Source organism: Gordonia sp. NPDC003429, assembly GCF_053588575.1.
The window spans coordinates 1-57,671 of sequence record NZ_JBSFQF010000007.1 but is presented as its reverse complement, the minus strand read 5'-3'; the positions used below and the strand labels follow the sequence as shown (position 1 = coordinate 57,671).

Below are 57,671 nucleotides of genomic sequence, written 5' to 3'. Positions count from 1 at the left end.
CCGGTCGGCGCTGACCCCCGAGGACATCGGTGCCGTGCTGACCTTCGTGCCCGGCGACCGCGGGACACTGATCCCCCGCGTCGACCGCGACGGCCTGCGGGAGCGTGCCCGCCGGGCGCTCGCCCGCACCGAGCGACCGGCCACCGATGCGCGTTTCACCCTCGCCGGGGGCACGCCACGCGTGGTGGGTTCGCGCACCGGTGCGCGGATCGACTGGGAGAAGACGGCGGCCGCGCTCGAACGAGTGCTGGGCGGGCCGACCGGGAACTCCGCCCGCACCGTCGCGGTGGTCTACGAGACGTTGCGGCCGCGCCTGGACACCGCGAAGGCGCAGCGCCTAGGGGTGCGCGAGGTAATCAGCGATTTCACCACCGGCGGCTTCTCGTCGGCGTCCGGGGAGAACATCCGCCTCGTCGCGCAGGAGGTCGACGGGGCGCTGGTGTTGCCCGGGCAGACGTTCTCGCTGAACTCCTACACCGGCCCGCGCGGTTCGGCGCAGGGCTACGTCGCGTCGACGATCATCGACCACGGCCGCCCGGCCACCGCGGTCGGCGGCGGCATCTCGCAGTTCGCCACCACGCTCTACAACGCCGCCTACTTCGCCGGACTCGAGGACGTCGACCACACCGAGCACGGCTACTACATCTCGCGGTATCCCGAGGCGCGGGAGGCCACCGTGTTCGAGGGCGCCATCGACCTGGTTTTCCGCAACAACACCCGCCACGCGATCCTGATCGAGACGGGATGGACGCCGTCGTCGGTGTCGGTGCGCATGTGGAGTACCAAAACCGTTGAGGTGCAATCGATCACCGGTGAACGCAGCGCGTACACGGCACCCCCGTCGATCCGGGTTGAGGCGGGCGACGATTGTATCGAGGCCTCGGGTACCCGCGGGTTCACCACGTCGAACACGCGCGTCATCACCGATGTCGCCTCCGGCCGGGAGATCTACCGGCACACCCGGACCGTCCGCTACGACCCGGAACCCACGGTTCGCTGCGTGGCCTGACGGTGCTCGGCGCCCTGGTTCGCGACTGCGGGGGATATCGAAAAACGCTGACTTTGCAGAGTGCGCGTTGTTTGCCAACCCCAGCGGGATCGTGTCCGTAGGCTGTTCGCCGTGGATATCAATGGAGCAAGTGCAATCGTCACGGGTGGCGCATCCGGGATCGGCGCCGCGTCGGTCCGGCAGTTGGCCGCCAATGGAGCCAAGGTGGTCATCGCCGACCTGAAGGCCGATGCCGGTGAGGAACTCGCCAAGGAGGTCGGCGGGCGGTTCGTGCCGGTCGACGTCACCGACACCGCGCAGATCGAGGCGGCCGTCACCGCGGCCGGTGAACTCGGACCGCTGCGTGCGGTGGTCAACTCGGCCGGCATCGGGTGGGCGCAGCGCACCATCGGTAAGGACGGCGAGTTCGCCTCGGCGCACAACCTCGACGCCTACAAGAAGGTCATCGCGATCAACCTGATCGGCACCTTCGACGTCATCCGGCTGGCGGCCACCGCGATGAGCCGCAACGACCCGCTCGACACGGGTGAACGCGGCGCCATCGTCAACATGGCCAGCGTCGCCGCGTTCGACGGTCAGATCGGGCAGGCCGCGTACTCGTCGTCCAAGGGTGGCGTGGTGGGCATGACGCTGCCCGTTGCCCGCGACCTCTCCGCCGTCGGTATTCGCGTCAACACGGTCGCACCGGGCCTGATCGACACCCCGATCTACGGCACCGGCCCGGAGTCGGAGGCGTTCAAGGCCAACCTCGGCAAGAACGTGCTGTTCCCCAAGCGCCTCGGTGTGCCCGACGAACTGGCGTCGATGGTCGTCGAACTGATTACCAACTCGTACATGAACGCCGAGGTGGTCCGCGTCGACGGCGGCATCCGGATGCCACCGAAGTAGCGTCGCCGCGGGATCCGCGCTGACGAAACAAGGCGGGCCGGACAGCGTGTCCGGCCCGCCTTGCGGTGGTGGTTGTTCGTCAGCGACTCAGAAGGCGGCTTCGTCGAGTTCCATCACGTCATTATCGATGTTCTCGACGACGCCACGGACCGAGGTGAGCAGCGGCAGCATGTTCTTCGCGAAGAAGCTCGCCACCCCGACCTTGCCCTCGTAGAACGCCTTGTCGGCGTCGCTGGTGCCCGCGTCCAGTGCGGCCAACGCGACCTCGGCCTGACGCAGCAGCAGCCAGCCGATCAACAGGTCGCCGACGGCCATCAGGAAGCGCACCGAACCCAGCCCCACCTTGTAGAGCTCCTTCGGGTTCTCCTGCGCACCCATCAGGAAGCCGGTGAGGGTGGCGGCCATGCCCTGCACGTCCTCGAGCGCGGTCTTGAGCAGGGCGCGCTCGGCCTTGAGCCGGCCGTTGCCCGCCTCCGAGTCGATGAACGACTGGATCTGTCCGGCGACGTGCGCGAGCGCCTGGCCCTTGTCGCGGATGATCTTGCGGAAGAAGAAGTCCTGCGCCTGGATGGCCGTGGTGCCCTCGTAGAGCGAGTCGATCTTGGAGTCACGGATGTACTGCTCGAGCGGATAGTCCTGGAGGAAGCCGGAACCGCCCAGCGTTTGCAGCGACTCTGTCAGCGTGCCGTAGGCGCGCTCGGAACCGACACCCTTGACGATCGGCAGCAGCAGATCGTTGACGCGGTGTGCCAGGTCGGCGTCGGCGCCGGAGACGACCTGCGCGGCCACCGCATCCTGGTGCGAGGCGGTGTAGAGATACACCGCGCGCAGACCTTCGGCGTACGCCTTCTGGGTCATCAGGGCGCGACGCACGTCCGGATGATGGGTGATGGTGACGCGCGGGGCGGTCTTGTCGGTCATCTGGGTCAGGTCGGCGCCCTGCACACGCTCCTTGGCGTATTCGAGGGCGTTAAGGTAGCCGGTCGACAGCGTCGAGATGGCCTTGGTGCCCACCATCATGCGGGCGTGCTCGATGACGTCGAACATCTGCGCGATGCCCTTGTGGACCTCGCCGACGAGCCAGCCCTTGGCCGGGACGCCGTGCTGGCCGAAGGTGACCTCACAGGTGGCCGAGACCTTCAGGCCCATCTTGTGCTCGACGTTGGTGACGAAGACGCCGTTGCGCTCGCCGGGCTCACCGGTCTCGGTGTCGAAGAGGAACTTCGGCACGAAGAACAGCGAGAGTCCCTTGGTGCCCGGTCCGGCGCCCTCGGGGCGCGCGAGCACCAGGTGCATGATGTTCTCGGTCATGTCCTGATCGCCCGAGGTGATGAAGCGCTTCACACCGTCGATGTGCCAGGAGCCGTCCTCCTGCAGGGTGGCCTTGGTGCGGCCGGCGCCGACGTCGGAACCCGCGTCGGGCTCGGTGAGCACCATGGTGGCGCCCCAGCCGCGCTCGGAGGCCAGCTTGGCCCATTCCTTCTGCTCGTCGGTTCCGTTGTCGTAGAAGATGTTGGAGAAGCCCGAACCGGCCGCGTACATGAACAGTGCGGGGTTGGCGCCCAGGATCATCTCCGAGATGGCCCAGTAGAGCGAACGCGGCGCAGGCATGCCGCCGAGTTCCTCGTCGACGCCCACCTTGTCCCAGCCGGCCTCGATGAAGGCGTGGTACGACTTCGCGAAGCCCTCCGGAATGGTCACGCTGTGGGTCTCCGGATCGAAGACCGGCGGATTGCGATCGCCCTCGACGAACGAGTCGGCGACGATGCCCTCGGCCATGTTCTTGACCTCGCGCAGCATGTCGACGGCGGTCTCGTGGTCGAGATCGCCGAACTCGCCGGACTCGAGGACCTTGTCGAGTTCGAAGACCTCGAAGAGGTTGAACTGCAGATCGCGGAGGTTGCTCTTGTAATGACCCATGATCGTTCCTTCTGTGACCTCTGGCGCGTGCCAAGTGGGCTGACGGGATGCAGGTGAAGACAGCGCGTCGGAGGGGTCGGATGCGCTAAGTTACTCACCGGTAACCCCAGTTTACCGCGCAGATGCATCTTCCATCAAGCCGCTGCGCGTGATATCGGGCCGGTAGCGTGGTAACGGTGTCCATCACCGACCTCGTCCTGGGATGCATGTACTTCGGCACCCGCACCGACGAGACCACCTCCAGGGCCATTGTCGAACGCTTCCTGGAGCGTGGCGGCACCACTCTGGACACCGCCGACTGTTACGCCTTCTGGGCGTCGCCGACCGGTGCCGGTGGACAGAGCGAGGAGTTCCTCGGTCGCTGGATGGCCGACAATCCCGGTGTCCGCGAGCAGATCGTGCTGGCCACCAAGGTGGGACCCGAGCCGGTGCCCGGGCAGCCGGGCCAGGTGGTGGGACTCGGCGCGGACGTGGTGACCCGTGCGGTGCGCGAGAGTCTGCGCCGCCTGCGCACCGACCACATCGACCTCTACTGGGCGCATCTGGAAGACCGAGCCACCCCGATGGCCGAGGTGGTGGCCACCTTCGGCCGGCTCGTCGCCGACGGCCTCGTCGGCAGGCTCGGGATCTCCAATCACCCGACCTGGCGGGTCGAACAGGCGCGGGCGCTGGCGGCCGTCGCCGGCACCGAGCCGTTCACCGCACTGCAGCTGACCACCTCGTACGTCCGGCCACGCCCCGATGTCGCGGTGCCCGGCAAGGACCACCGCTTCGGGTTCGTCACCGACGAGACGATCGACTACCTCCAGACCCACCCCGACCTCGAGGCGTGGGCCTACAGCCCGCTGATCCAGGGCAGCTACGACCGCGCCGAGCGGCCTTTCCCCGAGGCCTACGACCATCCCGGCACCACGCGACGGCTGGCGGTGCTGCGCGAGGTGGCCGCCGAGGTCGGCGCCTCACCGGGACAGATCGTCCTTGCCTGGTTGATCGGCTCGGCGCCCGCGTTCCGGCCCATCGTCGGGGTGTCGTCGCTCGCCCAACTCGACAGCGCACTCGATGCCGCCTCGATCGAGTTGACCGACGATCAGCGGGCCCGGCTCGACGCCGCGCACTGAGGTGCCACCACACGCCCGGTTCGCGGGCCTGTCAAGGCGTCAGAGGGCTGCGTGCAGGTAGGCCAGGTCGGCGGGGATGCCATCGGCCGGGGTCTCCAGGATGATCGGCGCGTCCGCGGCCCGGGCGACGGCGACGAGCACCTCGGGGTCGATGTGACCGGACTGCAGGTTCGCGTGCCGGTCGCGACCGGAATCGAACTCGTCGCGTGAGTTGTTCAGGTGCACCAGGTCGATGCGTCCGGTGATGTCGCGGACACGCTCGACGAGGCCCACCAGATCTTCGCCGCCGGCCCACGCGTGGCAGGTGTCGAGACAGAAACCCGCCTGCTCGAAGTCGCCGATCGACGACCAGAGGCGGTCGATCGCCTCCAGGGTGCGGGCCATGGCGTGATCGCCACCCGCGGTGTTCTCCACCAGGATCGGCACCCCGAAACCGCCTTTGTCGAGTTGGCGGTCGAACAGCTTGCGCCAGTTGGCGAATCCCTCCGCGTCGGCCTCGCCGTCGCGCAGGTGTCCGCCGTGCACCACGAGCCCGAACGCGCCGAGATCGGCGGCCGCGGCCGCCTGCTGTTCGACCGCCTTGCGGGAGGGCATGCGCAGCCGGTTGTTCAGGCTGGCGACGTTGATCTGGTAGCTCGAGTGCACCACCACGTCCAGGGGGGACGCCTTGATGGCCTCGGCCTGCGGATGTGGTTCTGGCTTCTTCCAGCTCTGGGGGTCGGTGACGAACATCTGGAAGACGTCGATCCCGAGTTCTTCGGCAGTTGCCAGCGGGTCGGCGTCGTCGCGTAGGTGGGCTCCGATGCGCATGCGTCGACGATAGTGCGTGCGCCTATTCGCCCCATCCGGGTTCGGTTTCGATGCTGATCGGCACACCCGATGCGATGAGCAGCCGGCACGGTGCCTGGGTATCGCGGTACAGGTGGAGCCACTCGTGGCCGCTGCCGCGCTCGTACACGCTGTCGAGAGCCCGGTTGAGCCTGGCCTCGGCTTCCTTGGTGATGAGGTAGCGCTGATCGCCGTAGCGCAGAAAACGATTCGGCATGGGACCTCCCGGTTGGTGCACTGTGATGCACGTCACCATCATAGGTCAGCGAGCGTGGATCGACGGTGCCGAACAAGGTGCAAAGAAGCCACAAACTCGTGATGTTCATTAGGCTGACGGGAGGTTACGAACCGGCCGCGTCAGCGCGTCGAACCGTGAAGCACTCACGAAGGCAGAGGAACCCCCCTTGAGCGTTGACGACGCGATAGACGCGGACGAACCGGAGATGGGCCGTGTCATCGACGATCTGGCCGACGCCGCGGAGATGGAGGCCGAGCCGGAGAAGCGTCGCGACCTGACCGTTGTCCGGCGCATCGCGATCGCCGCCTGGGTGGCGTTCATGGCCTACGAGATCTACGTCTACGGACTGGCCTTCGACCGCACGCGGCTGATCATCCTGCTCTGCCTGGGCCTGTTGGCGGCCAGTATCGGTCGTCGCCGGGCCGTCACCGTGATCATCGACTGGGCGCCGTTCGCCCTGATCCTGTTGCTCTACGACTGGACCCGTGACGTCGCCCGGATCGTCGACATGCCGACGCACTGGCACCTGGCCCCCGACGTGGACCGCGCGATGTTCGGCGTCGTCCCCACGGTGTGGCTCCAGGGCCACCTGAAGCAGGCGTCGGCGCCCTGGTGGGAGATCATCACCAGCGTCGTCTACATGTCGTACTTCGTGGTGCCCTACGCCGTGGCCGCCGTGCTGTGGCTGCGCGACCGCTCGGCGTGGCGCCGGTTCGCCGCGTGCTTCGTCGCCACCACGTTCCTCGGTCTGGTGGGTTACACCCTGGTGCCCGCGGCGCCGCCGTGGGCGGCGGCGCGGTGTACCGCCGAGCAAGTGGTGGACGGCCCGCGGGAAGCCGAATGCATGGCCACCCCCGAGGCGGCGGATCCCGGTGGCATCCTCGGACCCACCGATGCGCGTCACCCCGGCGCCGCGCCCTACGTGGAACGCATCTCCGCGCGTGGCTGGGAGTACCTGCACATCCACGTCGCGTCGAACCTGATCGAGGTGGGTCAGGGCAAGGCCAATCTGGTGGCGGCCATCCCGTCACTGCATGCCGGGCTCACGATGCTGCTCGCGCTGTTCATGTGGCCGCGGGTCAAAGCGCTCGGCCGAACGCTGTTCCTCGGCTATGCGCTGGCGATGGCGTTCACGCTGGTCTACACCGCCGAGCACTACGTCTTCGACGTTCTGCTCGGATGGGCGCTCGCCGCGGCGGTGGTGTTCGGGTACACGCTCATCGACCGTCGCATCCTGATGCCCAGACAGGCGCGTGCGGCGGCCGCTCGGGAGCCGGTGCCGGCACCGGCCGGTCTGACGGAAGCCGGTTAGGCTGGTCACCGTGACCCACGAGCGAATACCAGAAATGAAGACAATCAACCGTTCCCGCAACCGTTCTCGTCGTGTCATCACCACCGGTATGGCGGCCGCCGCGATCGGCGTCGTGGCGCTGGCGGGCTGCGGCACCGATTCGCCGTCGGGTTCCGATGCCGCGTCGGGCGTCACGACCACGTCGGCAGCGTCCGGATCGCCGTCCGCGTCGGCGCACAACGCCGCCGACGTGATGTTCAACCAGATGATGATCCCGCACCATCAGCAGGCGATCGCGATGGCCGATCTGGTACCCAGCCGCACCGACAATGCTGCCGTCCGGGAACTGGCCACCCAGATCCGCAACGCCCAGCAACCCGAGATCGACCAGATGACGCAGCGACTGCAAGCGTGGGGGGTGCCGACGATGATGTCGGGCTCGCCGTCGATGGAGATGGGTGGTCACGGTGACGGCCATTCGATGGGCTCGATGCAACCGTCCGGCATGGGCATGATGTCCGATGCCGAGATGACTGCGCTGGAGAACGCCCGGGGAGCCGAGTTCGACAGACTGTGGCTACAGGGGATGATCACCCATCACCAGGGCGCCATCGACATGGCGAACACCGAACTGCAGCAGGGTGTCAATCCGGCGTCGCGTGAACTGGCACAGCAGATCAAGACCTCGCAGCAGGCCGAGATCGACCGGATGCGGCAGCTACTCGGGTAGCGACGGCCGACGGTTCGGTGCGGTCAGGGCCTGCGTAGCTGCAGGCGCATCAGATACACCTGGTACGACGTGGAGATCGAGTAGGTGAAGTACAGCGAGTCACCCGACGACCAGGGATGGATGTACGGGGCGTAGCCGGTGTACGGGTTGTTCCACGGGGCGATCATCTCGCCCTGGGTCCACGGCCCCCAGGGATTGTCGGCGGTCCGCATGATCGCCCCGCCGGCCCGGGACGCCAGCGAGACGTATTTGCCCAGGTAATCGTTCCACGCGACGGACATCTCGCCCGTCGGTGCGCCCATCACCGGGGTGGCGGCGTCGGGATTGCCGCGCACCCAGTTGCCGTACGAGAAGTAGTCGTACTTTCCGAGGTGTTCGATGTCCTTCTCGTCCACACGTGACAGGTACACCGCACCGTTCCGGCCATCGGGGGTGCCGTAGGAGTAGATGGTGTGGCCCACCTTGAGGAAGGCACCCATCTGGAACTTCCTATTGCCACCCCCGTTGGGCCGGAACGCGTCGAGGGCCGCCCAGTGATTGCCGTTGTCTCCGGAGACCACGAGGCCCGACCAGCGCGTGAACCACTCCCCGGGCTGTCCCCACTGCCGAACGGCCATCACGTTCATGTACTGCTTGCCGTTGGCGGCCACGCCGGCGGTCGGGAGAACGGTGATCTCGCGCGCGAGGTTCGGCTTCAGCAGGCGGGAGGCGTAGCCGGGCGGGCCGGCGTGGCTGCTGAACGTCATCCCGTGTGCCAGGTTGCGGTCGGTGCTGCGCAGCAAAAAGTTCGACCGCCAGTAGAACAGGTCGCCGTAGAGCAGCGACCACCCGTTGAGCGACTTGGTATCCCCGAACGCGGCCAGGATCTGACCGTTGCCGTTGTCCCACAGGATTCCGAGGTCGGTTCCCCACACCTGATACCGGCCCACGGTGTCGTTCATCGCGAACGGGCCGGTCAGCTGCGCGACCATCGTCGCGTTGCCCGCGGAGTACGTGTCCGCGGTGGCCGGGGGCGCGCTGATGGTTCCGACCGTCAGGGTCACCGTGGCCGCGGCGACGACGGCCGCGACCACCGAACGGCGCAGTCGCCCGAGGGGCGCACGTCCGAACCTGGGCCACGACATGAGCGTGACCTTATCAAGACATATGTGTGACGCGCGCGTGATGAGACGAGTACGGTCCGGCGACAAACGGCAGGAACCCGTGATCCGAAGCACCGGAATCCGCGCGATCGCCGTTGCCGGGCGATACGCTGCCGCCATGACATTCAGTGCTTACACCAAGCAGTTCCCCGATGAGGCCATATCCACCATCCGCAGCGCGCTGATCTTCACCTCGATCCTGGGCATCGTGCTCGGCATCGTGGCGCTGGTGTGGACCAACGCGACCGTCGTCGTGCTCGGATTCCTGTTCGGCGTCGCGCTGATCGTGATGGGCCTGTTCCGGATCTATCTCGCCTTCTCCGCGTCGTTCCTGGGTGCCGGTTGGCGGGTGCTGAGCGGCGTTCTCGGTCTGCTGGTGCTGGCGATGGGCATCATCGCGGTGTTCAGCCCCGAGGACGCGGTGTGGCTGCTGGCGCTGTTCATCGGCATCGGCTGGATCTTCCAGGGCATTTCCGACCTGGCCGCGGCATTCTCGAAGACGGCGCACGCCCCCACCTGGTACCTCATCCTCTCGGGTGTGATCTCGCTGCTCGCCGGCATCGTGCTGGCGTTCATCGCCCCCTTCATCGGGCTTCAGGTGCTCGTCTGGGTCGCCGGCATCATGCTGATCGTGGTGTCGATCGCCACCCTGTTCACCCTGCCCAAGAAGGTCAGCGCACCGCCGGCCGTCTGAGTTCTCACTCCCACCAGGGCGCGATCGGATTGCCCTGCCACCTGGTATGCGCGGGCACCACGTCGCCCCGCATCACCAGGGAGGCAGGGCCCACCGTCGCCGATTCGCCCAGCCCGGACGCGGGCAGCGCGACACAGTGCGGCCCCAGGGTGGCGCCGCGTTCGAGGGTCACCCGGTCGATGGCCATCACCCGGTCGTGGAAAAGATGGGTCTGCACCACGCAGCCGCGCTGCACGGTGGCGCCGTCGCCGAGGGTCACCAGGTCGGCCTCGGGTAGCCAGTAGCTCTCACACCACACCCCCTTGCCGATGCGGGCGCCCAGCAGCCGCAGCCAGATGTTGAGGATCGGCGTCCCGGTGGCGGCGTTGGCGAACCACGGCGCGGCCACGGTCTCGACGAAAGCGTCGGACAGCTCGTTTCGCCACACGAAGGAACTCCACAGCGGATGTTCGGACACCTCGATGCGGCCCACCACCGCCCATTTGGCGGCCGCGGCAACACAGCACGCGATCGCGCCCGCCACCAGCAGCAGTAGGCCGCTGAGTACGGCGGCCACCACGTAGTTGGACTGGCTGGCGATGTATTGCAGGCCCAGCAGCACGAAGATGCCGAGGCCGAAGGAGATCATCACCGGGATCAGGCGCAGGGTCTCGATCACCGCACGGGCCACTTTGAGACGCACCGGCGGATCGAAGGTGCGCGAGGAGTCGGTGGTGGCGGCCGTGCGCCGCAACCGGACCGGTGGGCTGCCCAGCCAGCTCGATCCCGACTTCGCGCGATCCGGGGCCGCCGACAGCACCGCCACGAGACCGTTCTTGGGCACCTTGCGACCCGGACCGGCCATACCCGAGTTCCCCAGGAACGAGCGTTTGCCGATCTTCGCGTCGTCGATGTGCATCCAGCCACCGCCGAGTTCGTACGACGCCACCATGGTGTCGTCGGCGAGGAACGCGCCGTCGGCGATCGTGGTGAACCGCGGCAGCACCAGCGCTGTGGAGATCTCGGTGCCCTTGCCCACCTTGGCGCCCAGGATGCGGAACCACCAGGGCGTCAGCAGGCTCGCGTACAGCGGGAAGAGGTAGGTGCGCGACGAGTCGAGGAGCCGTTCGGTCATCCACACCTGCCAGCCCACCCGCGAGCGCACCGGGTGATAGCCCTTGGTGAGTCCGATCGACATCAGGCGCACCAGTGCCGCGGTGATGATCGCGAACACCAGCAGGCTGACGACGGTGGCGGCGGGCAGCAGGATCAGGGCGCGATAGCCGACGCTGCGCAGCCGGTCGGCGCGCAGCGCCCACGATCCGATGACGAGCAGTCCGGCGGCCAGCGAGATGAGTGGTATCGCTGCCAGCAGCATCGACGAGAGCCCGTACACCGGCACCCACAGGCTGCGCCGCGGGGGACGGTGATCCGGCCACGCCGGGGCGGCCTTGCCGACCTTGACCGCAGGCGAACCGGCCCAGTGCTGGCGGGCCTTGACGCGCCCGAACACCGCCGACCCGGGCGCCACCTCCGCGTCTCTGCCCACCACGGCTCCGGGAGCGAGCGTCGACCGTGCGCCCACCGATGCGCCGCGTTTGATCTCGATCTCACCGATGTGCACGATGTCGCCGTCGATCCACCAGCCCGCGACGTCGACCTCCGGTTCCACCGAGGCACCTTCGCCGATGGTGAGCATGCCGGTCACCGGGGGGATGGTGTGCAGGTCGACGCCGCGTCCGATCCGGGCGCCGAGCGCGCGGGCCAGGTAGATCATCCACGGTGCACCCGACAGGTTGGCGGCGCCGCTGGCGTCGAGGAGGCGTTCGGCCACCCACAGGCGCAGGTGCACGTTGCCACCGCGCGGATAGCTGCCCGGTGTGACCCCCGACAGCAGCAGCCGCGCCCCCACCGCGGCGATGACCATGCGGCCCAGGGGTGTGATGAAGACGAGGAACGCCGCCAGCAGCACCCACCAGTTGACCTCGATCACCCACGGCACCGTCAGCCCCGCACCCCGTGCGGCGGCGGCGCCGACGTTGTTGGCCACGCCCAGCCACGTGGCCCACTGCAGGCCGGTGAGCGTGGTGAGCGGCACCGACATCAGGACCTGCGCGACGCCGGTGGAAGCAGGTGTGGGCCGGACGTCGCGTTCGGTCACCACCGCCGCGGCCGGCATGGTGGCGTCGAGGAACTCGGCCAGCGACCCGAGCCGGGGATGGTCGTAGAGGTCGGCGACGGTGATCGTCGGATATCGCTCGCGCAGCGCGGTGACCAGCTGGGCGGCCGCCAGCGAGCCGCCGCCCTCGGCGAAGAAGTCGGTCTTCTCGCTGGTCACCGAGACCCCGAGCACGTCAGCCCAGCGGCCGGCCAGCCAGGCTTCGGTGCCGGTCAGATCGCCGGTGTCGTCGTCATCGTCGTCGGAGGTGCTCGGCAGCGGCCACGGCAGCGCGTTGCGGTCCACCTTGCCCGATGTGCGGGTGGGCAGTTCGTCGACGAGCGCGAGCCGCGGCACCATCGGTGCCGGTAGCTGCCCGGTGAGGAGCTGATGTGCGTTGGCGACATCGAAGTCGGGGTCGGGGGAGACGAGGTAGCCCACCAGCAGGCTGTTGCCGGCCGCGGACTTGCGCACCGCGGCGGCCGCCCCGCTCACGCCGGGCAGATGCTGCAGCGCGTTGTCGATCTCACCGAGCTCGATGCGCCGACCGCCGACCTTGACCTGGTCGTCGGCGCGGCCCTGGAACACCAGCCCCTCGGGATCGAGCCGCACCAGGTCGCCGCTGCGGTAGGCGCGGTCCCACCCCAGGGTCGGCATCGGTGCGTACTTCTCGGCGTCCTTGGCGGGGTCCAGGTAGTGCGCGAGCCCGACGCCGCCGATGATCAGTTCGCCGACCCCGCCCGGCGCGACCGGCTGGTTGTCGGCGCCGACCACCGCGAGATCCCATCCGGGCAGCGGCAGCCCGATCCGCACCGGCCCCGGTCCGCCCAGTCGGGCCCCGCATGCCACGACGGTGGCCTCGGTAGGCCCGTAGGTGTTCCACACCTCGCGGCCGTCGACCACCAGCCGGTCGGCGAGTTCGGGCGGGCACGCCTCACCACCGAAGATCAGCAGCCGCACCGCCTCGAGCGCTTCCGGCGGCCACAGCGAGGCCAGCGTGGGCACCGTCGACACGACGGTGATGTTGCGCTGCACCAGCCAGGGCCCCAGATCCATGCCGCTGCGCACCAGCGAACGCGGTGCGGGCACCAGACAGGCGCCGTTGCGCCAGGCCAGCCACATCTCCTCGCAGGAGGCGTCGAAGGCCACCGACAGCCCGGCAAGCACCCGGTCGTGCGGGCCGATGGGGGCGTCGAGGCAGAACATGCGGGCCTCGGCGTCGACGAATGCGGCGGCGTTGCGGTGGGTCACCGCGACGCCCTTGGGGGTGCCGGTGGAACCCGAGGTGAAGATGATCCATGCGTCATCGGTCACGTCGGGGCGCTCGGCGCCCGGTGAAGTGTCGGCAGTGTCGCCGCGCCGCGCCCCGGTCGCGTGGATGCCGTCGGCGTCGATGATCGCCTCCACCGCGGCCTCGCCGAAGACGAGCCGGGCCCGCTCGTCGGGGTCGTCGGCGTCGACGGGGACGTAGGCGGCGCCGGCGTAGAGGGTGGACAGAATCGCCGTGTAGAGGTCGCGTGAGCCCGACGGCATCCGGATCCCCACCCGGCTGCCGCGGCGCACCCCTGCGGCCGCCAGGCGCGACACGCCGCGACGGATCACCGCCGATAGCTGCGCGTAGGAGAGAACCTGGTCGCCGTCGTCGATCGCGGGTGCGTCGGGATGGTGCGCAATGGTGTCGTCGAGGATGTCGCACAGCGTCCGCGGGGCGCTGGCCTGCGACGACAACAGGAACTGCGGGGGGATCGCCGCGGTGGCGGGTGCGGTCATCGGTGGCCGTCGAGCGGTCGGAGGCGGGGGCGATCACATGATGGCGACAACATGGCGGCCGTGCGGTGTCCTATATCTCTGATCCCGCAGCGGGTGAGCTCGGGCTCGAAATCTTGCATGTAACGCCGACGGCATGCCCCGGGAGGGGTACCTTGTCAACCACTGTTGTAGCAACGCCATGTGCGACGTAGTGGTTGCCGTCGTCGCCACCACGCGATCTTTGAGCCGCCGGACTCCGGGCTGGCGGTCGGGGGTCGGGTGAGGAGGAACAGCATGCCAATTGTGCATCACCGAAAGCCCAGTCCGCTCTCATACCCGTTATGGCTCTCCACACGCCTGCTGTTGAAGCCTGCGCTGGCGCTGTGGCCGTTGAACAGACCCGGGATGTCGGGCCTGTTCCTGATCGACGCGTTGTTCGCCAGCGGCCCCAAGCCGCGCAATGTGGTCCGCGAGTCGATGGTCCTCGGGGATCGGCCCGTCGAGCTCATCATGCCGACCGGTCCGTCGCGTCGCGATTCCGAGACCGCGATCCTCTACCTGCACGGTGGCGCGTTCGTGGTCGGGGGGCTCGGCACGCATCGGTCCATCGCCAGCCGGCTCGCCCGTGCCTGCGAGATCCCGGTGTTCTCACTGGAGTACCGGCAACTGCCCAAGGCCGGCGTGGGGACGTCGGTGGTGGACTGCATGGCGGCCTACCGCGAACTGCTCACCGAACGCGGCTACCGCCGGGTGGTGGTCGCCGGCGACTCGGCGGGCGGATTCCTCGCCGTCAAGGTGGTCGAGGCGGCCGCGGTCGAAGGACTGCCGCAGCCCGTCGCGCTGGTCGGGTTCTCGCCGTTGCTCGACCTCGATCTCGGGGTGCACCCCGACCGGAGCAGTCGTTCCGACGCCTACCTGCCCAAACGCAAGATGGCCAAGCTCGCGCCGCAGTTCCTCAAGGGGCCGGTGCCGTTGGTCGGCGCCCGCCGGGCCCGCGACATCGATCCCGCCACGTTCCCGCCGACCATCATGATCACCGCGGAGAACGAGATGCTCGAGCCCGACGTCATCGACCTCATCGAGAATCTCGACGAGGCCGGCGTCGAGGCACTGGCCCACAGTTTCGCCTGGCAGGTGCACGCGTTTCCGGTGATGAACGGCCGCCACCGGGAGACCTTGGAGTCGATCGAGGTGACCGCGGCCTTCACCGGTCACGCACTGCGTGAGGCCAAGGCCGCCGACGACCGCGCGCGCCGGGCCATCGGCTAGCCGGTCTCCGGTCAGTCAGGGTCCCGGGCAAGGCGGTATCCGGGTAGTGGCCCTCGCGTGCTCGCCGCACTGCAATAGTGGTGTGGACAGCGACGGCCGCGTGCCGTCATCCGAACACGTGTATTGGCGGTGGTGATCATGGGCGCTTCCACATCGGTGGACGAGCTCTTCGCGTTCGGCAGCCTCCTCGACGACGAGGAGCGGGCGATCATCGACACGGTGTCGTCGTTCGGCACCAAACGGTTGCGTCCGCACGTGGCCGAGTGGTTCGAGGACGGCACCCTGCCGGTGCGCGAGCTCGCACGTGAACTCGGCGGACTCGGTTTGTTCGGCATGCATCTCGAGGGGTACGGCTGCGCGGGCACCTCGGCCACGAGCTACGGGCTGGCCTGTATGGAACTCGAGGCGGTGGACTCCGGGCTGCGCAGCTTCGTCTCGGTGCAGGGGTCGCTGGCGATGTATGCCCTGCGCGCCTTCGGCAGCGACGAGCAGCGCGAGGAGTGGCTGCCGAAGATGGCCGCGGGTGAGGCGATCGGATGCTTCGGCCTCACCGAACCGGATTTCGGCTCCAATCCCGCCGGGATGCGCACCACCGCCAAGCGCGACGGTGACGACTGGGTGCTCAACGGCGCCAAGATGTGGATCACCAACGGCAGCGTCGCCGACGTGGCCGTGGTGTGGGCGCGAACCGACCTCGACGACGGTGCCCGCGGCATCCGCGGGTTCGTGGTGCCCACCGACACCCCCGGGTTCCGGGCGTCGGAGATCAAGCACAAGATGTCGCTGCGCGCGTCGATCACCGCCGAGCTCGCGTTCGAGGACATGCGGCTGCCCGCGTCGGCGATGCTGCCGGGTGTCACCGGCCTCAAGGGGCCGCTGAGCTGTCTGAACGAGGCACGGTTCGGCATCGTGTTCGGCGCGGTGGGTGCGGCCCGCGACTGCCTGGAATCGGCCATCTCGTATGCCGCCGACCGTGAGGTGTTCGACAAGCCGCTGTCGGGGTACCAGATCACCCAGACGAAGCTCGCCGACATGGCGCTCGAGGTGGGCAAGGGTTTCCTGCTCGCGATGCAGCTCGGCCGGATCAAGGACAACGGGAAGATCGCACCCGAGCAGGTCAGCCTCGGCAAACTCAACAACGTCCGCGAGGCGATCGCGATCGCGCGCGAATGCCGGACCATTTTAGGCGCCAACGGAATCACCCTGGAGTACCCGGTGATCCGGCACGCCAACAACCTCGAGTCGGTGCTGACCTACGAGGGCACCAGCGAGATGCATCAGCTGATGATCGGCAAGGCACTCACCGGGCAGGACGCATTCCGGTGAACCCCGACTTCCAGCGCGCCGCACAGGGTGTCTCCCGCGGCATGGTGGTGCTCGGCGGCGTGATCATGATGGTCGCCGTCGGCTTTCTCACCGCCTACTGGTGGGGTGAGCGGCGCTGGGGCTGGGTGATCATGGGCTTCGTGCTGATCGTGGTGAACATCGTGATGATCGTGCTGACCTTGTTGAAGGCGCGCCTCATCCCACCGCCCCCGCGCCACGACGAAGACGACGACCCCGAGGACTGAAACCCCGTCGAGCGTGCCCACTTCCGGGTCGAGCGTGCCCACTTCCGGGTCGAGCGTGCCCACTTCCGGGTCGACCGTGCCCACTCACGCGGTGAGCGTGTCCGGGCAGCACTGCGATCGGTCGTCGGTCGACGCGTCGTCGGCGAACTGCGTGCGGTAGAGCTCGGCATACCGGCCGTTGCGCGCGAGCAACGTCGGGTGATCACCACGTTCGACGACGCGCCCCGCCTCGATCACCACGATCGTGTCCGCGGCGCGGATGGTGGACAGCCGGTGCGCGATCACGATCGACGTCCGCCCCACCAGTGCCTCGGTCAGAGCTTCCTGCACCGCCGCCTCCGACGTCGAGTCCAGGTGTGCGGTGGCCTCGTCCAGGATCACCACCTCCGGTGCGGCCAGCAACAGCCGCGCAATCGTCATGCGCTGGCGTTCCCCACCGGAGAGTCGGTAACCCCGTTCGCCGACAACGGTGTCGAGGCCGTCGGGCAGGCTCGCCACCAGGTCGGCAAGCCGAGCTCGCCGCAACGCGTCCCGGATCTCGTCATCGGACGCATCCGGTTGTGCCAGTGCCAGATTGGCGCGGACGGTGTCGTGGAAGAGGTGGCCGTCCTGGGTTACCAGCCCCACCGTGCGATGTACCGACGCGCTGCGCAGATCGCGGACGTCGACGCCGTTGAGCCTTACCGCGCCGGAATCGACGTCGTAGAGCCGGGTGGCCAGGCTGGCGATGGTCGACTTGCCCGCTCCCGAGCTTCCCACGAGCGCAACCATGGATCCGGCGGGCACGTCGACGTCGATGTCGTGCAGCACTTGGGCTCCGCCCCGATTATCCAGTTGCGCAACCTCTTCCAGCGATGCCAGCGACACCCTGTCGGCCGACGGATAGCTGAACGAGACGTGGTCGAACCGCACACCCACCCCGCCGTCACGATGAGGGACGTCGACGGCGTCGGGTTTGTCGGCGATCAGCGGCTGCAGATCGAGTACCTCGAAGACGCGCTCGAAACTGACCAGTGCACTCATGATCTCGACGCGTGCGTTGGCCAGGGCGGTGAGCGGGGCGTACATCCGGGTGAGCAGCAGGGCGAGTGCCACCACGGCGCCCGGCGACAGGTGCTGATGCACCGCGAGCCAGCCGCCGAGTCCGTAGACCAGGGCGAGCGCCAGCGCCGACACCAAGGTGAGTGCGGTGATGAACACGGCCTGCAGCATCGCGCGACGAACTCCGATGTCGCGTACACGGTCGGCGCGCGCCGAGAACTCCGCACTCTCGAGGTCGGGGCGGCCGAACAGCTTGATCAGCGTGGCCCCCGGCGCGGAGAAGCGTTCGGTCATCTGCGTCGACATGCGTGCGTTGTGTTCGGCCGCCTCGCGGGACAGTGACCCCATGCGGCGGGCCATCCGGCGCGCTGGAACGACGAAGAGCGGCAACAAGATCAGCGCCAGCACCGTGATCTGCCAACTGATCGCGAACATCACGCCGAGGGTCAGTGCCAGGGTCACCACATTCGACACCACGCCCGACAGGGTGTCGCTGAAGGCGCGTTGCGCACCGATCACGTCGTTGTTGAGCCGGCTCACCAGCGCCCCGGTACGCGTGCGGGTGAAAAAGGCGACGGGCATCTGTTGGACGTGGTCGAACACGGCGCGCCGCAAGTCCAGGATCAGACCCTCGCCGATGTTCGCCGACAACCACCGGGTGCCGATTCCCGCCACCGCCTCGGCGACCGCGATGAGCGCTATCAGCACGGCGAGTCCCACGATGGTGCCGCCGGACCCGTGGCCGCTGATCAGGTTCACCACCCGCCCGGCCAGGATCGGCGTCACCACGGTCAGCACCGCGGTGAACACCGACAGCACCAGGAACACGACGATCCGCGTGCGGTGGGGCCGCGCGAAGGTGAGGATTCGGCGCAGCGTCGAGCGCCGATCACCCCGCAACTGCTTTCGCGACGGCGAGCTCGACGACTTGTACATCATGTCCCAGGCAACGGACTGCATGCTCATGTCGACCAGGGTAGAAGCTCAAGTGAGGTTGAGGTCCAGACGAGGTGGTAAGACTCGTGGGCATCGCCGCCTCCTGATGTACAGAATGGGCGTCTCTCCGGATCGCCAACCGCCCTGGTGCACCCCGCGGCCCCCAGGGCCGCCCATTCTGTACAGGAGGCGCGCGTCTCGCTCACCATCTGCATCTGCTGGCCTCCGAGCGGCGGCCACCGAAAAGGAACATGTGTGCACCCCTGTGCCGACAGGACCTCGCTCAGCTGTGCTCGGTCACCTGAGTAAGTTGGATCACAGAGTGTCCGTTCGGTCCAGAGAGGTCAGACATGAGTCAGCAGCTCAAACTCGGCTACAAGGCGTCCGCGGAGCAGTTCGCGCCACGTGAACTGGTGGAGATCGCGGTGGCCGCCGAGGAACACGGCATGGATTCTGTTGCGGTCTCCGACCACTTCCAGCCCTGGCGGCACAACGGCGGTCACGCACCGTTCTCACTCAGCTGGATGGCCGCGGTGGGAGAGCGGACCACGCGCGTGCAGATCGGCACGTCGGTGATGACCCCGACCTTCCGCTACAACCCGGCGGTGATCGCCCAGGCCTTCGCGACGATGGGCTGCCTGTATCCCGGACGCATCATGCTGGGGGTGGGCACCGGCGAGGCACTCAACGAGTACGCCACCGGATTTCAGGGCGAATGGCCCGAGTTCAAGGAACGCTTTGCGCGACTGCGGGAGGCCATCGCGCTGATGCGGGAACTCTGGACCGGCGACGAGGTCGACTTCGACGGCGAGTACTACCACACCAGCGGCGCCTACATGTATGACGTTCCCGAGCAACCGATTCCGGTCTATGTGGCGGCCGGGGGCCCGGTGGTGGCCCGCTACGCCGGCCGGGCGGGTGACGGGTTCATCTGCACGTCCGGCAAGGGCGCCGAGCTCTACACCGAGAAGCTGATCCCCGCGGTGAAGGAGGGTGCGGAGAAGGCCGGCCGCGACTTCGAGGCGATCGACCGGATGATCGAGATCAAGATCTCCTACGATCCCGATCCCGAACTGGCGCTGGAGAATTGCCGATTCTGGGCGCCGCTGTCGCTGACCGCGGAGCAGAAGCACAGCGTCAATTCGTCCACCGAGATGGAGCGGCTCGCCGACGAATTGCCGATCGAGCAGGTCGCCAAGCGCTGGATCGTCGCATCAGATCCCGACGACGCGGTGGAGAAGGTCAAGTTCTACACCGATGCCGGCCTCAATCACCTGGTGTTCCACGCACCCGGGCACGATCAGCGTCGCTTCCTCGACAACTTCGAAAAGGATCTCGCGCCGCGGCTGCGCACGCTCACCGTCGCCTGACCCTGGCCCACCCGGACGCCTGACTCCCGAGGCCCACCCGGACGCCTATACGGCGACGGCCGACGGGTGGGTGCGTGCGGCCTGCTCACGTATCAGTTCGACGACGCGGTCAGCGGCCCGATGCTCACGCACCGAATGCCGACGCCGTATCGAAATCGACCGCCGCGGAGTGGGTTCGGCGATCGAGACCACTCGCACGTCGGCGGGTACGTCGAGCAATGCGAGTGCGGGCACCACGGTCAGCCCCACGCCGGCCGCAACGAAATTGACCGCCGTCAGGTAGTCATGCGTCTCGACACCGAAGCGCGGCGTGAAACCGGCGGCGGTGCATGCGCGCAACAGGGCCTCGCGGCACGGGCCGCGGGCCACGTCGTTGTCGATCCACACCTCGTCGGCCAGGTCCCGCAGCAACACCTCGTCGCATCCGGCGAACTGTGAGTCCGGGGCCACCACCACCCGGTAGTCCTCGGTGAGTAGCGGCTCGCAATCGTAGGAGCGCATCGACGTGCTCGCCGCGCCGTCGACGTAGATCTCGATGTCGGGCGGGGCCAGTCCTGCGGCGGCGAGTTCGACGAGCCGCAAATCCATTCGCAGATCCGGGAATTCGCGTCGGATGCATGCCACCACCGATGGCATCCAGGCGGCTCCCGCCGACGCGAAGTAGGTGATGCGCAGGGTGCCCGCGCGTCCGTCCCGCAGGTCCGACACGACCCCGTCGAGCCGGGTGAGCTGGTCGAAGAGCGCCGACGATGCGGATGCCAGCGCGGTGCCCGCATCCGTGGGGGTGATGCCGCGTCCGTCGCGTTCCACGAGCGTCAATCCGGTCTCGCGTTGCAGCGCGGCGATGTGCTGGCTCACCGCCGACGACGTGTAGCCGAGTGCGAGCGCGGCGCCGCTGACGGAACCCTCGGCCACCACTGCCCGGAACACGCGAAGTCGATGCGGGTCGATCATGAACCCGATAGTACAGCGCGACTGACGAATGGTTAATGAATATGAACTTGTGCTGAACAGATCCCGGGACGAGCATGGAGCACATGAGCCGTCGTGCACCCGACCTCGCCGCCCTCGCCGCGGCGGTCACCGTCGTCTTGTGGGCGTTGTCGTTCATCGCGATCCGCTCGGCCGGCACGGCCTTTTCGCCGGGAGCGCTGGCGTTCGGACGCCTGGCCGTCGCCGTCGTGGCGCTCGCCGTGATCGCCGTCATCGCGGCCGCCGGTCGTCGCACGGGCTCCCGAACGATCGTCCCCCGGTTGCCTCGCGGTCGTGCGCTGGGCCTCGTCGTCGCCTACGGGGTGGCCTGGTTCGGGGCATACACGGTGGTGCTCAACTGGGCCGAGCAGCATCTCGATGCGGGTACCGCCGCTCTGTTGGTCAATTTTGCGCCCATTCTGGTGGCGATCGCTGCCGGATTGTTCCTGGGCGAGGGCTTCTCACGACGCCTGGGAATCGGGATCGCCATCGCCTTCTCCGGGGTGGTGCTCATCTCCGTCGGTGGCGACGGCGGGCACACCGAGTGGCTGGGCATCGTGCTCGGGCTGATCGCCGCCGTGCTCTACGCGCTCGGGGTGCTGCTACAGAAGGTGGCGCTGCGGGAGGTGGATGCGCTGGCAGCCACCTTCTGGGGTGTGGTCGCCGGGGCGATCGTCACCGTGCCGTTCGCCCCCGCCACGGTGCGCGAGATGGCAGCCGCACCGGCCGCCGACATCGCCGCCGTGGTGTTCCTCGGCGTCGGTCCCACCGCGATCGCCTTCACCACGTGGGCCTACGCGCTGCGCCGCACCGGCGCCGGCGCGATGGCGGCCACCACCCTGGTGGTGCCCGCACTGGTCATCGTGTTGTCGTGGCTGCTGCTCGACGAGGTGCCCACCCCGATCCGGATCGTCGGCGGTGTGCTGTGTCTGGCGGGCGTGGCCATCACCCGTGGGCTGCTGTGGCCGCGCCGATCGGCCAGGCCCACGGCCATGCGTGCCGTCGTGCGGGAGCCGGGCCACCCACTAGGCTGAGGACATGGCCGCACAGAGCGTGACCTCCACGAAGATCTACATCGCATCTGCCGAAGCGGAGACCGGAAAGTCGACGGTCGCACTCGGCGTTCTCTCCCTGCTGACCGCGACCGGCGGACGCGTCGGCGTCTTCCGACCCATCTCGCGCGCCGCCCGCGGACAGCGGGACTACCTGCTCGATCTCCTCATCGAACACACGTCGGCCGACATCGGGTACGACGACGCGATCGGGGTGACCTACGAGCAGGTGCACTCCGACCCCGACGGCGCCATCGCCGAGATGGTGGCGCGCTTCCACGCCGTGGAGTCGCGCTGCGACGCCGTCGTCATCGTCGGTTCGGACTACACCGACGTGGGCAACCCGTCCGAACTCACGTTCAACGCGCGCATCGCCGCCAACCTGTCGGCGCCGATCATCCTGGCGCTCAAGGCGGTTGACCGCACACCCACCGAGATCCGTGATCTCGCCGAACATCTCCTGACCGAGATCGCCGCGATGCACGCCACGACCTCGGCGGTGGTCGCCAATCGATGCGATCCCGAGGACATGCCGCTCATCGCGGAAGAACTCGAAAAGCTCGACGTGCCGAGCTGGTGCCTGCCCGAGGAGCCGGTACTGTTCGCCCCCACCATGTCGGAACTGAAGGTGTCGCTCGACGCCCAGATGTACAGCGGCGACGAGGAATTGCTCGATCGCGAGGCACTCAAGGTGATGGTCGGCGGCATGACCGTCGAACACATCCTGGAACGGCTCACCGACGGCACCGTCGTCATCACCCCGGCCGATCGCTCCGATGTGTTGCTCTCGCTGGTCACGGCCAACGCGGCCCATGGCTTTCCCCGACTGTCCGGCATCATTCTCAACGGCGGTCTCAAACCGCACCCGATGATCGACATGCTCGTCAACGGTTTGCAGCCGACGCTGCCGATCATCATGTGCGAGCAGGGCACCTACGAAACCGCTCGCACGGCCGCCGACACCCGCGGTCGCATCGCCATCGGCTCGGCCCGCAAGATCGACGCCGCGCTGGCGCTGATGGAATCGCATGTCGACTCCGGCAAACTGATGGAGGTGCTCGACGTCCGGCCGCCGGAGGTCACCACCCCGCAGATGTTCGAGTACGGACTCATCGCCCGCGCCCGCGCCGACCGCAAGACCATCGTGCTTCCCGAGGGGGACGACGACCGAATCCTGCGTGCGGCAGGACATCTGCTGCGCCGCAACGTGGTGTCGCTGATTATCCTCGGCGAGGCGTCGGCGGTGGGCAGGCGCGCCCAGGAACTCGGCATCGATCTCGCCGGAGTGGAGATCATCGATCCCGCCACCTCGCCGCTGACCGACGAGTTCGCCCACATCTACGCCGATCTCCGCAAGCACAAGGGTATGGATTTCGAGCACGCACAGGAGCGCATGCGCGACGTGTCGTACTTCGGCACCATGCTCGTCTACACCGGACAGGCCGACGGCATGGTGTCCGGCGCCGCGCACACCACCGCGCACACCATCCGGCCGGCATTCGAGATCATCAAGACCCAGCCGGGTGTCTCGACGGTGTCGAGTGTCTTCTTCATGTGTCTCGCCGACAAGGTTCTCGCGTACGGCGATTGCGCGATCGTGCCCGACCCCACCGCCGAGGAACTCGCCGACATCGCCATCTCGTCGGCGGGCACCGCTGCGGGCTTCGGGATAGAGCCGCGGGTGGCGATGCTCTCGTATTCCACCGGCCGTTCGGGTACCGGCGCCGACGTCGACAAGGTGCGGGTGGCCACCGACCTGGTGCGCGAGCGGGCGCCGGAGTTGCTGGTGGAGGGGCCGATTCAGTACGACGCCGCGGTGGAACCGTCCGTGGCGGTGACCAAGATGCCCGATTCGGAGGTGGCCGGACGTGCCACCGTGCTGATCTTCCCCGACCTGAACACCGGCAACAACACCTACAAGGCGGTGCAGCGCAGCGCGGGCGCCATCGCGATCGGTCCCGTGTTGCAGGGCCTGCGGCGTCCGATCAACGACCTCTCTCGGGGCGCTCTGGTGTCCGACATCGTGAACACCGTTGCGATCACCGCGATTCAGGCCCAGAACATGCAGCCCGACCAGAGCATGTCCACCGAGGCGGTCGCCCAGTGAGTGTCTCGGCGGCCGGCGCCGTCCTGGTGCTCAACGCAGGCTCCTCGTCGCTCAAATACCAGTTGCTCCACCCCGACAGCAGGGTGGTGGTGGCCGAGGGTATTGCCGAGCGGATCGGTGACGACGGGGCGTCCATCTCGCACTCACAGGACGGCGAGACGGTCAACGAAACCCTCCCGCTGCCGGATCATCTCGCCGCGATCGAGGCGGCGAAGGGCCTGTTCGACGCCCACGGGGTGTCGCTTGCGCACGCCGGACTTGCCGCCGTGGGCCACCGCGTCGTGCACGGTGGTCGTAGCTTCTTTCATCCCACGTTGATCACGCCGGAGGTGATCAGCGAGATCTCGCGGATCTCTCCGCTTGCGCCACTGCATAATCCGGCAAACCTCACCGGCATCGAGGCGGCACGCAAGCTGCTTCCCGAGGTGCCGTCGGTCGCCGTCTTCGACACCGCCTTCTTCCACGACCTGCCCGACGCCGCCGCCACCTACGCGATCGATCGGGGTGTGGCCAGCCTGCACGCGGTGCGCCGCTACGGGTTTCACGGCACCAGTCACGAGTTCGTCTCCGGCCGGGTGGCGCAGTTCCTCGGCCGCGATCTCGCCGACCTCAACCAGATTGTGCTGCATCTGGGCAATGGCGCGTCGGCATCGGCGATCGCCGGGGGGCATCCGATCGACACCACGATGGGCATGACACCGCTGGAGGGACTGGTGATGGGCACCCGCAGCGGCGATATCGACCCCGGCCTCGTGCTGCACCTGAACCGGGTGGCCAAACTGAGCGTCGATCAGATCGACACCCTGCTGAACAAGAACTCCGGACTGAAGGGATTGTGCGGGGAGAACGACTTCCGCGTGATCACGACACGGATGGAGAACGGCGACGTCCACGCACATCAGGCCTACGACGTCTACATCCACCGCCTGCGCCGCTACATCGGCGCCTACATGATCGAACTCGGCCGGGTGGACGCCATCACCTTCACCGCGGGAGTCGGCGAGAACGCGGCAGGTGTGCGTGCCGACGCTCTGGCGAACCTGGAGAACTACGGGATCGTGGTCGACCCGGAACGAAATGCGGTGCGCAGCAAGGAACCGCGGCGGATCTCGGCCGACACCAGTGCCATCGACGTACTGGTGGTACCGACCAACGAAGAACTCGCGATCGCCCGACTGGCCGCAGAAGTGGTGACAGGAGGCGGCTAAAGCCATCTCTCAGCGGTTCTCGGTCAGGACGTGCCGGTACGTTCAGCGTAGTTCTTCCGTTTCCGGTGGTCGACGTCACCGAGGAAGACATGGTCGGCACCGACGAAGCGCTCGACGGCCTCAGCCACACCCTGAGGAAGAAATCTCCTGGCGCTCAACGCCAGGACAAATGATCGCGGCACCACGAGGCGCGGGCGCGGATTGTCGATCAGCCCGACAACCGCTTGCGCGACGTCATCGGGTTCGATATTCGCGAATCCCCTCGCGTGCCCGATCCCGGCGATCATCTCGGTGTTGGTCAGCGAAGGCAGTACCGCGGAGAACTCGACACCGGTGCCGCGATTCTCCAACCGGACCGCGTCGGTGAAACCGAGCACGGCGAACTTCGAGGCCGAATACGTTGCGATACCGGGTACCGGCATGATCGCGCCGGACGAGGAGATGTTGATGATGTGCCCGCGGCCCCGGGGGATCATGCGTGTGGCCGCGAGTTTGGTGCCCAGCATCATGCCGTAGGTGTTGACGGCCAGCACGCGCTGGGTGTACTCGTCCGGCTCGTCCACAAAGGGGCCCACGGCGATGATCCCGGCGTTGTTGACCAACACGTCGATTGCTCCGAGGTCGTCCTCGACCGCGCCGAGGAAGTCGCCGAAGGACTGCCGATCGGTCACATCCACACGGCGGTGGAGCTCGAACCCATTCGCGGCCGCCGCTTGTTCGAGGGCGCCCTGGTCGATGTCGCAGACGGCGACTCTGGCTCCGCGGACATGCACGGCCGCGGCGATCGCCAGGCCGATACCGCGCGCTGCACCGGTGACGGCGACGACCTTGCCCGCAAGACTGACTGATCGACTCATTTGCGCCTCCGCGAGGGAACACGTCGTAACGTCACTCTAGAACAATGTCCACGGCCGCACGTAGTTCGCGAGGTCGACCAGCATGAACCGGTGATCGCGATTGGTGCGCGTGGCGCGCGCGAGTTGCCGCAGCGACCGTTCGGTGCCCGCCCGCAGCCCCTGCTCGCTGAAGGGAAAGCCCAGGAGCTTCTTCGGTTCACCGCCCCCGTCGGGGTGCGCGATCACCCAACCCAGTGCGGTGCCGAGCACGATCAGGAGTAGTCGCGGCTTGCGGGGCTCGGAGTCGGGCATCGCCTCCATGCGGGCGGCCGCGGCCACCAACTGCGCCTTGGTCACCTCGGCCGGATCGCGACCATGCACGAGTGCGATCACCGCGGTGGCCCGTGCGGTGTTGAAATGCCTACTGGTGGCCGGAACCTCATCGAGCGGTTCGATCGCCGCATCGAAATCGCCGCGGGCCACTGCGAGGCGGGCCATACCGAAGGCCGCGGTCACGATACTGTGATCGGTCAACCACAGGTCGTGATAGTTTTGCGCGGCAACATGATACAGCTCGAGCACCCGATCCCGTGACCGATCGGAGTGGTCCTTCTCGTCGGACAGCCAGCGGCCGATCAGTTCCGCAGTGCCCGCGACGGCCAGCTTGGGTGCCACCTCGCCGGGCATCGCCAGCAGCACCTCGTCGAAACGTTCGTAGGCGAGTTCGGGCTCGTCGTTCATCAGCGCGCAGATACCCATATACCACTGCACCCGCCACGAATCGCCATGCTGCACAGACACTTCACGCAGCAGCGCCAGCGCGGTGTCCACGTCGTCGAGTTCCAGGTGTGCGCGTGCCTCGGCCAGGTCGATCTCCAGGGACGGGTGTTTGTCGCTCGACGCGTGTCCCAGCAGTGACCGGAATCCCTCGGCACGGGCGGCATGGATCGAATCCAGCGTCTGCCGCGGATCGGACAGTGCCGCCGAATTCAGCAGTCCGGCAGCGGGATCGGCCGGATCCACCAGCGGCACCGGCAACGCGCGGGCCATGTCCACCGGATCGTAGAAGGCCGCCTGGTCGGGATCGAAGAAGCCGTCGACCGGCGCCAGCATCAGATCGGTCCCGAAGGTGGAGCGCTGCGGGGTGAACACCGTCGACAGCGACGGCCGCGGCACACCGGTGTGCACGGCGACCGTCTCGCGCAGCACATTGAGCATCTGCGTGGTCATCTCCTCGGCGGAGGAGAACCGGTCGTGCGGATCGGTCGCGGTGGCCCGCGCCAACAGCAGGTAGAACGACGGATTGTCCCGGAACACCGGGGTGGTCTCGGCGTCGGGCAGCCCGTCGACCAGTCTGCCGTCCTTCTTGGGCATGTGGACGGTCAACGCGGCCAGGGTGCGCCCGATGCTGTAGATGTCGGTCACCACCTGCGGGCCGGTGCGCACGATCTCCGGTGCCTGGAAACCCGGGGTGCCGTACAGGTGCCCGTACCCGTTGATCGGCGACACCGCGCCGAGGTCGATCAGCTTCACCTCGTCACTGCCGACCATCACGTTGTCGGGTTTGACGTCGTTGTACACCAGACCCACCGAATGCAGGTATCCGATCGCGGGCAGCACCTCGAGCATGTAGGCCATCGCCTGCTCGACGGTGAGCAGTTTGCCCGGGCGCGTCGCGGTGATCTGCTTGAGGGTGCGGCCACCGATGTACTCCATCACGATGTAGCCGAAGCGCTCGCCGTACTCGTTGATGTGCTCGACGAAGTTGTAGATCTTCACGATGCCGGGGTGGTTCACCGACGCCAGGAACTGTCGTTCGGCCAGCGCCACCTGCTGCGCCTCGGAATCCGAGGAGTTCAGCAGACCCTTGAGCACCACCGGCCGGTCGGAGACGTTGCGGTCGATGGCCAGGTAGATCCACCCCAGCCCGCCGTGTGCGATGGCCCCGGCGATCTCGTACTGGCCGGCCACCAGGGTGCCGCGCGCCAGACCCGGCACAAACGAGTACCGCGCACCGCAATGCGGGCACACTCCGGTGAGTTCACCGGCACCCGAGCCGCCCGAACGCCCCACGGGTCGTCCGCACCGCCAGCAGTCCCGCTTGCCCTCGGCGATGACCGGCGAGTCCAGCACGGCGTCTTCGGGTTCGATGTCGGTGATCTTGGGAAGCTCCACCAGTCCGCTGCCCAGCCGCCGGTCGTGCACGCGGGCTTGTTGGCGCGGCACCAACCGTCGGGTGTGTCCCACCGACACCAGCGCCTCGGTGGGAATGGTCGGACCCGACCGCACCACCGGTCCGGTGGAGTCACGGCTACCCGACTGCGGCGTGGCCTCGGTGCCCATGTCGAGTTGATCGAGACTCGCCTTCTGGGTGCCCATGTCGAGCTGATCGAGACTCGCCTTCTGGGTGCCCATGTCGAGCTGATCGAGGCCGGCCTTCTGGGTGCCGACGTCGAGTTGGTCGAGGGTCGCCTTCTGGGTGCCGACGTCGATATCCGAGCGCGCCCCATCCCCGGAGGTCCCTGCCCGCGTGGCGTCCGGGCCTTCGTCGGATGTCGACATCTCACACCGCCTCGATCAGGATCGCACCGCCTCAATCACGGTAGTCCGGTTGTGGTGGACCGTCGCCGGGTCCCAGGATCGACAGCCACTGGTTGTACATCTCCTGCCATCTTCCGGAGGCGCGGAGACGTTCGAGGGTGCCGTTGACGAATCGCACCATGTCGTCGTGTCCGCGTGGGATGCCCACCCCGTAGTACTCCTCGCCCAGACCCGGACCCACCACCTCGACCCACGGATCCTGGCTGGCGAGTCCGGCGAGAATCGCGTCGTCGGTGGTCACCGCGTCCACCTGGCCCTGTTGCAGCATCACCAGGCAATCCGCCCACGTCGTGGTCGTCACCATCTTCGCACGGGGCTGGATCTGCTGCATCCGGCCGAGCGACGTGGTGCCGCGCGCCGCGCACACCCGCTTGCCGGCGAGCTGTTCCGGCCCGCTGATCCCGGAATTTCGTTGTGCCAGAATCTTTTGCGACGCAACGTAATACGGGCTGGAGAAGCTGGCGTCGCGGAGCCGGTCGCAGGTGATGCTCATCGTCTTGACCACCACGTCGACCTCTTCGTTGCGTAACGCCTCGGTGCGTTCGTCGGAGCTCAGCACGCGGTACTCGATCCGATTCGGGTCGCCGAAGATGTCGCGGGCGATCTCGCCGGCCACATCGGCGTCGAATCCCTTGATGTCACCGGAGATCGGGTCGCGGAAGCTGAACAGGTTGGATCCGATGTCGAGTCCGACGATGAGCCTGCCGCGGCGCTCGATGGCCTCCATCGTGCTGCCCGGCGGCATCTTCATCGGCTCGGGGTGTTCGCCGCGCGGGCGCAGACTGGCCGTCGCGTCGCATGATTCGGAGTTGGGTGGACTCTCCACCGCAACGTTGGTCTCGGCGCCCGGCGGGGTGGGCATCATCGCCGCGGCGACAGGCGCGGGTGAGTCGGGTGCGGGAAAGGTGACGCATCCTGTCAGCGTCACCGCGGCCGCCGCCATCGCCAGCGCGGCGGCGGCTCGCGTGCGCGCCCGCCGGCCGTTCATCGGTACTCCCGGATACGGGGAATGAGTCCCAGCACGAGCGCGACGGTGGCGAACACGGTCAGGGCGAGGATGCCGTTACCGGTGAAACCGAGCACGCGTTGGGCGGTGTTGATGTCGTCTCGAAACGACGTGCGGGTGGTGGTGATCCCCTCGACGAGAGCTGCATCCACCGCGTCGTAGCTGGTGGCCGAACTCTGCGGTGACTCGCCCACCGTCATCTCGCGCGCGGCGATGAAGTCACCGGCCTCCATCTTCTGCCGCACCTGCTCGTCGGTGGTCGTCCACTGGTCGAGCGCACCGCGCAGCGAGGTCAATTGCGTGGCGCTCAGGGAGCCGGCCGAACCCTGGTCGTCGCGCAGTTCGGTCAGGATGCGCCCGATCTGCGCGGTGGAATCCTCGAATGCGCTCTGCTGTGCGGCCTGGTCGCCGCGCCGCAGCAGCGAGAGCATCTCTGCCGACCGCGCCTGCTGGGTGAGGATACGGGCCTCGGTGAGCTGCCGCAGTGGTTCGGCGCCGTCGGACTTGGCCGCGCTCGTCGCCGCCACCGACAGCAGTCCCGATGCCAGCAGCCACACCAGGCCACCCAGGATCGCCACCAGCGCGGCGAGAATGCCGACGTTGAACCGGCGTCGGGTCCGCTTGGCCATATAGCGGGACACCGCGACGAAGGCCATCGCCAGTACCAGCAGTGCGGCGTACACGCCCCACGGCGGCACGGTGAGCGTTTGCTGCGGGTCGGCGATCGCCGCCGACCGTCGTTCGTAGAGTCGCTGCGCGGCGGGCAGGATGCGGCTCTGCATGAGCGCGGAGGCCTGCCCGAGGTAGGCCGATCCCACCGGATTGTTGAGCCTGTTGTTGGTTCGGGCCGTTTCGATCAGTCCGCTGTAGACGGGCAGCGCGGTCGCGATGATCTTGAGATCGGAGTTCATGGCGCGATCGACTGCCGAATCCTGGGTGCCCGGGGTGCCGGTGTCGCCCGCGGCGATGAGCAGCGACGCCGACGCGGTCGCGAGCGCGTCGGAATAGCGCTCGCGCAATTGTGGGGTTTCCAGCCCGCCGGAGATGAACGCCGAGTTGGCCGCGGCGTCGGCGATCGACAGCGAACTGTAGAGCACCTGCGCAGCCTCGGCGAGCGGCTCGGCGCGATCGATCATCGTCTGCAGCGACGCGGTCCGGTCCTTCAGCGTCGTCGAGGCGTACCAGCCGGTGACGAGCGCAGCCACCGACAGCACCATGGAGATGAGGAGGAGTTTTCCGGGCGTGGTGCCCGCATAGTGGCGCATCGACGACAGCGGCGACTGGGTGCGCGTCGGTGCGGAGGAGATGAGTTCGCGGCGGTCGGCGAGGACCTGGCGGATCGGCGGCGAGGTCGGATTGGGGCGGAAGGTTCTCCCGGCGCGGGTGAGTGCCGTGCGCACGGGAGAAGCGTCGCCGGTCACCTCAGATCCCTTCCGAGTGCTCCATCATCTGTGGTCCGCGCTCCCTGGATGCCTGCCATCTGTACGTATATCGCTCGCCGGTGCGAGTCCGTTTCCAGCCTAGCCCCCGACACCGCGATCCGAGGTGGACCTGGCCCTCGCCGGGTGAGTCCCCTACGGTTGACCTGTGGTACGCGGAGACGGCGACGGCTGGGTGCTCGACCCGGACGGTACGCGGTACTGGGGTGTGCACGGTGCGGCCGGATTGCTGCTCCGCGCGCCGCTGCCGGACGGCACGATGACCGTCCTGCTGCAGCATCGGGCCATCTGGTCACATCAGGGTGGCACCTGGGCGTTGCCCGGGGGCGCCCGCGACTCCCACGAGAGCGCGATCGACACCGCCGTGCGCGAGGCCGACGAGGAGGCCGGCATCGGCGGTCATGATCTGCGGGTGGTGGCCGCGCTCGTCACCCACCGTGCCCGGGCCGGCTGGACCTACACCACGGTGATCGCCGACATCGACGAGCCGGTGCGCACCTTTCCGAACGGTGAGTCCGCGGAGCTGCGGTGGGTTCCCGAAGCCGACATCGCCGCGCTTCCGCTGCATCCGGCGTTCCGGGAGAGCTGGCCCCGACTCCGTGATCGGCTGGCCGCGCTCGATTCGAGTGCCTAGGCGATTTCCAGTAGCCGATTGGCCCCGGCGACCAGCGCGTTGACATTCGCCTCATCGGGTGAGGCGCCCACCCCGCATCCCCAGCGCTGCAGCCGATCGCGTTCGCACAGCACGAACGTGGTGATCGTGCCCGCGGTCTCACGCTGGTGCAGGCGCAGGATCTGCACCGCGGCGCCGATGTCGTAGAGGATCGACGTCATCGCGCCCATGGCGCCCGACGCGGTGCCCGTCAGCGACATGATGCGGTCGGCATAGGCGATGGTCGCCCGGCATTCCACCAGGTCGGAGGCTATGGGGGTCAGCGACCACGAACCGAGCCTGATGGCTCCGGAGGTCGAGTACTCGTCGATGAATTCCTGCCAGGACATGCCGGGGACCTCCTCGCGGATCGCGGCGGGCAGCAGCCCGCCGGGTGGACACGACAAGGCTGACTCGCGCAGATGAAGGCTGTGCATCACGAATGGTCATTTCGGTGGAAGAAGCGATGACCGACGAGCGCGCAACGACCCCGCAGCGGGGGGTCGATCGGATCAGACCCCGCTGCGGCGGGTTACGAGGAGGCTCGCGCTGCACAACATGATGTCGGTCAGCCTAGCAGGTGCGCGCGCAGTTGGCGGGTGGCGGTCGCGGGGTCGGGGGCGGCGGTGATCGCGCGCACCACCACCGCCCGCCGCGCCCCCGCGGAGCGCACCTGTGCGAGCCGCCCGGTATCGATGCCGCCGATCGCGAACCACGGCTTGGCCGCAGCGACGGGTGCGGCGGCCACCTGCCGCACCAGGTCGAGGCCCGGGGCGGGCCGTCCCGGTTTGGTGGGGGTGGGCCAGCACGGACCCACGCAGAAGTAGTCGACGTCGGTGTCGGTCGCGGCGTGTGTGGCCTGGTCGATGTCGTGCGTCGATCGCCCGATCAGCACGTCGGGGCCGACGATCGTGCGCGCGTCGGCCGGGGCCAGGTCATCCTGGCCGACGTGCAGCACGTCGGCACCGGCGAGAGCGGCGATGTCGGTACGGTCGTTGACCGCGAGCAGCGCATCGTGAGCGGAGGTCAGCTGGCGCAGGCCGGCCAGGATCTCCAACTCGTGGCGTGCCTCGAGTGCACCGAACCGCTGCTCACCCACCGATCCCTTGTCGCGCAGTTGGACGATGTCGACGCCGGCGGCGAGGACGGCGTCGACGAAGTCGAGCAGATCACCGCGCTCGCGGCGGGCATCGGTGCACAGGTACAGCGTGGCGGCGTCGAGTCGCTGCCGTTTCCCTCCGGTCACGACGTCAAGCGTAGGCGCGGGTAGCATCGCGACAACAAGCACACGGGAGTCCGCGGAACGCCGGGCTGAGAGTGCGGGACGCCCCCGCTGACCGTCACACCTGATCCGGATCATGCCGGCGAAGGAAGGATCTCTGCACTCATGCCAGCTGTACGCCCGTCGCCTGAGACGTACCCCCGCCCCACCGATCTCGCGGTGATCGGCGGTGGTGTCATCGGGCTGACCTGTGCGCTGGCCGCAGCCGACGCCGGACTGCGGGTGGTGGTTCACGACGCGGGTCCGGGGCGACGGGCCTCGCAGGTGGCCGGTGGCATGCTCGGCTCGCTCGGGGAGGGTATCCCCGGCGAGGAACGGCTACTGGCCATCAGCTCGGCATCGGTGGCGCGCTGGCCGCAGCTGCTCGACCGTCTCGACGAGGTGTCGCCATCGGAGACCCCGCATCGGCCGGTGCGCACCGCCACCGACTCACTGTTCGTGGGAACCTCGTCGGCAGACCTGCGTGAACTCGATCGTCTGGCCGAAACATCTTGGGACGCAAGCCTTGTGCCCGGACGCGAGGTGCGGCGCATCGACCCGGCGCAGGTCCGCGACCTCGAGCCCGCACTGTCGGCGCGCGTGCGCGGTGGGTACCTGGTGACCGGTGAGGGGGCCGTCGACAACCGTCTGCTTCTCCTTCGCCTGCGGGCGGCGCTGCTTGCCGCGGGCGGCACGGTGATCGACGGGCCGGTCTCCTCGCTCGACGACGTGCACGCCGGCCAGGTGCTGATCGCCGCGGGCGCCGGAGTGCGCCGGCTGTGGCCGCAGGCGCCGATCCACCTGCTCAAGGGCGAGATCCTGCGGTTGCGCCGCACCCCGTGGTCGGTGCCGCCACCGACCCGCGTCATCCGTGCCCGGGTGGACGGGCGTGTGGTGTACCTGGTGCCCCGGGACGACGGAATCGTGCTCGGCGCAACACAATACGAGTCCGATGACGAATCATCCGGCGCAGACGTGGGCGGTGTCACCGACCTGCTCGCCGACGCGGCAGAAGTCCTCCCCGGGTTGCGCGGTTACGAACTCGCCGAGGTCGGTGTCGGATTCCGTCCGTGCACCCCCGACGCGCTGCCGATCATCCGCCGCCTCGACGAGCGGACTTGTGTCGCAGCCGGATTCGGCCGCAACGGGATCGTGCTGGCGCCGTATGCCGCCGCCGAGGTGCAGCGTCTGCTGGGCCTGGCCGCGAAACTCACCGCCGCGGGCACCGGGGGTGAGGGTCGATGACGATCACGGTCAACGGCGAACACATCGACTGGGCCGCGGGCACCTCGGTGGGTGATCTGGTCGCCTCGCTCGGGCTACCCGATCGCGGCATCGCCGTCGCGGTCGACGGTGCGGTGGTCCCGCGCGGGCGCTGGCACACCGCGGTGTCCGACGGCGCGATCGTCGAGGTCGTGACGGCGGTGCAGGGTGGCTGAGCGCCTGGTGATCGCCGACCGAGAGTTCGAATCGCGGCTCATCATGGGCACCGGCGGGGCGGCGAATCTCGCGGTCCTCGAACGCGCACTGATCGCCTCGGGCACCGAGCTCACCACCGTCGCCATGCGCCGGGTGGGCGCGGGATCCACAACGGGGATCCTGGATCTGCTGCGGCGGCTGCGCATCGACGTGCTGCCCAACACCGCGGGCAGCCACAGCGCCGCCGAGGCGGTCCTCACCGCGCAACTGGCCCGCGAGGCACTCGACACCGCATGGGTCAAGCTCGAGGTGACCGCCGACGAACGCACCCTGATGCCCGACGCCGTCGAACTCGTCGACGCCGCGCGCAGGCTCGTCGACGACGGATTCACGGTGCTCGCCTACACCAACGACGACCCGGTGCTCGCCACCCGCCTCGCCGATCTCGGGGTGGCCGCGGTGATGCCGCTCGGCTCGCCGATCGGGACGGGCCTGGGAATCGGCAACCCGCACAACATCGAGATGATCGTCGCCGGAGCCGACGTCCCGGTGATCCTCGACGCCGGGATCGGCACCGCGAGCGACGCCGCGCTGGCGATGGAACTCGGCTGTGACGGCGTGCTGCTGGCATCGGCGGTCACCCGCGCGGTCGATCCCGAACGGATGGCTACGGCGATGCGCCACGCGGTGGCGGCCGGGTGGCTGGCCGCCGGTGCCGGTCGGATCCCCAAACGCTTCTGGGCGCACGCCTCCTCGCCCGGCGCCGATTGATCGCTAGGGTCGAGGACGTGCTGGAACTAGTCCACCTGACCAAGAACTTCGGCGGGGTGCGCGCCGTCGACGATCTCACGTTCACCGTCGCACCCGGGCACGTCACCGGGTTCCTGGGACCCAACGGCGCAGGCAAGTCCACCACGATGCGCATGATTCTGGGACTTGACAGGCCCACGTCGGGGACCGCCACCATCAACGGGGCGCCCTACACGGCGCTGGCGCATCCGCTGCGGGAGGTCGGCGCCCTGCTCGACGCGAAATGGGTGCATCCCAACCGTTCGGCCCGCGCCCACCTGCGGTGGCTGGCCACCAGCAACGGCATTCCGACGGCCCGGGTCGACGAGGTGCTCGCGATGGTGGGCCTCACCGACGTCGCGGGTAAACGCGCCGGCGGGTTCTCCCTGGGTATGTCCCAGCGTCTCGGACTGGCCGGTGCACTGCTCGGCGACCCGCACACGCTGTTGCTCGACGAGCCGGTCAACGGTCTCGACCCCGAGGGCATCGTGTGGATCCGCAACTTCATGCGGGCGCTCGCCGGCCAGGGACGCACCGTGCTGGTGTCGAGTCATTTGCTCACCGAGATGTCGCTGACCGCCGACCATCTGGTGGTGATCGGCCGCGGCAAGCTGATCGCCGACTGCTCGGTCGCCGAGTTCACCGCGCAGGCCAGGCCCACCGTCCGGGTGCGTACGCCACAGCCCGCGGAACTGCACCGGGCGCTCGTCGACGCCGGATTGCACGTCACCGGGTACACCGCGCCCGACGGCCGGGTGGTGTTATCGGTGGCCGACACGGTCACCGACCGGGTCGGTGACGTCGCCGCGGCGGCCGGCATCACGCTGCACGAGTTGGTTTCCGACACGCCCTCGTTGGAGGACGTGTTCATGTCGGTCACCGCCGGCGCCGTCGAATTCCAGGGAGGCCGATGATGTGGGCCGGTGCATTGCGGGCCGAGTGGATCAAATTGACGTCCACCCGCGCGCCGTTCTGGTGCCTTGGCGTGGTGATCCTTCTGGGACTTGGTCTCTCGCTGTTGATCACGATCGCCACCCGCGGTGGCACCGGGGGCGGCCCCGACGCGGTGGCGGGGTTCGGTGCTGCCGACTATCTGACCGGGGTCAACTTCTTCGGCGTGGTGGTGTTGATGATCATGGCGGTGCTGGCCATCACCACCGAGTACCGGTTCGGCACCATCCGGGCGTCCTTTCTCGCGGTGCCGCGGCGCCCACTGGTGCTGTGTGCGAAGGCCGTGATCTACGGAATCCTCACCGTCGTGGTGGTCGCGCTGCTGTCGGCGGCGTCGCTGCTGCTGGTGCTCGCGGTGTCCGACGGGGCGAGCGGACTGCGGCTGGATTCCGAACTCACCCTGCGCCAGATCTGGGGGACCCCGATCTGGGCGGCGCTGTGTGTCCTCGTCGGCCTCGGTGTGGGCGCATTGATCCGGCACACGGCGGGGGCCATTTCGATCGTGCTGGTGTGGATGCTGGTGGTGGAGAACATCCTCGGGGCACTGCCGGTGATCGGGCGGCGGGTGGGACCGTTCCTGCCGTTCCAGAACGGGTCACGTTTCCTGTCCGGCGATGTCGGTGACTACCACTGGAATTCGTGGGTCTCGCTGGGGTATTTCGCCCTTTTTGCCGCACTGATTTTTGTCGCCGGAATCATGGTGATGAATTCCCGGGACGCTTGAGTTAATTTGCCGATGGATCGGTCCGTCGATTTGTATACAAGACCCGGAAATATCGTGGTAGAGGGCTAAAATCTGATCCATGCCGAACAGCTGGCCCCTGGTCGAGCGTGAAAAAGAATTCCGCACGATCCAGGCCGCCCTGACCGATGAGACGCAGGTGTGCGGAGTGGTTCTCACCGGCGATTCCGGGGTGGGCAAAACCACGCTCGCGCGGCATGTCACTTCCGGGTTGTCCTCGGGGGTGCGGTGGGTGGCCGGCACCGAATCGGCCCGCTCGATTCCGCTGGGGGTCTTTGCGCATCTGGTGGGGCCCGCGGTGTCCAGCGATCCGGTCACCTATCTCGCCGCCGCACGCGAATCGTTGCTCGCCGACGGCAGCGTGGTGATCGGCGTCGACGACGCCCACCTGCTCGACGAACTCTCGGCCACCCTGCTGCACCAGCTGGCCATCGACCGGGCGGTGCACATCGTGGCGACCGTGCGTAGCGGCGAGGTGGTACCCGACGCGGTGACGTCGCTGTGGAAAGACAATCACCTGGTGCGGATCACGTTGTCGCCGTTCACCAAACAGCAGAGCGTCGAACTGGTCGAGTCGGTTCTGGGCGGGCAACTCGAGGAGCATTCGGCCGACCGGATGTGGGAGGCGTCCGGGGGTAACGCCCTGTTCCTGCGGCACCTTGTGGAAGGTGCCCGCGAAGCGCGGACTCTGCGGCAGGTCAACGGGGTGTGGCAGTTACGCGGTCGCGCGGCCATCACCTCCGAACTCGCCTCCCTGCTCGCGGGGCGCATCGACCACCTGTCGCCCTCGGTGCTGGGCGCGCTGAAGTATCTGAGTCTGTGCGAACCCGTCGACATCGACGTGCTGTCCGAGCTCGCGGGTGAGGAGGCGGTGGAGCAGGCCGAGATCGACGGCCTGGTGCGCATCGTCCGCGACGGCAGGCAACTCAACGTCTCCTTCCAGCATCCCCTGTTCGGCGAGGTCATCCGGCGTCGGCTCGGCCTGGCCTCCTCACGCCGGTTGCGCGGGCAACTGGTCTCGGCGTTGCGATCGCGTGCGCTCGACACCCCGGCCGACCGGATCCGACTCGCCGATCTGGCGTTGGAGAGCGACGTGTCGGCGGTGGACCGAGCCCTGCTCGGTGCCGCGGCCCGTGACGCACTCAACCTGGCGCAGACGCCGCTGGGAGAGCGGTTCGCGCGGGCGGCGATGGCCGAGGGCGGTGGTCCGGTCGAGGCCGAACTGCTCGCTCGTGCCCTGATGTGGCAGGCCCATCCGGACGAGGCCGAGGACATCCTGTCGCGGTTTCCCGTCGACGATCTCGACGAGGTGACGGCGACGAGTATCGGGCTCGTGCGGGTGGGCAACATGTTCTGGGCGATGGGAGACGCCGACCGGGCAGACGCCTTGCTCGGCGCCCTCCGCACGCGGGTGCAGGACCCGAACCTCACCGAGATAGTCGACGGAATAGGTTCTGCCTGTGCACTTTTCGAGAACAACCTGTCGCTCGCGGTGACCCTGTCCGACAAGGTACTCGGGTCGGCGGCGCCACTGCCGTGGGCGGTGGAATGGGCGGCTTTCGGCGGGATGCTCTCGCGTGCGTTGCAGGGGTGCGGTGATCAGGTGGCGCCGCTGGCGAAGCGTAGCCGGGAGGCCGAGGTGAAGACCGACGGACTCCTGCGTTTCCCCACCGGGATCGGGGAGATCCTCGCGCTGACGCTGACGGGCAACCTCCCGGCCGCGGAGACGGCTGCCCAGCGTTACGTCACCTTCGCCAACACCGCGCAGTATCTGGGATGGGCGATGGCCGGCGAACTCGTCGCGGCCGTCGAACTGGCCGGCGGTGCGTGCGGGTCGGTGGTCCGGCGTATCGAGCAGACCCTCGCCACCCTCGACAGTGAGGAGTTCGCGGCCGCCTGGAACTTCCCCGGGTTCATCTTCCTCACCCAGGCGCTGAGCGCGCTGGGCCGTGTGGAGGATGCCGAACGGGCGTTGTCGCGGGGGCGGGCGCGCTACGGCAGGCACGTGGCGGTGTTCGGGCCGATGCTCGAGATCGCGGCGTCGTGGCAGGCCGCGGCGGCAGGCACCCTGACGCGCGCCATCGAGATCGCGCACCAGGCTGCCGCGTCGGCCCGCGCCTCGGGCCAGTTGGCGATCGAGGCGGAGGCGCTGCACAGCGCCGCCCGGTTCGGCGACGCATCCGTGGCCGACCGTCTCGGCGAACTCGCCGGTCTCGTCGACGGACCGCTGGTGGCCCAGTACGCGCGGCACGCGCGGGCGTTGCGCGACAAGGATGGCGTGGAACTCGATCTGTGCGCGGCAGATCTCGAATCGCTGGGCGTGCGGCTCTCGGCGGCCGACTCGGCGGCGCAGGCCAGCGTGCTCCACGACAAGGACCAGCACCGGTCGGCGACCGTCGCGTCGTCGGCGATGGCCAATCGCCTCGCGGCCGAGTGCGGCGGATTGCGCACCCCCGCGCTGGTGCAGGCGGCACAGCCGCTGCCGCTGACCACCCGCGAACGTGAGATCGCCAACCTGGTGGCCGCGGGCCTGTCGAACAAGCAGATCGCCGAGCGTCTCGTCGTGTCGGTGCGCACCGTGGAAGGCCACATCTATCGCGCATGCGTGAAACTCGATGTCACCGACCGCGCCGAGCTCGCCGCGCTGCTGCGACGCGACGGCTGAGGTCACCCCTTATTCAGGTACTCAGGGCGAGACCCACCTCGTTGTCACCCACCTGGTGAAAGTCCTTGTACGACAAGCCAACTGCGACGAACCCAGGGGGCACCGCCACCGCCACCGCCGCATCGGCCAGGGAGCGCATCACGGCGAGGGTGTCGGCGGGAGCGGTGGGCACCGCGACGATCACTCGGGCCGCACCGCCGCGTCGTGCAGCCTCGACGGCCACGCGCATCGTCATGCCCGTCGCGAGGCCGTCGTCGACGAGGATCACCGTGGCGCCGCGCAGAGCCGGGGCCGGGCGGTCTCCCCGGTAGCGGCGTTCCCGCTCGTCGAGAAGTCGGGTTTCCCGGGCCACCGCCTCGTCGAATCGTTTCTGCGACACGCCGAGCCGTCGCGGCACGTCATCGTTCACCACCACCAGACCGCCGCCCGCGACGGCTCCCATCGCGTACTCGGGATTGCCCGGTGCCCCGACCTTGCGCACCACCAGCGTGTCGAGTTTCGCGTCGAGACGGTCGGCGACCTCACGGGCAACGGGGACACCACCGCGCGCCAGCCCGAGCACGATGACGTCGGTGCCGGGGTCCTCGGGGTGGGGGCTGTGGGGGTCGAGGCCGCCGATCTGCGCGATGAGGGTGGCCGCGAGTTGCCGCCCCGCGTCGGCGCGGTCGGCGAACACGGCATCGGAGGCCATGACTCAACCTCACCGGCCTGCACGGTCGGTGTCAAGGCGGTGGCGGACCTAGGGTTGATCCGTGGCAGACGAGTCGGCGCCCGACGACCAAAGCGGTGCACGCACCCACTGGTTGCGCGGCCTCAAGAATCTCGTCGCATCCGAATGGCGCATCATCCGCGGACGCGACCCGGATATCGACGCGCACGAGATCTCCGAGTTCTCCGGGCCCCTGCTCGCCGGCGCGATCATGGTTATCGTCGTCGGGCTGCTGCCGCTGGTGGGTGTGCGGCTCACCGCCGACTCCGAGGCAACCTTCGGTCCGCTGGTCGGATCGTTCGCGCTCGCCGCGGTGTGCACCACCACCGTGGCCTGGCTGATCGCGGTGGTGCTCGCCGGATTCGTGGTGCTCATCGTCTACGACGCGAGCCCGAAGGCGGCCAGTGCGGTCACCGAACAGGCGGTCCGGTCGTCGTTCGGGCGCATCGAGGACGCAACGGGCAAGGTCACTCTGCTGGCGCTGATCTCCGGTCTCGTCTCCCTCGCGATCGGTCTCCCGGCGATGAGTTCGTCGGATGACGAGACCTCGGTGCTCGAACAGCTACTGGCCGCGCAGGTGGCGTGTCTGCTGCTGGTGCTGGTGCTCGGCTTCACCGTGGAGGCCATCCGCACCACCGCGGAGATCCTCGGATCACAGATCAAGGCGATCTCGTGGCTGGGGGCGCTGGTCATCACCCTGGTGGCGTTCTATCTGGCCGCCACGGTCGGCCCGTTCGAGCCGATCGCACTGACCCGAAACCTGCTGGACGCCTGGTTACCGGCCGAGGTCGAGGGCGTCCCGCGCGCCGAGGTGGTGGCCGACCTGGTACCGAGTTCGGCCGGGTGGTGGTCGGCGCTGGTGATCGCGCCCTTTGTGCTGATCACGTGGACGATCACCGCGTGGCGTTCCGGCGAGCTGCGCCATCTGCGGGCCGAGATCCGTCAGGCCGGCCGGGAATGATCGCGGTGGACCTCGTCGACCTGCGTGTCGGTCACGTGCGTGTCGCCGACATGCGTGTCGCCGACATGGGTTTCGGGGACGTGGGTGTTGGGGGCCGCGTCGGCTGCGCGGCGCTCGTCGGGATCGGGTGCAACGGCATCGGGGACGCGGGCGTCGGCATCCTCCCGGCCGCGCCGCCACCCGCCCTTGAGCGGCGGTGCCTCACCGAAGTGATCGGGGTCGCCCGAGCCGTACCAGGCCACCAGCACCGCGCCGATCACCGCGCCGGCGAATCCCACCATGGCGAGCAGGCCCATGCCCGGTTTGGCGGTATCGCCGAGGAACAACACGCCGATCAGGCTCGGGCCCGCCGTCTCGCCGACCACCAGCATTGCGGTGACCCCGTTGACGGCGCCGATCTGCAGCGCGATCGTCTGCACGAAGAAGCCCACCGCACCGGCCACCGCGATCGTCCATGCCGCGGGGTCGAGTAGCACCGTCACGAGATCGAACGGGTGCACCCCGTCGAGGATGCGCACCGAAATGGCGATGACGCCGAACAGCAGGCCCGCCATGGCACCGCCCACGACGGCCGCATGCTTGCCCAGCCGATACACCGCGAACAGCGCGAACGCCGCCAGCCCGAGGGTCGCGATGAACAGCGCCCAGTGGAACGAGCGCTCCTGGCCGCCGCCGGTCTGATCGCCCGCCGACATGCCCAGCAGGCACAGCGAGAGCACCACCAGCCATATCGCCACCCAGTCGCGGGTGTGCAGGGCGATGTTGAGCATGATCGTGCCCAGCAGGGCGGTGATGATCAGGTTGGCCGACACGATGGTCTGCGAGAGGAACAGCGGCAGAAAACGCGCGGCCACCGCACCTCCGGCGAACCCGATGGTCACCAGCAGTGTGCCCAGCAGGAATGCCGGGTCGAAGAAGGTCGACACCGTCGACCGCAGGGTGGGGCCGCCGGCCGGATTGGTGGTGTCGGTGCCCTCGTCACGTTCGGTCTGGGCGACGCGGCGTGCGCCGAGCGCGCGCAACACCGTGGACATGCCGTAGGCCACGGCGGCCAGGCACGCAGCGACCACACCGATGAAGAACACCACGCACCTCCGATCGCCATTGCCGTGATCTCCGTGAGCCCTGAGACTCCCGTGAACTTCGAGATTCCCGCGATTCCCGCCGCCTCGTCAACGAGAATTTTCAACAGCGTGCGACGGGTCTCCTATTCCGCTCTCAGTATCGCCCAGACCCCCGACAGTGGTCGCAGGGGCTGATCGGACGGCGCACACGGTGTCATTAGACTCGCCGTGTGGCCAGTACCGGGAAGCATGTGCTCATCACTTTCGGCCGTTCGTTTCTCACCCTCAACCTGGCCCGGCTGATGTCGGCCGGGGGTCATCGGGTCACCGTCGTCGACAGCATTCCCATCGGCGTCAGCAGGTTCTCCCGCGCCGTCGACGGCTTCCATCTGGTGCCCCCGCCCAAGTTCCGTCCCCAAGACTACTGCCGTGAACTGGCCCGGATCGTCGCCGACGAGGCCGTCGACATCGTGATCCCGATTCACGAGGAAACCGACATCCTCTCGATGATGACCGGTCTGTTCCCGCCGGAATGCCTGCTCTTTCTCTCCGATTTCGAGACCGAGAATCGCCTGCACAACAAGTACGACTACCAGCGTGAACTGGTGGAACTGGGGATCGAGACGCTGAAGTTCGCGCGGGTCGACGGCCCCGAGGACGCGGCGAAACTCGACTTCGACGTTCCCTTCGCGCTCAAACGCTGCTACTCGCGTGGTTCGCAGAAGGTGCACAAGGTGTTTCCCGGCGACGACCTGTCCTGGGTGGACCATGACCCGGGCAATCCGTGGCTGGCGCAGGAGTGGCTGGCCGGCGATCGGTACTGCACCTATTCGGTGTGCCACGACGGCAAGGTCCTGGCGCACGCCACCTATCCGGTCGACTACGCCATCGGCGGCAGCTCCTGCCTGAACTTCACCTCCGTCGACCACCGGCCGATCGCCGACTGGGTGTCGCGGTTCGTGGCCGCCGAGAAGTTCACCGGTCAGATCGGACTGGACTTCATCGACCATCCCGACCGCGGGCTGTTCACCATCGAGTGCAATCCCCGCGCCACCAGCGGAATCATGATGTACCGTCCGCACAACCGGGTCGATCGGGCCTTCCTGGGAGAATTCCCGGACGGGGCTTCCGCAAAGGGGGAATCCGCAGAGGGGGAATCCGCAGAGAGGGAATCCGCAGAGGGGGAATCCGCAAATCACGCCCCGATCGTGCCCGACGCCGACATCAACCGGATGATCGGATTCGGCATGGCGCTCTACGGCTGGCGACGCTCGGCGCGCAACGGCCGGTCGCTGCGACAGTTCTTCCGTGACTTCCGGGCCGGCGACGACGTCATCACCGAGAAGGGTGATCAGAAACCCGCGATGATGCTGCCGTTGGCGTACGTGTGGATCCTGCGCAGCTGTGCGCGCTACCGGGTGGGATTGGCCGAGGGTTTCATGCACGATCACGAATGGGACGGACGTCCCATCTGATCATCCCGGCGCCGCCCCCCGGCGGTGTTCACCGAGGCGCCCGCACCCGGGCGCCACGCACGTACACCTCGGCGATCGCAGGCTCGCGCAACCCCATCAGCAGCGCGAACAGCGTCTGATCGCGCGCGAGCTGCGCGTCGTCGGCGCGCACGCCGTGACGTAGCGACGCGGCCAGCGGCGGCGACCGCTCCGGTTCGATCACCAGGAAGTCGGCCTCCTTCCCGACGTCGAGATTGCCGAACCGATCCTCGGCATCGAGCGCACGCGCTCCGGCGAGGGTGCCGGTGAACAGCATTTCCGCCGGATGCATCGACACGCTCGCGTCGCCGGGTTCGGAGATGTGCACCTTGAAGGCGTCGGCGAGCACCCGCGACACCAGCCACTCGTCGCCTGCGCCGCAGTCGGTTCCGGCGCCGATCGTCACACCGGCGGCGACGGTCCGTCGCCACGGCATGGTTCCCGAGCCCAGGAACAGTTGGGAGGTGGGACAGTGCGCGATGGAGGTACCGGTCTGTGCCATCCGCGCGAGTTCGGCGTCGGTGCAGTGCACCGCGTGCGCCATGATCGTGCGTCGTCCCAGCAAGCTGTTGCCGCCTTCGCGCGACCCCGGCAGAAACTTGCCGTCGTAGGTGTCGAGGTATGAGTCGACGGCGAAAAGCTGCTTGACGGTGTCGATTTCGCCGGTGCCGGGGCGGTTGTTCTCGTTGAGGTGGCTATGCACGAATACCCCGCGGTCGCGCACCGACGCGTACAGGTCGCCGAGGGCGCGCAGCGTGTCGGTGGTCACCGACAGCGTGAACCGGGGCACGATGGCCACCTGTAGCAGCGCGGTACCGGGCCCGGTCGCGTCGGCCTCATGCCACCGGTCGATCTCCGCGGTGGTCAGTGCGATCGCGTCGGCCTCCGACGTCATCAACGGTGCCGCCGACGGCGGACCGGCGGTCTGGATGCCGCGTCCGCTGACAATGCGGAGTCCGGCGCGTCGGGTGGCCTCGAACAGCTCGTCCTGGGCGGAGGGGAACGCGGACCCGAACACCATTGCCGCGGTGGTTCCCGCGGCCACGCGGCGGCGGGTGAACTCGCGTGCCGCCGCGCGCGCGAAGTCGGGATCGGCGAGGCGGGCCTCGGCGGGAAAGATGCAGTTGTCCAGCCACTCCAGCAGCTGCCCGCCGCCGTAGGCGTCGAGCGAATAGATCTGCGGAAAGTGGACATGGGTGTCGACGAAACCGGGGATCAGGAAGGCGTCGCCGTGGTCGATCACCGGGCCGGTGCCCTCGGCGGTCCCGGCGCTCTTGGTGTTTTCGGTGCCTTTTTGGGGAAGCTCGGTGCGTGGGCCGCAGAACGTGATCCGGCCGGTGTCGTCGTCGATCGTCAGCGCACCGTCGGGCAGGTCGACGAGATGTTGCGCCGCCGCGTCGACGGTCGGCGCTCCGGAGATGTGCACGATGTGGCCGAGGTGGGTCGTCACCCGAGACAGCCAAACACAACGGCCCCGATGGCGCTGGCCGGCGGATCGGACCCGATCAGCCGGTTTGGCGTCTGCCGACGGTGTGGATCACGGTCACCTCGGGATTCCACGGCAGAAGCCGGTCGACGGTGTGCCGCAGCGAGGACACCGGCGGAAGGTCGTGCGGTCCCAACACATTGACCGTCACCGATTCACCGCTGATCGACACGCCGGACACCTCGGTGTCACGGACCCCGCCGTCGCTCAACCACACCTTCGTGGCCCCGGTGATCTGGCTGACCCACAGCGACGACAGCGAGTACCCCACCATCGGAACCAGGACGATCACCAGGGCCACGGCGACCGCGATGTAGGCGTTCCTCCGCCGGGTGACCGGTCCCTCGTAGGCGACGGCGGCCGCGTAGGCGTAGCCGGCCATGGTCAGCACCACGATGGACGTGATGACCATCGCCACCACGTTGGAGGCGAACAGGATGAACGCTCCCAGCGCGAGTGCGGGCGCCCCGGAGCCCAGGCACACACCGACCACACCGAGCGGGGGAACCAGCGAGATGGCGATGGCCACGCCGGGCAGCACGTCGCCGACGTCGCGTCGCGTGATGGCGATCGCCCCGACCAGGCCGGTGGCCAGCGCCGCCAGCAGGTCGTCGATGGTGGGGGAGGTCCGTCCCAGCACCTGCGCATTCGACAGCACCGTGACCGGATTGGGAATGACCTGCGCGAGGAGCACACCCATCAGCGTCACCACCGCCGCGCCGGCCACCACGTAGCCGACGCTGCTGACAATCAGGTGGCGCCTTCCGGTGACGATCCCGTGCCCGATCCCCAGGATCGGGGTGGACAGCGGTGCGACGATCATCGCGCCGATCACCGTGGCCGTGCTGTCGCCGATGATGCCGGCGATCGCGATGATGCCCGAGAGCGTGAGCATGATCCAGAACGCCGACCGCTTGGCAGATCGGTCACCCACCGCGAAGTCGAGTCGTTCCTCGAGTTCGACCAGGGTGCGGCGTTGCGAATCGGGGATGAGTGCCGACCTGATCGCTGCGCTGACCATCACGGCTTACAGTGAACACGCTCGGGTAGCCGGCCTTCACCTTTTCCGGACGAATCCTGCGACGGCCATGACATTCTCCGGGCGACGCGCCGGGCGCCGCCGTACTCTCATGGCGTGACGTCGACAGCCCCCACCCAGGACACGGGAATCGCCCCCGACCGGCCGGGACTCGTACTCGCCGCACTGATCCTGGTGGCGGGCGTGGCCAACATCAATCTCGCCGTGGCCAATGTCGCACTGCCCGACATCGGCCGCGATCTCGACGCCAGTTCCACCCAGCTCAATCTCGTGGCCGTGGGCTACTCGCTCGGGCTCGCCGCGTCGGTGCTGTACTTCGGGGTGCTCGGCGACCGGTACGGCCGCAAGAAGTTACTCGTCCTCGGCATGTTGCTGACCCTGCCCGCGTCGATCATCGCGGGTACCGCACCCAATCCCGACATCCTGTTCGGGGCGAGGGTCCTGGGTGGTATCTCGGCGGGCCTGGCCTTCCCCACCACACTGGCGGTCATCACGGCCCTCTGGTCGGGGCCGCGCCGCACCAGGGCGATCGCGCTGTGGTCGGCTCTCGGTGGTGCCATCTCGGCCACCGGCCCCGTCATGTCCGGCGGACTGCTCGAGGTGTGGGACTGGCATTCGGTGTTCCTGGTGACCATTCCGCTGGCGCTGGTGGCCCTGGGCATGGCGTGGTTCTTCGTGCCGGCCGACGGCGGCGACAGCAAGGTCACCGTCGACAACATCGGCGGCATCACGTCGATCGTGTTGGTGGGTTCGCTGGTGATCTCGATCAACTTCGCGCCGTTGGGTTCTGCTTACCGAACCGCGGTGATCGTGCTCGCCGTGATCGCGGTGGTCTCGACGGTGTTCTTCGTCTGGCGTCAGTTGCACATCCCGGTGCCGCTCTACGATTTCCGGATCGCGTCGCGACGCACCTTCTGGGTTGCCGCGGTCGGGGGGATCATCATCTTCGGCACCCTCATGGGCGTCATGTTCATCGGTCAGCAGTACCTGCAGAACGTCCTCGGGTATTCCACCCTGGAGGCCGGCGCCCTCGCCTTGCCGGCCGCGGCCGCCATGATCGTGGCCGCGCCCCGGTCGGCCAAACTCGTCGAGTCGGTCGGTTCGCGCGCCACGCTGCTCCTCGGGTACACGTTCATCCTCGCGGGATTGGTGCTGGCCCTGTTGACCTGGAGGGACACCGCATCACTGTGGATGGTCATCGGGGTGTACCTGCTGATCGGGCTGGGCGTGGGATTCGCGGGCACACCCGCATCACATTCGCTGACCGGGTCGGTGCCGGTCGCCCGTGCGGGCATGGCGTCGAGCACGTCGGATCTGCAGCGTGACCTCGGTGGGGCCGTGATGCAGTCGATTCTCGGCGCCATTCTCACCGCGGGCTATGCGAAGTCGCTCAACGAGTCGATCTCCTCCTCGCCACAGGCCGATCAGATCAGTAGCGAGACTGCTGCGGCGCTGACCAAATCGTTCTCCAGCGCAGCCGATCTCGCGCAGCGTTATCCGCAGTACGCCGAGCAGATCATCGCCGCGGCCCGCGACGCGTTCGTCCACGGCGATCTCCGTGCGTACGCCGCGGGCGTCGTGATCGTCGCCGCCGGTGCGGCACTGGTGGGCTTCTGCTACCCCAACGCCGCCGACGAGAAGGCTGCGATGAAGGAGTATGCTGCAGAGAATGACGAGGCCTGACGCCCTCGCGGCGTCGAGCGCCGCCGACGTTCTCACCGCGGTGGGTTCCTCACCGCGTGGTCTCACCGAATCCCAGGCGCGACAACGGCTCGAGCGAGACGGACCCAACGCGCTGCACACCGTGCGGGTGCACCCGCTGCGTATCCTGGCCAACCAGTTCAAGAGCGCACTGATGGTGCTGCTGATCGTCACCGCGATCCTGGCCGGGGTGCTCGGCGACGTGAACGACGCGGCCGTCATCGGGGTGATCCTGGCCGCGAGCGTGCTCGGCGGATTCGTCAACGAACTGCGGGCCGCACGCGCCACGCAGGCCCTGCACGACCGTGTGCACCACACCACCACCGTGATCCGCGACGGCACGCCACGCTCCATCGACGTCACCGGCCTCGTGGTGGGAGACATCGTGCAACTCGTTCTGGGACAGATCGTTCCGGCCGACCTGCGGCTCCTCGAGGTGACCGACCTCGCCTGCAACGAGGGCGTTCTCACCGGCGAATCGGTGGCCGTGGACAAGAAGCTCGACCCGGTGGCCGCCGACGCCGCCCTCGCCGACCGTACCGACTGCGCCTTCATGGGCACGGTGGTGCAATCCGGTGGCGGGGTGGGGGTGGTCATCGCCACGGGTCAGCGCGCCGAGTTCGGTGCCATCGCAGGCGGTTTGGGCGGTGAACCACCGCAGACGGCATTCCAGAAGGGGCTGTCGAAGTTCTCGATGCTGCTGTTGCAGGTGGCCGTGGTGCTGACGATCTTCATCCTCGCCGCGAACCTCATCCTGGGCCGCCCCATCATCGACTCGGTGCTGTTCGCACTCGCGATCGCGGTCGGTATCACCCCGCAGTTGCTGCCCGCGGTGGTCACCACCGCACTCGCCGCGGGGTCTCGCCGACTGGCTGCCGACAAGGTTCTCGTCAAACGCCTTGTGGCCATCGAGGATCTCGGCGACATCGACATCCTGCTCACCGACAAGACGGGGACCCTCACCGAAGGCCACATCGAACTCACCGCCACGTTGCGGCCCGACGGCACCGCCGACGACACGGTGCTCCGCGCCGGCCTGCTCGCCACCGACAGCACCCTCGCGGCCGGCGGCAATGAGCTCGACGCGGCGCTGCGGCGCGGTGCGGGGCACCTCGCCGACGACGCCGCGGCCCGCACACGCGTGGCCACACGACCATTCGACCACGACCGGCAGATGGCATCGGTGATCACCGTCGACCCCGACGGGGCGGCGCGACTCGTGGTCAAGGGCGCCCCGGAGAAAGTGCTGGAACGCTGCGGAGTCGGCGCCGACGAGACCGCGGACAACACGCTGACCGGCCTGTTCGCCGCCGGTTCGCGGGTGGTGGCGGTGGCCGACAAGCCGATCGCACCCGACTCCCGGGTCATCACCGACGCGGACGAGCACGATCTGCGGCTGGTGGGCTTCCTGGTGTTCCTGGACAAACCGAAAGCCTCTGCGGCGCAATCCCTGCAGCAGCTCGCCGACCTGCACATCACGGTCAAGGTGGCCACCGGCGACAACGTGGTGGTCGCCGCCAAGGTGGTCGACGATCTCGGCATGGCCTCCGGGGGCGCGATCACCGGGGCCGAACTCGACGGCCTCGACGATGCCGGGTTCGAGTCGGTGGCACGCGACTACACGGTGTTCGCGCGCGTGACGCCCACCCAGAAGGCACGGCTCGTCCGCGTGTTGCGTGCGCACGGCCAGGCGGTGGCCTTTCTCGGTGACGGCGTCAACGACTCACTCGCGTTGCACGCCGCCGACGTCGGGATCTCCGTGGACAGCGCCACCGACGTGGCGAAGGACTCGGCCGATGTGGTGCTGCTCGAGAAGGATCTCGGTGTGCTCGCCCGTGGGGTCGCCGAAGGCCGCCGCACGTTCGCCAACACCATCAAGTACGTCCAGATGAGCACGTCGAGCAACTTCGGCAACATGTTCAGCGCCGCCGGGGCATCGGCGCTGCTGCCGTTCCTGCCGATGCTGCCGAGTCAGATCCTGCTCAACAACCTGCTCTACGACAGCAGTCAGCTGGCCATTCCGAGTGATCGCGTCGATCCGGAATCGCTTCGCTCCCCATCGCATTGGGACATCGCGGCCATCCGCCGATTCATGTTGTTCTTCGGTCCGCTCAGTTCGCTGTTCGACTTCATCACCTTCGCCGTCATGATCAACGTGTTCCACGCGAAGGCGGCGGAGTTCCACACCGCATGGTTCGTGGAGTCGCTGGCCACCCAGACGCTGATCGTGTTCGCCATCCGCACCCGACGCATCCCCTTTCTGCGCAGCCGGGCCGGCGGGTGGCTCATCTTCTCGGTGTGCACCGTGGTCACGATCGGCGTGGTGCTCCCCTTCACCCCGCTTGCGCACCTGCTCGGTTTCGTGGTGCTGCCCGCGACGTTCTACGCATTCCTGGTCGGCATGGTGCTGACCTATCTGATACTTGTCGAGCTGGGCAAGCACGTGTACTACTCCACGGCCACGTTCGGCCCGCAACTACCGCCGCGCTGGCGTGACGAGGTGCATCACCTCGAGCGGCGGGCCTCGCGCTTCACCGTCACGCACTCACGTCGAATGCGGGGCTGACGCCGGTGAACGAACTGATCGTTCCGCCAGCACGTTTGGCGTCCCCGAAGTAGCGGATACGGAAACGCCCGCTCGATCCGGGCGCGATTCGCCACGCGATCGTGATGATCGACGACGTCGTGGAACCGGCCGGTCGGCGCCAGTTCAGTTCGCTGTCCCAGCTGTCGTCGTCGACGGTCGCGGTCCACCGGCCCGACTCGAATCTCTCGATCACGAAGTAGCCGTCGCGTGCCGCCGAACCCGACGCGCCCACCCGGCGCACCTTGTTCGCCGGATGAGCACCGCAGAAGTCCACCGACACCGTATCGCCGACGCGATACCCGGGCTTCGGACCGCGCATCACATCACCGAATCGCCGGCCCGCAACCGGGGTGTCGGCGGGTGTCGGGGGCAGCAGGTCGGGTTGCATGCCGCTGAAATCGGCGGGCGAGGGACCGCCGCCGGTGCGGCGCCCGGCCTTCATGTCGCGGGCGAGACGATCGAACTCCTGCATGTATGCGCACAGCGTGTACCGCCCGAACTGCGTCTCGCCGCCCTCGTACTGCTGCGACAAATACTCCTCCGGCGTCGTCACGTACTGGCTGTAGGCGTTCGAATATCCTTGGATGAGAACGTATTCCAGTGGCACGCCGAGAGCCTCGGCCACCACTCGGCGGATGCGCAGGCCGGCGGTGATGGTGTACTCGGCCGGTCCGGCCACCAGCACGAGGTCGGCGATGCGCAGAATCTGGATCGGCAGCACCTGCTGAATCCACGGACGGGGCGGCATGAATCCGAGCGGGAACAGCGGCACCTTCGGTGCTTGCATCTGCAGCACCCAGTCCGGCGCGTTGGCGTTCGGGTTCACCCCGAGCGCGGCGGCAAAGGGGAGCACCATGCCCTCGGACAGGAACGACAACTGGCTGCGCGTGTTGTCCTCGGTGCTCGTGGCCGCGGCGGCTGCGCCCATCACCGCCGGTGTGGTGCGTGCCGGCGTGCCCGACGGTGTGTAGCGTCCGTCGATCGCGACGGCGGACATGTCGACGAACCGGTAGGCGTAGTCGATACTCCCCGACATCGGCCTACTCGATGCGAGTGCCCGGTTGCCCGCCTGGAACTGACGTTGCCCGATGATCGCGCAGTTGGCGCGGTGATCGGCGGTCGGGCCACCCGGATGCAGTTTGCGAACCCACAGGTTCGGCGTCATGTCACCCGCGTTGGTCTGCGGGAACGAGGCGACGACGGCCGGATCACGCCGCTCGGCCAGGTACGAGGCGTAGCCCTTGTTGTCGGTGGAGATGAGGGTGTTGGCGTCGGTCAGCGAGGTGCCGTGGGTGGAGAACCAGGTGATCTCACCGATCACAGTGCCGCCCTGCCGAAGTCGCAGCGAGGTGACCTGCGGATCGATGTGTTCGGGAAAGTGGTCGCGATCGGCGGCCGGATTCTCCATGAACGCGGCCAGCGAACGGTTGGCGCTGGCGTTGTGCAACTCCGAGTGCCCGATCTCAAGGGTGCCGGGGGCGAGGCTGCGGTGCGCGGCGTCGATGGCGTCGACGAGCCCGGCGATCTCGGCGCGATACGAGTTCTCCCGATGCCCCTGTGCGGCAAGCACGTACGCGTAATCCCAGGCCGTACCGCCACACGTGTTGTGGTTGTGCGTCGCGTTGAGGTTGACGTTCTCCTCGCGGTAGAGGTTCCCGAAGCGGCGACGCAGTTCCTTCATCACCCCCACGCGGTGGGATTCGAAGATGATCGCGAGGTCGGCGTTGACGAAGACGATCCGTTTACCCGTGGCGGCGTCGGCGATGATGTAGGCGCGCGCCCAGGTGCGTTGCAGCAGACCGGATGCCACCTGACTGAGGTCGGAGTACCCCATCATTCCCTGCCCGGCGATCGCGCCGGTGAGATCACCCTTGCCCGCGCCCACCAGATAGCCCGACGACGGTGCCGCATGCACCGGCCCGGCGGCGGCCGATCCGGTCGCGATGGACGCGCCCAGCAGGCCCACACCGGCCGCACCGGCGGCGGCGCCACCGAGGAAGCCGCGTCGGGTGACTCCCCGCATGCGTGTGTCACGTGATGTGCTCATGAATTTCCCCCTTGGACAAATGGACGCGGGTCAGCGAACGCTACGGACGAGCAGAACCGAGATGCCGCCGAGAATGCCGAACACGGCCGATGCCACGTAGAGACCGGTGAATCCGCCGGTGAGTTCCACGATTCCGGCGCCGACGAGCGGGCCGACCGCCTGCGGCACGGCCATGGCGATGTTCATGATGCCCAGGTCCTGACCGTTGTGTTCGGCGTCGGGCAGCACCTGCGTCGCCAGGGCCTGGTCGACGCCGAGGAACACCCCGAACCCCATCCCGAGTAGGCCTGCGGCGACCATCGTCATCGACAGGTCGGCGACCGATGCGATGCAGATGGCCGCCGCCCCCTGCGCGACGCCCGCCGCCAGCACGAACGGCTTCCGTCGGCCCACCTTGTCGCTGAGCACACCGGAGATCAGCGCGCTGGCCACCACGAACACCATGTACACCACCGACACCAGCAGCACGTCGTTGTCCGGATCGCCCGAGTGCAGCCCGAACGCGAGGAAGAAGAACAGCAACGAGGTACCCAGTGCATTACCGAGATTCACCAGTATCCGGCCGAGCAGTGTCCAGCCGAAGTCGGGGTGTTCGGCGGGCGAGATCCACAGTTCGGCGATGATCGTGCGCGGACTCAGCCGACCCTTGTCGTGCGCCTGCTGTGCGGGGTCGTCGAGGTAGAAGGCGAACGGCACCACACACAGCAGGAGTACGAGGGCGTAGAACACGTACGCCGGCAGCGCGGCCAGCGCCAGCGTTGACACCACGGCGATGCCGAGGATGGCGCCGATGGCCTGTGGCGCCGACACCCAGCTGGACACCACACCGCGCTGGAACACCGGGACCTGATCGCTGATCAGGGCCGTCAATGCTGCCGAGACGGCGCTGAATCCCGTGATGACGGCGCACCACAGCACCGTGATCGCGATGATGTTGTGGCTGAGACCGAGTCCGATCAGCGAGGCCGCGAACAGCGCTGCGCCCCCGAGAATCCAGGGCCGTCGCCGACCGAAGCGGCTCGTGGTGCGATCCGACAACGATCCGGTCAGCGGAAACGCGATCAGCGCGCAGACCGCCGAGATCCCCGACACCACACCGAAGGTGAGTACGCTCTGCTGCCAGTTACCGGCGTCGACGGTGCTCCCGATGCCCAGCCAGTCGTTGATCTGGTTCGGCAGGGTGAGCTGGAACGGGGCGAGCTGGGCCAGCCAGACGCCGAGCCAGGACAGTGCGAACAGTGCGATCCACTTGCCCGGCACCCGCTGCCACGGCAGCGTCGCCATGTGCATGCTGTCGCGTCCCGGCGCGTCGGTCACCGACTCACCCATGCCGTGCCCGCACCACTGTGAACGCCTCGTCTGCCACCTCGAGGGTGCGGGTGATGTCCGTGTCGGTCAGTGCGGCATTGATGAAGTGATTGTGATGGGAGGTGAGGAAGACGCCCCGGCGCACGCATTCGGCGATCCACTCCTGGTGCAGCATCAGGGTGTCGTCGTCGGCGATGCGCAGATAGAAGAGCGCCGGCTCGCCCGAGGCGACCAGATGAAAGCCGTTGTGTGCGGCCACCTCCACCAGTCCGTCGGTCAGCGTGGTGCCGAGCCGGCGGAACAGTGCCGGCGCGTCGATCTGTTTCAGCTTGGTGATGGTGGCGATGGCGGCGGCAAACGGCACCGCGCTCATCCAGTAGCTGCCGGTGTAGGTGATGGAACTGACCGATTCGCGCAGTGATTCGCGTCCGCACAGTGCGGAGACGTTGTAGCCGTTGGCGATTGCCTTGCAGAAGCAGATGAGGTCGGCGCTGAACCCGTAACGGTGGTCACTGCCGGCCAGGTCGAGCCGCCACCCTGCGCGCACGTCGTCGCAGATGAGTACCACGTCGTGCTCGTCGCACAGGGTCCGCACCGCCTGCCAGTACCCGTCGGCGGGCAGTTCGTTGTCGACGAAGTTCCCGTGCTTGTACGGTTGCGCGATCAGCGCGGCGATCTCGCCCCGATGGTCGCTGAATGTCTTTCGCAGGGAATCGATGTCATTCCACGGCACTTCGATGTTTCCGGCCACGTCCTGCGGCAGGACTCCGGGGTAGTCGAGTTTCTGGGTCCACGGATCCACCCCGTGGTAGTAGCCGTCGAAGAACACGATGCGCTGCCTGCCGGTGGCGGCACGCGCGGTCATGATCGCGAGGGTGGTCACGTCGCCGCCGTTCTTGGCGAAGAACGCCCAATCCGCGCTGGCCACCGTGTCGGTGAGGAGTTCGCCGAGTTCCACCATGGTGGCGCCCGGGATCGACACCACGTCTTCGCGGCCGGCCTGTGCCGCCGCGGCGGCGTCCACGTCGGGGTCGCGGTAGCCGAGCACGTTGGGTCCGTATCCGCACATGTAGTCGATGAACTCGTTACCGTCGAGATCCCAGAAGCGGGTTCCCTCTGCGCGATCGGAGAACAGCGGATAGGCCGAGCGCGGGATGTAACACCCCTCGCTGGGACCGAGGTGGCCGTAGATGCCGCCGGGAATCACCTTGACGGCCCGGTCGAACATCGCGTTGCTCTTGGCGTAGCGACGGAGATCGGACTCGACGACCGTGCCGGCCCCCGCGTGGTTGAGGGTGGGATGAGTGAGTGTCATGTCGGGCTCATGCCTCCAGGTAGCTGCTGACGCGGTCGAGAATGCGGTTGGTGTTGTCCACGAGCGGGATGAAGCCGCGCATCGCGATCCGGCCGTCGCACAGACAGGCCAGTGCGCTCTCGCGGCCGGTGAGAATGCCGCCCGCGACGTCGAGGTCGGCGAATCGCAGTGCCGCACGGGGCGGGGCGGTCAGGTCGTCGTCGAGGCGCAGGCGGTGATCGTTGATCTCCACCCGATAGCGGATGGCGTCCCCGACCTCGATGTCGAGGGTGCCATCGGCCATGTGCGCGGCCGAGAACCGCCCGCTCTCATCGAGATTCCCGACGATGGTGATGGCGGTGGCCGCCACGTGCAGGAGCAGTAGGGTGGTGGTGTCGGGATCGCGCGGGTCCGCCGACGCCGGGTCGTCGCCGCTACGCAGGTAGTTTTCCAGCAGATCGGTCAGCGGGGTGAACACCCGCGTGAGAAACCGGATTCCGGCTGGTGTGGCCAGCGGAATCGGTTGGGCTGCACCGGCGATCACCGCGTTGAAGTGCTTGGGTGAGGTGAACAGCAGGGTCGGTCCGCTCGCCCGGCGCGCGACGGCGGAGATTCCGTCGGGGCCGAAGCGGTAGTGGGCGGTGGGCCCGCCCCGCACCACGAGGTTGAGAGTGGTGGGGGAGTGGACGCCGGTGAGGATGTCGGCGGCCTCGGGGGCCAGTTCGGCCAGTCGGGGCAGCGCGCCGAGCACGGCGTGGGCGTTGATCTCGGCGAGCACGCGGTCATCGTGGGTGAGCATCATGACGGGGTGAGTTCCCCTTCGGAATCGGTATCGGAACTGGAATCGGAGTCGGTGTGGGCTACGGCCAGACCGGCGATGGTGGAGGCGAGGATGTCGAGGTGCCGGCGGGCGGCCGCGGAGTCACGGTCGGTGAGCCAGGAGACGGTGAGGCCGTCGATCGATGCGGTGACCACGTGGGCGAGTTGGTCCAGCGGCAGGCTCCAGCGGAAGGACATCCGTTCGGCGAGATAGCGCATCGCGTCGGCGACGGAGTCGCGGTAGGTCTGCCACTGCGTGCGAACGGCGTCGGGATCGTGGCGCATGCTGTGCGTGGCCAGTTCGAGGAGTGCGATCTCGCGGGCGGGGTCCTCCTCGAGTAGACGCAGGTAGCCGTCGAGCGCCTCACGCACCACGTCCCGCACCGACATGTTCTCCATCACCATGTCTGCGCTGAGGATCGCGGTGAGCTGTTCCTGGTCGGTGACGTGTTCGATCACCGCGCTCAGCAACGCTTCTCGTGACGGGAACACATAGAACAGGGCGCCCTGGGGCATACCCGCCTCGGCGACGATCGCTCGCGTGGTGGCGGCTGTCAGGCCATCGCGGGCGATCACGCGTACCGCGGCGTCGATCAATTCGCTGCGACGTTCATCGAAGGTCATGCGGCGCATCTCGTGGACGGTCCCTTACATTGGTGGAAAAGTTGACCACTTGGTCAACTGGGAACAATGTGCGCCGCCCGTGGGTGGCCTGCAACCGAAACCGGGAGGAGTTAACGAACACGCAACACGCCGCCGACGGTCGAGCGTCGACGCCGGTGAAGGAAGTTCGGCTGGTGTTCACCCGATGGCGGTAGGGTCCGGCCCGCTCGAATGAAGGAAGGCACGGGGAATGAATACTTTCGACAGGCGGCCGCTCACGCGACGGACGGTGTTGCGCGCGGCGGGCACCCTCGCCGGTGCGGGGGCCTTGACCGTTGCGGCAAATGATCTGTCCGGCAACGCTTCCGGTGCTCCCACTGCGGCCTTTGCGCACGGTGTGGCGTCGGGCGACCCGCTCGCGGATGCGGTGCTGATCTGGACGCGCATCACCCCGTTCGCCGACGCGACGCCCGGATCGGGCCGCGGCGGCCCGGCGTCGCTGCGCTGGGATGTGGCGCTCGATGAGAGTTTTCGGCAGATGGTGCGCAGCGCGACGGTCACCACAACCGCGGCGCGCGATCACACCGTCACGGTGGACGTGACCGGGCTCTCGCCCGCCACACGGTACTTCTACCGGTTCACCTCACTCGACGGCCCCACCGCCGGGCAGGTGTCGCCGGTCGGCCGCACCAAGACCGCGCCCGCGCCGGGTGCCGGCGTGCCCGCGCTGAACTTCGCGTTCGTCAGCTGCGCCAATTACGAGGCCGGGTTCTTCACCGCGTATCGCCGGCTCGCCGACCACGACGAGATCGACGCGGTGGTGGCCCTCGGTGACTACATCTACGAGTATCCGCACAACGGGTACGTGGGTCCCAAGGGCGCGGTCCGCACCGTCGCCCCACTCCACAATGTGGTGCGACTGGCCGATT

At 68.0% G+C, this 57,671-nt stretch carries 47 protein-coding genes (1 of these 47 running past the window's edge); 25 read left to right on the top strand and 22 right to left on the bottom strand.

Translation table 11 applies throughout. The features are described from left to right. Positions 1-1,009, top strand: the 3' portion of a protein-coding gene (locus ACWDSI_RS10655) for a VanW family protein (protein ID WP_449756525.1). The gene continues 707 nt to the left of window position 1, outside the view; the window shows 1,009 of its 1,716 coding nt (coding positions 708-1,716); the start codon falls outside the window, past its left edge; its stop codon occupies positions 1,007-1,009. Positions 1,010-1,120: 111 nt separating this feature from the next. Beyond that, entirely contained in the window at positions 1,121-1,897 is a 777-nt protein-coding gene (locus ACWDSI_RS10650) for an SDR family oxidoreductase (RefSeq protein ID WP_449747644.1), read from the top strand. An 87-nt stretch (positions 1,898-1,984) separates the two neighbouring features. Here the strand turns inward: ACWDSI_RS10650 and ACWDSI_RS10645 are convergent, their stop codons facing one another. After that, complete coding sequence (locus ACWDSI_RS10645; protein ID WP_449747645.1) at positions 1,985-3,817, bottom strand: acyl-CoA dehydrogenase; 1,833 nt, start codon at positions 3,815-3,817, stop codon at positions 1,985-1,987. A 176-nt stretch (positions 3,818-3,993) separates the two neighbouring features. Between ACWDSI_RS10645 and ACWDSI_RS10640 the strand changes: the two genes are divergently transcribed. Further along, on the top strand, positions 3,994-4,935 hold the full coding sequence (locus ACWDSI_RS10640) for an aldo/keto reductase (RefSeq protein WP_449756524.1): 942 nt from the start codon (positions 3,994-3,996) through the stop codon (positions 4,933-4,935). Positions 4,936-4,974: 39 nt separating this feature from the next. Here ACWDSI_RS10640 and ACWDSI_RS10635 read toward each other — a convergent pair whose 3' ends face one another. Next, positions 4,975-5,745, bottom strand: a complete 771-nt coding sequence (locus tag ACWDSI_RS10635; protein WP_449756523.1) for a deoxyribonuclease IV — start codon at positions 5,743-5,745, stop codon at positions 4,975-4,977. Between the two features lie 22 nt (positions 5,746-5,767). Beyond that, positions 5,768-5,980, bottom strand: a complete 213-nt coding sequence (locus ACWDSI_RS10630; RefSeq protein ID WP_449747648.1) for a hypothetical protein — start codon at positions 5,978-5,980, stop codon at positions 5,768-5,770. Positions 5,981-6,206: 226 nt separating this feature from the next. Here ACWDSI_RS10630 and ACWDSI_RS10625 point away from each other — a divergent pair, with 226 nt between their 5' ends. Further along, positions 6,207-7,313, top strand: coding sequence for a phosphatase PAP2 family protein (locus ACWDSI_RS10625; protein ID WP_449756592.1), 1,107 nt, complete (start codon positions 6,207-6,209; stop codon positions 7,311-7,313). Between the two features lie 34 nt (positions 7,314-7,347). Continuing rightward, positions 7,348-8,022: a DUF305 domain-containing protein gene (locus ACWDSI_RS10620; RefSeq protein ID WP_449756522.1), complete on the top strand. Its 675-nt coding sequence runs from the start codon at positions 7,348-7,350 to the stop codon at positions 8,020-8,022. A 23-nt stretch (positions 8,023-8,045) separates the two neighbouring features. Here the strand turns inward: ACWDSI_RS10620 and ACWDSI_RS10615 are convergent, their stop codons facing one another. Beyond that, the gene (locus ACWDSI_RS10615; RefSeq protein WP_449756521.1) at positions 8,046-9,146 is read right to left on the bottom strand and encodes a DUF4185 domain-containing protein; all 1,101 of its coding nucleotides are present in this window, start codon (positions 9,144-9,146) and stop codon (positions 8,046-8,048) included. A 136-nt stretch (positions 9,147-9,282) separates the two neighbouring features. On the opposite strand from ACWDSI_RS10615, the gene ACWDSI_RS10610 reads away from it, so the two are divergent. Continuing rightward, positions 9,283-9,858, top strand: a complete 576-nt coding sequence (locus ACWDSI_RS10610) for an HdeD family acid-resistance protein (protein ID WP_449747651.1) — start codon at positions 9,283-9,285, stop codon at positions 9,856-9,858. Between the two features lie 4 nt (positions 9,859-9,862). On the opposite strand, the gene ACWDSI_RS10605 is transcribed toward ACWDSI_RS10610, so the two are convergent. Continuing rightward, positions 9,863-13,765 (bottom strand): Pls/PosA family non-ribosomal peptide synthetase, encoded by a 3,903-nt coding sequence (locus ACWDSI_RS10605; RefSeq protein ID WP_449747652.1) that lies wholly within the window; start codon positions 13,763-13,765, stop codon positions 9,863-9,865. A gap of 273 nt (positions 13,766-14,038) precedes the next feature. On the opposite strand from ACWDSI_RS10605, the gene ACWDSI_RS10600 reads away from it, so the two are divergent. The 3 genes from ACWDSI_RS10600 to ACWDSI_RS10590 all read left to right on the top strand — a co-directional run bounded on the left by ACWDSI_RS10600 (position 14,039) and on the right by ACWDSI_RS10590 (position 16,584). Then, positions 14,039-15,013, top strand: a complete 975-nt coding sequence (locus ACWDSI_RS10600) for an alpha/beta hydrolase (RefSeq protein ID WP_449747653.1) — start codon at positions 14,039-14,041, stop codon at positions 15,011-15,013. Positions 15,014-15,151: 138 nt separating this feature from the next. Further along, on the top strand, positions 15,152-16,339 hold the full coding sequence (locus ACWDSI_RS10595) for an acyl-CoA dehydrogenase family protein (RefSeq protein ID WP_449747654.1): 1,188 nt from the start codon (positions 15,152-15,154) through the stop codon (positions 16,337-16,339). Beyond that, positions 16,336-16,584: a phage holin family protein gene (locus ACWDSI_RS10590; protein ID WP_449747655.1), complete on the top strand. Its 249-nt coding sequence runs from the start codon at positions 16,336-16,338 to the stop codon at positions 16,582-16,584. Before ACWDSI_RS10595 ends, ACWDSI_RS10590 begins: the two co-directional genes overlap by 4 nt. Positions 16,585-16,668: 84 nt before the next feature. Here ACWDSI_RS10590 and ACWDSI_RS10585 read toward each other — a convergent pair whose 3' ends face one another. Further along, complete coding sequence (locus tag ACWDSI_RS10585; protein ID WP_449747656.1) at positions 16,669-18,591, bottom strand: ABC transporter ATP-binding protein; 1,923 nt, start codon at positions 18,589-18,591, stop codon at positions 16,669-16,671. A 320-nt stretch (positions 18,592-18,911) separates the two neighbouring features. Between ACWDSI_RS10585 and fgd the strand changes: the two genes are divergently transcribed. After that, complete coding sequence (gene fgd / locus ACWDSI_RS10580; RefSeq protein WP_449756520.1) at positions 18,912-19,931, top strand: glucose-6-phosphate dehydrogenase (coenzyme-F420); 1,020 nt, start codon at positions 18,912-18,914, stop codon at positions 19,929-19,931. 45 nt (positions 19,932-19,976) lie between these two features. Here fgd and ACWDSI_RS10575 read toward each other — a convergent pair whose 3' ends face one another. Next, a complete protein-coding gene (locus ACWDSI_RS10575; protein ID WP_449747658.1) occupies positions 19,977-20,885 on the bottom strand; it encodes a LysR family transcriptional regulator in 909 nt (302 codons plus the stop codon). An 83-nt stretch (positions 20,886-20,968) separates the two neighbouring features. Between ACWDSI_RS10575 and ACWDSI_RS10570 the strand changes: the two genes are divergently transcribed. The 3 genes from ACWDSI_RS10570 to ACWDSI_RS10560 are packed head-to-tail and all read left to right on the top strand — an operon-like array spanning position 20,969 to position 25,270. Then, positions 20,969-21,937 carry a DMT family transporter gene (locus ACWDSI_RS10570; RefSeq protein ID WP_449747659.1) on the top strand — a complete coding sequence of 323 codons (969 nt, stop codon included), beginning with the start codon at positions 20,969-20,971 and terminating at the stop codon, positions 21,935-21,937. A 4-nt stretch (positions 21,938-21,941) separates the two neighbouring features. Then, positions 21,942-24,062 (top strand): phosphate acetyltransferase, encoded by a 2,121-nt coding sequence (gene pta, locus ACWDSI_RS10565; RefSeq protein ID WP_449747660.1) that lies wholly within the window; start codon positions 21,942-21,944, stop codon positions 24,060-24,062. Beyond that, positions 24,059-25,270 (top strand): acetate/propionate family kinase, encoded by a 1,212-nt coding sequence (locus tag ACWDSI_RS10560; RefSeq protein ID WP_449747661.1) that lies wholly within the window; start codon positions 24,059-24,061, stop codon positions 25,268-25,270. Before pta ends, ACWDSI_RS10560 begins: the two co-directional genes overlap by 4 nt. A gap of 23 nt (positions 25,271-25,293) precedes the next feature. Here the strand turns inward: ACWDSI_RS10560 and ACWDSI_RS10555 are convergent, their stop codons facing one another. From ACWDSI_RS10555 to ACWDSI_RS10540, 4 genes are read right to left on the bottom strand one after another with little or no spacing between them, the layout of a single operon-like run. Then, positions 25,294-26,127: an SDR family oxidoreductase gene (locus tag ACWDSI_RS10555; RefSeq protein ID WP_449747662.1), complete on the bottom strand. Its 834-nt coding sequence runs from the start codon at positions 26,125-26,127 to the stop codon at positions 25,294-25,296. 36 nt (positions 26,128-26,163) lie between these two features. Then, entirely contained in the window at positions 26,164-28,668 is a 2,505-nt protein-coding gene (locus tag ACWDSI_RS10550) for a serine/threonine-protein kinase PknG (protein WP_449756519.1), read from the bottom strand. A 31-nt stretch (positions 28,669-28,699) separates the two neighbouring features. Beyond that, on the bottom strand, positions 28,700-29,695 hold the full coding sequence (locus ACWDSI_RS10545) for a glutamate ABC transporter substrate-binding protein (RefSeq protein ID WP_449756518.1): 996 nt from the start codon (positions 29,693-29,695) through the stop codon (positions 28,700-28,702). Beyond that, positions 29,692-31,134, bottom strand: coding sequence for a hypothetical protein (locus ACWDSI_RS10540; RefSeq protein WP_449756517.1), 1,443 nt, complete (start codon positions 31,132-31,134; stop codon positions 29,692-29,694). The genes ACWDSI_RS10545 and ACWDSI_RS10540 overlap by 4 nt, the downstream gene beginning before the upstream one ends. A gap of 166 nt (positions 31,135-31,300) precedes the next feature. Here ACWDSI_RS10540 and ACWDSI_RS10535 point away from each other — a divergent pair, with 166 nt between their 5' ends. Further along, positions 31,301-31,786 (top strand): NUDIX hydrolase, encoded by a 486-nt coding sequence (locus ACWDSI_RS10535; protein WP_449756516.1) that lies wholly within the window; start codon positions 31,301-31,303, stop codon positions 31,784-31,786. Here the strand turns inward: ACWDSI_RS10535 and ACWDSI_RS10530 are convergent. Together ACWDSI_RS10530 and thiE are read right to left on the bottom strand one after the other, a co-directional pair. Next, positions 31,783-32,154, bottom strand: a complete 372-nt coding sequence (locus ACWDSI_RS10530) for a hypothetical protein (RefSeq protein ID WP_449756591.1) — start codon at positions 32,152-32,154, stop codon at positions 31,783-31,785. The genes ACWDSI_RS10535 and ACWDSI_RS10530 overlap by 4 nt on opposite strands. A 218-nt stretch (positions 32,155-32,372) precedes the next feature. Then, entirely contained in the window at positions 32,373-33,077 is a 705-nt protein-coding gene (gene thiE, locus ACWDSI_RS10525) for a thiamine phosphate synthase (protein ID WP_449756515.1), read from the bottom strand. A 114-nt stretch (positions 33,078-33,191) separates the two neighbouring features. Between thiE and ACWDSI_RS10520 the strand changes: the two genes are divergently transcribed. From ACWDSI_RS10520 to ACWDSI_RS10495, 6 genes are all read left to right on the top strand, one after another. Then, a complete protein-coding gene (locus tag ACWDSI_RS10520) occupies positions 33,192-34,310 on the top strand; it encodes an FAD-dependent oxidoreductase (protein WP_449756514.1) in 1,119 nt (372 codons plus the stop codon). Next, positions 34,307-34,504, top strand: coding sequence for a sulfur carrier protein ThiS (gene thiS / locus ACWDSI_RS10515; RefSeq protein ID WP_449747668.1), 198 nt, complete (start codon positions 34,307-34,309; stop codon positions 34,502-34,504). Before ACWDSI_RS10520 ends, thiS begins: the two co-directional genes overlap by 4 nt. Further along, the gene (thiG, locus tag ACWDSI_RS10510) at positions 34,497-35,255 is read left to right on the top strand and encodes a thiazole synthase (RefSeq protein WP_449747669.1); all 759 of its coding nucleotides are present in this window, start codon (positions 34,497-34,499) and stop codon (positions 35,253-35,255) included. Before thiS ends, thiG begins: the two co-directional genes overlap by 8 nt. Positions 35,256-35,272: 17 nt before the next feature. After that, positions 35,273-36,187 (top strand): ATP-binding cassette domain-containing protein, encoded by a 915-nt coding sequence (locus ACWDSI_RS10505; RefSeq protein ID WP_449747670.1) that lies wholly within the window; start codon positions 35,273-35,275, stop codon positions 36,185-36,187. Continuing rightward, a complete protein-coding gene (locus tag ACWDSI_RS10500; RefSeq protein ID WP_449747706.1) occupies positions 36,187-36,948 on the top strand; it encodes an ABC transporter permease in 762 nt (253 codons plus the stop codon). Before ACWDSI_RS10505 ends, ACWDSI_RS10500 begins: the two co-directional genes overlap by 1 nt. Positions 36,949-37,027: 79 nt before the next feature. Continuing rightward, entirely contained in the window at positions 37,028-39,631 is a 2,604-nt protein-coding gene (locus ACWDSI_RS10495; RefSeq protein ID WP_449756513.1) for a LuxR C-terminal-related transcriptional regulator, read from the top strand. Positions 39,632-39,644: 13 nt separating this feature from the next. Here the strand turns inward: ACWDSI_RS10495 and ACWDSI_RS10490 are convergent, their stop codons facing one another. After that, positions 39,645-40,322, bottom strand: coding sequence for a phosphoribosyltransferase (locus ACWDSI_RS10490; RefSeq protein ID WP_449756512.1), 678 nt, complete (start codon positions 40,320-40,322; stop codon positions 39,645-39,647). A gap of 61 nt (positions 40,323-40,383) precedes the next feature. Between ACWDSI_RS10490 and ACWDSI_RS10485 the strand changes: the two genes are divergently transcribed. Further along, positions 40,384-41,301, top strand: coding sequence for a hypothetical protein (locus ACWDSI_RS10485; protein WP_449747673.1), 918 nt, complete (start codon positions 40,384-40,386; stop codon positions 41,299-41,301). Here the strand turns inward: ACWDSI_RS10485 and ACWDSI_RS10480 are convergent. After that, complete coding sequence (locus ACWDSI_RS10480; protein WP_449756590.1) at positions 41,283-42,386, bottom strand: EamA/RhaT family transporter; 1,104 nt, start codon at positions 42,384-42,386, stop codon at positions 41,283-41,285. The two genes, ACWDSI_RS10485 and ACWDSI_RS10480, sit on opposite strands and share 19 nt — an antisense overlap. A 209-nt stretch (positions 42,387-42,595) precedes the next feature. On the opposite strand from ACWDSI_RS10480, the gene ACWDSI_RS10475 reads away from it, so the two are divergent. Beyond that, complete coding sequence (locus ACWDSI_RS10475; RefSeq protein WP_449756511.1) at positions 42,596-43,840, top strand: carboxylate--amine ligase; 1,245 nt, start codon at positions 42,596-42,598, stop codon at positions 43,838-43,840. 28 nt (positions 43,841-43,868) lie between these two features. On the opposite strand, the gene ACWDSI_RS10470 is transcribed toward ACWDSI_RS10475, so the two are convergent. Together ACWDSI_RS10470 and ACWDSI_RS10465 are read right to left on the bottom strand one after the other, a co-directional pair. Further along, positions 43,869-45,308, bottom strand: a complete 1,440-nt coding sequence (locus ACWDSI_RS10470; RefSeq protein WP_449756510.1) for an amidohydrolase family protein — start codon at positions 45,306-45,308, stop codon at positions 43,869-43,871. Positions 45,309-45,363: 55 nt separating this feature from the next. Then, a complete protein-coding gene (locus tag ACWDSI_RS10465; protein ID WP_449756589.1) occupies positions 45,364-46,365 on the bottom strand; it encodes a DUF389 domain-containing protein in 1,002 nt (333 codons plus the stop codon). 114 nt (positions 46,366-46,479) lie between these two features. Between ACWDSI_RS10465 and ACWDSI_RS10460 the strand changes: the two genes are divergently transcribed. Both ACWDSI_RS10460 and mgtA read left to right on the top strand, forming a co-directional pair. Then, positions 46,480-48,066, top strand: a complete 1,587-nt coding sequence (locus ACWDSI_RS10460) for an MFS transporter (RefSeq protein WP_449756509.1) — start codon at positions 46,480-46,482, stop codon at positions 48,064-48,066. After that, complete coding sequence (gene mgtA / locus ACWDSI_RS10455; RefSeq protein ID WP_449756508.1) at positions 48,053-50,650, top strand: magnesium-translocating P-type ATPase; 2,598 nt, start codon at positions 48,053-48,055, stop codon at positions 50,648-50,650. Before ACWDSI_RS10460 ends, mgtA begins: the two co-directional genes overlap by 14 nt. Here mgtA and ACWDSI_RS10450 read toward each other — a convergent pair. Genes ACWDSI_RS10450 through ACWDSI_RS10430 form a run of 5 tightly spaced genes read right to left on the bottom strand, consistent with a single transcriptional unit; the run spans position 50,622 to position 56,763 of the window. Beyond that, a complete protein-coding gene (locus ACWDSI_RS10450; protein WP_449756507.1) occupies positions 50,622-52,718 on the bottom strand; it encodes a neutral/alkaline ceramidase in 2,097 nt (698 codons plus the stop codon). The genes mgtA and ACWDSI_RS10450 overlap by 29 nt on opposite strands. A 30-nt stretch (positions 52,719-52,748) precedes the next feature. Beyond that, on the bottom strand, positions 52,749-54,047 hold the full coding sequence (locus ACWDSI_RS10445; protein ID WP_449756506.1) for an MFS transporter: 1,299 nt from the start codon (positions 54,045-54,047) through the stop codon (positions 52,749-52,751). Continuing rightward, positions 54,040-55,341, bottom strand: coding sequence for an aminotransferase class III-fold pyridoxal phosphate-dependent enzyme (locus tag ACWDSI_RS10440; RefSeq protein ID WP_449756505.1), 1,302 nt, complete (start codon positions 55,339-55,341; stop codon positions 54,040-54,042). Before ACWDSI_RS10440 ends, ACWDSI_RS10445 begins: the two co-directional genes overlap by 8 nt. Before the next feature lie 7 nt (positions 55,342-55,348). Then, complete coding sequence (locus tag ACWDSI_RS10435) at positions 55,349-56,122, bottom strand: hypothetical protein (RefSeq protein ID WP_449756504.1); 774 nt, start codon at positions 56,120-56,122, stop codon at positions 55,349-55,351. After that, a complete protein-coding gene (locus ACWDSI_RS10430; RefSeq protein ID WP_449756503.1) occupies positions 56,119-56,763 on the bottom strand; it encodes a TetR/AcrR family transcriptional regulator in 645 nt (214 codons plus the stop codon). Before ACWDSI_RS10430 ends, ACWDSI_RS10435 begins: the two co-directional genes overlap by 4 nt. 229 nt (positions 56,764-56,992) lie before the next feature. On the opposite strand from ACWDSI_RS10430, the gene ACWDSI_RS10425 reads away from it, so the two are divergent. Then, positions 56,993-57,671, top strand: a 679-nt coding sequence (locus tag ACWDSI_RS10425; protein ID WP_449756502.1) for an alkaline phosphatase D family protein, incomplete at its 3' end; no start/stop codon positions are given.

Excerpts from the sequence above, each read along its gene's own strand:
- ACWDSI_RS10630 (WP_449747648.1), bottom strand. The coding sequence starts at position 5,980 with ATGCCGAATCGTTTTCTGCGCTACGGCGATCAGCGCTACCTCATCACC.
- ACWDSI_RS10645 (WP_449747645.1), bottom strand. The coding sequence starts at position 3,817 with ATGGGTCATTACAAGAGCAACCTCCGCGATCTGCAGTTCAACCTCTTC.
- ACWDSI_RS10555 (WP_449747662.1), bottom strand. The coding sequence starts at position 26,127 with ATGAGTCGATCAGTCAGTCTTGCGGGCAAGGTCGTCGCCGTCACCGGT.
- ACWDSI_RS10545 (WP_449756518.1), bottom strand. The coding sequence starts at position 29,695 with ATGAACGGCCGGCGGGCGCGCACGCGAGCCGCCGCCGCGCTGGCGATG.
- ACWDSI_RS10585 (WP_449747656.1), bottom strand. The coding sequence starts at position 18,591 with ATGAGCATGCAGTCCGTTGCCTGGGACATGATGTACAAGTCGTCGAGC.
- ACWDSI_RS10570 (WP_449747659.1), top strand. The coding sequence starts at position 20,969 with ATGAGCCGTCGTGCACCCGACCTCGCCGCCCTCGCCGCGGCGGTCACC.
- thiE (WP_449756515.1), bottom strand. The coding sequence starts at position 33,077 with ATGCTACCCGCGCCTACGCTTGACGTCGTGACCGGAGGGAAACGGCAG.
- ACWDSI_RS10625 (WP_449756592.1), top strand. The coding sequence starts at position 6,207 with ATGGGCCGTGTCATCGACGATCTGGCCGACGCCGCGGAGATGGAGGCC.
- ACWDSI_RS10465 (WP_449756589.1), bottom strand. The coding sequence starts at position 46,365 with ATGGTCAGCGCAGCGATCAGGTCGGCACTCATCCCCGATTCGCAACGC.
- ACWDSI_RS10430 (WP_449756503.1), bottom strand. The coding sequence starts at position 56,763 with ATGACCTTCGATGAACGTCGCAGCGAATTGATCGACGCCGCGGTACGC.
- ACWDSI_RS10600 (WP_449747653.1), top strand. The coding sequence starts at position 14,039 with ATGCCAATTGTGCATCACCGAAAGCCCAGTCCGCTCTCATACCCGTTA.
- ACWDSI_RS10615 (WP_449756521.1), bottom strand. The coding sequence starts at position 9,146 with ATGTCGTGGCCCAGGTTCGGACGTGCGCCCCTCGGGCGACTGCGCCGT.
- ACWDSI_RS10550 (WP_449756519.1), bottom strand. The coding sequence starts at position 28,668 with ATGTCGACATCCGACGAAGGCCCGGACGCCACGCGGGCAGGGACCTCC.
- pta (WP_449747660.1), top strand. The coding sequence starts at position 21,942 with ATGGCCGCACAGAGCGTGACCTCCACGAAGATCTACATCGCATCTGCC.
- ACWDSI_RS10610 (WP_449747651.1), top strand. The coding sequence starts at position 9,283 with ATGACATTCAGTGCTTACACCAAGCAGTTCCCCGATGAGGCCATATCC.
- ACWDSI_RS10500 (WP_449747706.1), top strand. The coding sequence starts at position 36,187 with ATGTGGGCCGGTGCATTGCGGGCCGAGTGGATCAAATTGACGTCCACC.
- ACWDSI_RS10635 (WP_449756523.1), bottom strand. The coding sequence starts at position 5,745 with ATGCGCATCGGAGCCCACCTACGCGACGACGCCGACCCGCTGGCAACT.
- ACWDSI_RS10445 (WP_449756506.1), bottom strand. The coding sequence starts at position 54,047 with ATGGGTGAGTCGGTGACCGACGCGCCGGGACGCGACAGCATGCACATG.
- ACWDSI_RS10490 (WP_449756512.1), bottom strand. The coding sequence starts at position 40,322 with ATGGCCTCCGATGCCGTGTTCGCCGACCGCGCCGACGCGGGGCGGCAA.
- ACWDSI_RS10440 (WP_449756505.1), bottom strand. The coding sequence starts at position 55,341 with ATGACACTCACTCATCCCACCCTCAACCACGCGGGGGCCGGCACGGTC.
- fgd (WP_449756520.1), top strand. The coding sequence starts at position 18,912 with ATGAGTCAGCAGCTCAAACTCGGCTACAAGGCGTCCGCGGAGCAGTTC.
- thiS (WP_449747668.1), top strand. The coding sequence starts at position 34,307 with ATGACGATCACGGTCAACGGCGAACACATCGACTGGGCCGCGGGCACC.
- ACWDSI_RS10530 (WP_449756591.1), bottom strand. The coding sequence starts at position 32,154 with ATGTCCTGGCAGGAATTCATCGACGAGTACTCGACCTCCGGAGCCATC.
- ACWDSI_RS10520 (WP_449756514.1), top strand. The coding sequence starts at position 33,192 with ATGCCAGCTGTACGCCCGTCGCCTGAGACGTACCCCCGCCCCACCGAT.
- ACWDSI_RS10495 (WP_449756513.1), top strand. The coding sequence starts at position 37,028 with ATGCCGAACAGCTGGCCCCTGGTCGAGCGTGAAAAAGAATTCCGCACG.
- ACWDSI_RS10620 (WP_449756522.1), top strand. The coding sequence starts at position 7,348 with ATGAAGACAATCAACCGTTCCCGCAACCGTTCTCGTCGTGTCATCACC.
- ACWDSI_RS10575 (WP_449747658.1), bottom strand. The coding sequence starts at position 20,885 with ATGATCGACCCGCATCGACTTCGCGTGTTCCGGGCAGTGGTGGCCGAG.
- ACWDSI_RS10435 (WP_449756504.1), bottom strand. The coding sequence starts at position 56,122 with ATGATGCTCACCCACGATGACCGCGTGCTCGCCGAGATCAACGCCCAC.
- ACWDSI_RS10450 (WP_449756507.1), bottom strand. The coding sequence starts at position 52,718 with ATGAGCACATCACGTGACACACGCATGCGGGGAGTCACCCGACGCGGC.
- mgtA (WP_449756508.1), top strand. The coding sequence starts at position 48,053 with ATGACGAGGCCTGACGCCCTCGCGGCGTCGAGCGCCGCCGACGTTCTC.
- ACWDSI_RS10605 (WP_449747652.1), bottom strand. The coding sequence starts at position 13,765 with ATGACCGCACCCGCCACCGCGGCGATCCCCCCGCAGTTCCTGTTGTCG.
- ACWDSI_RS10595 (WP_449747654.1), top strand. The coding sequence starts at position 15,152 with ATGGGCGCTTCCACATCGGTGGACGAGCTCTTCGCGTTCGGCAGCCTC.